Source organism: Nonomuraea sp. CA-218870 (assembly GCF_050936535.1).
Lineage (GTDB): Bacteria > Actinomycetota > Actinomycetes > Streptosporangiales > Streptosporangiaceae > Nonomuraea > Nonomuraea corallina.
The window spans coordinates 4,356,910-4,410,876 of the sequence record NZ_JBNJMN010000001.1; the positions used below are offsets into that span (position 1 = coordinate 4,356,910).

Annotated in this window: 58 protein-coding genes and 2 pseudogenes (2 of these 60 cut by a window edge); 30 read left to right on the plus strand and 30 right to left on the minus strand. The window is 71.6% G+C overall.

Features of this window, described 5'->3' with window-relative positions:
• Positions 1–737, minus strand: the 5' portion of a protein-coding gene (locus tag ACQEUU_RS21115) for a helix-turn-helix domain-containing protein (protein WP_433068380.1). It extends 229 nt beyond the left edge of the window; only the first 737 of its 966 coding nucleotides appear in the window; the start codon lies at positions 735–737; its stop codon lies beyond the left edge, outside the window.
• A 71-nt stretch (positions 738–808) separates the two neighbouring features.
• Between ACQEUU_RS21115 and ACQEUU_RS21120 the strand changes: the two genes are divergently transcribed.
• Together ACQEUU_RS21120 and ACQEUU_RS21125 are read left to right on the plus strand one after the other, a co-directional pair.
• Positions 809–1,126, plus strand: coding sequence for a cupin domain-containing protein (locus tag ACQEUU_RS21120; protein ID WP_433068381.1), 318 nt, complete (start codon positions 809–811; stop codon positions 1,124–1,126).
• Between the two features lie 82 nt (positions 1,127–1,208).
• A complete protein-coding gene (locus ACQEUU_RS21125; RefSeq protein WP_433068383.1) occupies positions 1,209–1,802 on the plus strand; it encodes a pyridoxamine 5'-phosphate oxidase family protein in 594 nt (197 codons plus the stop codon).
• Between the two features lie 206 nt (positions 1,803–2,008).
• Here the strand turns inward: ACQEUU_RS21125 and ACQEUU_RS21130 are convergent, their stop codons facing one another.
• Together ACQEUU_RS21130 and ACQEUU_RS21135 are read right to left on the minus strand one after the other, a co-directional pair.
• Positions 2,009–3,055: a CU044_5270 family protein gene (locus tag ACQEUU_RS21130; RefSeq protein ID WP_433068384.1), complete on the minus strand. Its 1,047-nt coding sequence runs from the start codon at positions 3,053–3,055 to the stop codon at positions 2,009–2,011.
• Positions 3,052–3,612: an RNA polymerase sigma factor gene (locus ACQEUU_RS21135; RefSeq protein WP_433068386.1), complete on the minus strand. Its 561-nt coding sequence runs from the start codon at positions 3,610–3,612 to the stop codon at positions 3,052–3,054. The genes ACQEUU_RS21130 and ACQEUU_RS21135 overlap by 4 nt, the downstream gene beginning before the upstream one ends.
• Positions 3,613–3,768: 156 nt before the next feature.
• Between ACQEUU_RS21135 and ACQEUU_RS21140 the strand changes: the two are divergent.
• Positions 3,769–3,984, plus strand: a pseudogene (locus ACQEUU_RS21140) (IS256 family transposase); the annotation flags it as partial.
• On the opposite strand, the gene ACQEUU_RS21145 reads toward ACQEUU_RS21140, so the two are convergent.
• Positions 3,981–4,115, minus strand: coding sequence for a hypothetical protein (locus ACQEUU_RS21145; protein ID WP_433068388.1), 135 nt, complete (start codon positions 4,113–4,115; stop codon positions 3,981–3,983). The pseudogene ACQEUU_RS21140 and the gene ACQEUU_RS21145 overlap by 4 nt on opposite strands.
• Positions 4,116–4,166: 51 nt before the next feature.
• The gene (locus ACQEUU_RS21150) at positions 4,167–4,745 is read right to left on the minus strand and encodes a TetR/AcrR family transcriptional regulator (RefSeq protein WP_433068390.1); all 579 of its coding nucleotides are present in this window, start codon (positions 4,743–4,745) and stop codon (positions 4,167–4,169) included.
• Between the two features lie 142 nt (positions 4,746–4,887).
• Between ACQEUU_RS21150 and ACQEUU_RS21155 the strand changes: the two genes are divergently transcribed.
• Both ACQEUU_RS21155 and ACQEUU_RS21160 read left to right on the plus strand, forming a co-directional pair.
• On the plus strand, positions 4,888–5,643 hold the full coding sequence (locus tag ACQEUU_RS21155) for an ABC transporter ATP-binding protein (RefSeq protein WP_433068392.1): 756 nt from the start codon (positions 4,888–4,890) through the stop codon (positions 5,641–5,643).
• A complete protein-coding gene (locus ACQEUU_RS21160) occupies positions 5,640–7,250 on the plus strand; it encodes a hypothetical protein (RefSeq protein WP_433068393.1) in 1,611 nt (536 codons plus the stop codon). The genes ACQEUU_RS21155 and ACQEUU_RS21160 overlap by 4 nt, the downstream gene beginning before the upstream one ends.
• Positions 7,251–7,707: 457 nt before the next feature.
• On the opposite strand, the gene ACQEUU_RS21165 is transcribed toward ACQEUU_RS21160, so the two are convergent.
• The 6 genes and pseudogenes from ACQEUU_RS21165 to ACQEUU_RS21190 all read right to left on the minus strand — a co-directional run bounded on the left by ACQEUU_RS21165 (position 7,708) and on the right by ACQEUU_RS21190 (position 10,201).
• Positions 7,708–7,920 carry a hypothetical protein gene (locus ACQEUU_RS21165; protein WP_433068394.1) on the minus strand — a complete coding sequence of 71 codons (213 nt, stop codon included), beginning with the start codon at positions 7,918–7,920 and terminating at the stop codon, positions 7,708–7,710.
• A 47-nt stretch (positions 7,921–7,967) separates the two neighbouring features.
• Entirely contained in the window at positions 7,968–8,435 is a 468-nt protein-coding gene (locus ACQEUU_RS21170) for a TetR/AcrR family transcriptional regulator C-terminal domain-containing protein (protein ID WP_433071921.1), read from the minus strand.
• Positions 8,433–8,516: pseudogene (locus tag ACQEUU_RS21175) on the minus strand (TetR family transcriptional regulator); the annotation flags it as partial. The pseudogene ACQEUU_RS21175 and the gene ACQEUU_RS21170, both read right to left, overlap by 3 nt.
• Positions 8,517–8,577: 61 nt before the next feature.
• The gene (locus tag ACQEUU_RS21180; protein WP_433068396.1) at positions 8,578–9,282 is read right to left on the minus strand and encodes a recombinase family protein; all 705 of its coding nucleotides are present in this window, start codon (positions 9,280–9,282) and stop codon (positions 8,578–8,580) included.
• 5 nt (positions 9,283–9,287) lie between these two features.
• On the minus strand, positions 9,288–9,488 hold the full coding sequence (locus tag ACQEUU_RS21185; protein ID WP_433068398.1) for a hypothetical protein: 201 nt from the start codon (positions 9,486–9,488) through the stop codon (positions 9,288–9,290).
• A gap of 560 nt (positions 9,489–10,048) precedes the next feature.
• On the minus strand, positions 10,049–10,201 hold the full coding sequence (locus ACQEUU_RS21190) for a recombinase family protein (RefSeq protein ID WP_433068400.1): 153 nt from the start codon (positions 10,199–10,201) through the stop codon (positions 10,049–10,051).
• A gap of 278 nt (positions 10,202–10,479) precedes the next feature.
• Here ACQEUU_RS21190 and ACQEUU_RS21195 point away from each other — a divergent pair, with 278 nt between their 5' ends.
• Positions 10,480–11,703, plus strand: coding sequence for a hypothetical protein (locus ACQEUU_RS21195; protein ID WP_433068402.1), 1,224 nt, complete (start codon positions 10,480–10,482; stop codon positions 11,701–11,703).
• Between the two features lie 163 nt (positions 11,704–11,866).
• On the opposite strand, the gene ACQEUU_RS21200 is transcribed toward ACQEUU_RS21195, so the two are convergent.
• The 3 genes from ACQEUU_RS21200 to ACQEUU_RS21210 form a co-directional block, all read right to left on the minus strand.
• Positions 11,867–13,063 carry a serine hydrolase domain-containing protein gene (locus ACQEUU_RS21200; RefSeq protein ID WP_433068403.1) on the minus strand — a complete coding sequence of 399 codons (1,197 nt, stop codon included), beginning with the start codon at positions 13,061–13,063 and terminating at the stop codon, positions 11,867–11,869.
• A 283-nt stretch (positions 13,064–13,346) separates the two neighbouring features.
• Positions 13,347–14,135 (minus strand): SDR family NAD(P)-dependent oxidoreductase, encoded by a 789-nt coding sequence (locus ACQEUU_RS21205; RefSeq protein WP_433068404.1) that lies wholly within the window; start codon positions 14,133–14,135, stop codon positions 13,347–13,349.
• Between the two features lie 52 nt (positions 14,136–14,187).
• Positions 14,188–14,853: an FMN-dependent NADH-azoreductase gene (locus ACQEUU_RS21210; RefSeq protein ID WP_433068405.1), complete on the minus strand. Its 666-nt coding sequence runs from the start codon at positions 14,851–14,853 to the stop codon at positions 14,188–14,190.
• Positions 14,854–14,949: 96 nt separating this feature from the next.
• On the opposite strand from ACQEUU_RS21210, the gene ACQEUU_RS21215 reads away from it, so the two are divergent.
• Both ACQEUU_RS21215 and ACQEUU_RS21220 read left to right on the plus strand, forming a co-directional pair.
• Positions 14,950–15,459 (plus strand): MarR family winged helix-turn-helix transcriptional regulator, encoded by a 510-nt coding sequence (locus ACQEUU_RS21215; RefSeq protein ID WP_433068407.1) that lies wholly within the window; start codon positions 14,950–14,952, stop codon positions 15,457–15,459.
• Positions 15,460–15,538: 79 nt separating this feature from the next.
• Positions 15,539–15,790: a hypothetical protein gene (locus ACQEUU_RS21220; RefSeq protein WP_433071923.1), complete on the plus strand. Its 252-nt coding sequence runs from the start codon at positions 15,539–15,541 to the stop codon at positions 15,788–15,790.
• A 27-nt stretch (positions 15,791–15,817) separates the two neighbouring features.
• Here ACQEUU_RS21220 and ACQEUU_RS21225 read toward each other — a convergent pair whose 3' ends face one another.
• Positions 15,818–16,975 carry a pyridoxal phosphate-dependent aminotransferase gene (locus ACQEUU_RS21225; protein WP_433068409.1) on the minus strand — a complete coding sequence of 386 codons (1,158 nt, stop codon included), beginning with the start codon at positions 16,973–16,975 and terminating at the stop codon, positions 15,818–15,820.
• A 56-nt stretch (positions 16,976–17,031) separates the two neighbouring features.
• On the opposite strand from ACQEUU_RS21225, the gene ACQEUU_RS21230 reads away from it, so the two are divergent.
• Complete coding sequence (locus tag ACQEUU_RS21230; RefSeq protein ID WP_433068411.1) at positions 17,032–17,577, plus strand: helix-turn-helix domain-containing protein; 546 nt, start codon at positions 17,032–17,034, stop codon at positions 17,575–17,577.
• Between the two features lie 152 nt (positions 17,578–17,729).
• Here ACQEUU_RS21230 and ACQEUU_RS21235 read toward each other — a convergent pair whose 3' ends face one another.
• The 4 genes from ACQEUU_RS21235 to ACQEUU_RS21250 all read right to left on the minus strand — a co-directional run bounded on the left by ACQEUU_RS21235 (position 17,730) and on the right by ACQEUU_RS21250 (position 20,721).
• Positions 17,730–18,683, minus strand: coding sequence for an NAD(P)-dependent alcohol dehydrogenase (locus ACQEUU_RS21235; protein ID WP_433068412.1), 954 nt, complete (start codon positions 18,681–18,683; stop codon positions 17,730–17,732).
• A complete protein-coding gene (locus tag ACQEUU_RS21240) occupies positions 18,680–18,913 on the minus strand; it encodes a helix-turn-helix transcriptional regulator (RefSeq protein ID WP_408638158.1) in 234 nt (77 codons plus the stop codon). The genes ACQEUU_RS21235 and ACQEUU_RS21240 overlap by 4 nt, the downstream gene beginning before the upstream one ends.
• The gene (locus ACQEUU_RS21245) at positions 18,907–19,338 is read right to left on the minus strand and encodes a hypothetical protein (protein WP_433068415.1); all 432 of its coding nucleotides are present in this window, start codon (positions 19,336–19,338) and stop codon (positions 18,907–18,909) included. The genes ACQEUU_RS21240 and ACQEUU_RS21245 overlap by 7 nt, the downstream gene beginning before the upstream one ends.
• 294 nt (positions 19,339–19,632) lie before the next feature.
• Positions 19,633–20,721 (minus strand): MerR family transcriptional regulator, encoded by a 1,089-nt coding sequence (locus tag ACQEUU_RS21250; protein ID WP_433068417.1) that lies wholly within the window; start codon positions 20,719–20,721, stop codon positions 19,633–19,635.
• Positions 20,722–21,163: 442 nt separating this feature from the next.
• Between ACQEUU_RS21250 and ACQEUU_RS21255 the strand changes: the two genes are divergently transcribed.
• A complete protein-coding gene (locus tag ACQEUU_RS21255; RefSeq protein WP_433068418.1) occupies positions 21,164–22,198 on the plus strand; it encodes an RNA polymerase subunit sigma-70 in 1,035 nt (344 codons plus the stop codon).
• Positions 22,199–22,272: 74 nt separating this feature from the next.
• Here the strand turns inward: ACQEUU_RS21255 and ACQEUU_RS21260 are convergent, their stop codons facing one another.
• A complete protein-coding gene (locus tag ACQEUU_RS21260; RefSeq protein ID WP_433068420.1) occupies positions 22,273–22,839 on the minus strand; it encodes a dihydrofolate reductase family protein in 567 nt (188 codons plus the stop codon).
• Positions 22,840–22,993: 154 nt separating this feature from the next.
• On the opposite strand from ACQEUU_RS21260, the gene ACQEUU_RS21265 reads away from it, so the two are divergent.
• The 4 genes from ACQEUU_RS21265 to ACQEUU_RS21280 all read left to right on the plus strand — a co-directional run bounded on the left by ACQEUU_RS21265 (position 22,994) and on the right by ACQEUU_RS21280 (position 28,502).
• Positions 22,994–23,728, plus strand: a complete 735-nt coding sequence (locus ACQEUU_RS21265; RefSeq protein ID WP_433068422.1) for an SDR family oxidoreductase — start codon at positions 22,994–22,996, stop codon at positions 23,726–23,728.
• Positions 23,725–24,843 (plus strand): PQQ-dependent sugar dehydrogenase, encoded by a 1,119-nt coding sequence (locus ACQEUU_RS21270; RefSeq protein WP_433068423.1) that lies wholly within the window; start codon positions 23,725–23,727, stop codon positions 24,841–24,843. The genes ACQEUU_RS21265 and ACQEUU_RS21270 overlap by 4 nt, the downstream gene beginning before the upstream one ends.
• An 86-nt stretch (positions 24,844–24,929) precedes the next feature.
• Positions 24,930–27,620 (plus strand): ATP-binding protein, encoded by a 2,691-nt coding sequence (locus tag ACQEUU_RS21275; RefSeq protein ID WP_433068425.1) that lies wholly within the window; start codon positions 24,930–24,932, stop codon positions 27,618–27,620.
• 3 nt (positions 27,621–27,623) lie between these two features.
• Entirely contained in the window at positions 27,624–28,502 is an 879-nt protein-coding gene (locus tag ACQEUU_RS21280; protein ID WP_433068427.1) for an alpha/beta fold hydrolase, read from the plus strand.
• A gap of 118 nt (positions 28,503–28,620) precedes the next feature.
• On the opposite strand, the gene ACQEUU_RS21285 is transcribed toward ACQEUU_RS21280, so the two are convergent.
• From ACQEUU_RS21285 to ACQEUU_RS21295, 3 genes are read right to left on the minus strand one after another with little or no spacing between them, the layout of a single operon-like run.
• Entirely contained in the window at positions 28,621–29,244 is a 624-nt protein-coding gene (locus ACQEUU_RS21285; RefSeq protein ID WP_433068428.1) for an HAD family hydrolase, read from the minus strand.
• Positions 29,241–30,092 (minus strand): NAD(P)-dependent oxidoreductase, encoded by an 852-nt coding sequence (locus ACQEUU_RS21290; RefSeq protein WP_433068430.1) that lies wholly within the window; start codon positions 30,090–30,092, stop codon positions 29,241–29,243. The genes ACQEUU_RS21285 and ACQEUU_RS21290 overlap by 4 nt, the downstream gene beginning before the upstream one ends.
• The gene (locus tag ACQEUU_RS21295) at positions 30,089–31,009 is read right to left on the minus strand and encodes a MerR family transcriptional regulator (RefSeq protein WP_433068432.1); all 921 of its coding nucleotides are present in this window, start codon (positions 31,007–31,009) and stop codon (positions 30,089–30,091) included. Before ACQEUU_RS21295 ends, ACQEUU_RS21290 begins: the two co-directional genes overlap by 4 nt.
• Positions 31,010–31,123: 114 nt before the next feature.
• Here ACQEUU_RS21295 and ACQEUU_RS21300 point away from each other — a divergent pair, with 114 nt between their 5' ends.
• The gene (locus tag ACQEUU_RS21300) at positions 31,124–32,431 is read left to right on the plus strand and encodes an aspartate aminotransferase family protein (protein ID WP_433068433.1); all 1,308 of its coding nucleotides are present in this window, start codon (positions 31,124–31,126) and stop codon (positions 32,429–32,431) included.
• Positions 32,432–32,476: 45 nt separating this feature from the next.
• Here the strand turns inward: ACQEUU_RS21300 and rpoB are convergent, their stop codons facing one another.
• Together rpoB and ACQEUU_RS21310 are read right to left on the minus strand one after the other, a co-directional pair.
• A complete protein-coding gene (gene rpoB, locus ACQEUU_RS21305; RefSeq protein WP_433068435.1) occupies positions 32,477–35,932 on the minus strand; it encodes a DNA-directed RNA polymerase subunit beta in 3,456 nt (1,151 codons plus the stop codon).
• 214 nt (positions 35,933–36,146) lie between these two features.
• Complete coding sequence (locus ACQEUU_RS21310) at positions 36,147–37,028, minus strand: LysR family transcriptional regulator (RefSeq protein WP_433068437.1); 882 nt, start codon at positions 37,026–37,028, stop codon at positions 36,147–36,149.
• Between the two features lie 80 nt (positions 37,029–37,108).
• On the opposite strand from ACQEUU_RS21310, the gene ACQEUU_RS21315 reads away from it, so the two are divergent.
• Together ACQEUU_RS21315 and ACQEUU_RS21320 are read left to right on the plus strand one after the other, a co-directional pair.
• Positions 37,109–38,356 (plus strand): MFS transporter, encoded by a 1,248-nt coding sequence (locus tag ACQEUU_RS21315; RefSeq protein WP_433068439.1) that lies wholly within the window; start codon positions 37,109–37,111, stop codon positions 38,354–38,356.
• Positions 38,357–38,381: 25 nt separating this feature from the next.
• Entirely contained in the window at positions 38,382–39,260 is an 879-nt protein-coding gene (locus ACQEUU_RS21320; protein ID WP_433068441.1) for an SDR family oxidoreductase, read from the plus strand.
• Between the two features lie 19 nt (positions 39,261–39,279).
• Here ACQEUU_RS21320 and ACQEUU_RS21325 read toward each other — a convergent pair whose 3' ends face one another.
• On the minus strand, positions 39,280–41,019 hold the full coding sequence (locus tag ACQEUU_RS21325) for an ABC transporter ATP-binding protein (RefSeq protein WP_433068443.1): 1,740 nt from the start codon (positions 41,017–41,019) through the stop codon (positions 39,280–39,282).
• Entirely contained in the window at positions 41,016–42,011 is a 996-nt protein-coding gene (locus ACQEUU_RS21330) for a radical SAM protein (RefSeq protein ID WP_433068445.1), read from the minus strand. Before ACQEUU_RS21330 ends, ACQEUU_RS21325 begins: the two co-directional genes overlap by 4 nt.
• A 315-nt stretch (positions 42,012–42,326) precedes the next feature.
• On the opposite strand from ACQEUU_RS21330, the gene lxmK reads away from it, so the two are divergent.
• The 10 genes from lxmK (at position 42,327) to ACQEUU_RS21380 (ending at position 49,909) form a co-directional block, all read left to right on the plus strand.
• A complete protein-coding gene (lxmK, locus tag ACQEUU_RS21335) occupies positions 42,327–43,418 on the plus strand; it encodes a class V lanthionine synthetase subunit LxmK (protein ID WP_433068446.1) in 1,092 nt (363 codons plus the stop codon).
• Positions 43,415–44,380, plus strand: coding sequence for a T3SS effector HopA1 family protein (locus tag ACQEUU_RS21340; protein ID WP_433068448.1), 966 nt, complete (start codon positions 43,415–43,417; stop codon positions 44,378–44,380). Before lxmK ends, ACQEUU_RS21340 begins: the two co-directional genes overlap by 4 nt.
• A 6-nt stretch (positions 44,381–44,386) precedes the next feature.
• A complete protein-coding gene (locus ACQEUU_RS21345) occupies positions 44,387–44,545 on the plus strand; it encodes a hypothetical protein (RefSeq protein WP_433068450.1) in 159 nt (52 codons plus the stop codon).
• Positions 44,546–44,605: 60 nt separating this feature from the next.
• Positions 44,606–44,764, plus strand: a complete 159-nt coding sequence (locus ACQEUU_RS21350) for a hypothetical protein (protein ID WP_270159199.1) — start codon at positions 44,606–44,608, stop codon at positions 44,762–44,764.
• A 40-nt stretch (positions 44,765–44,804) separates the two neighbouring features.
• A complete protein-coding gene (locus ACQEUU_RS21355) occupies positions 44,805–44,957 on the plus strand; it encodes an LxmA leader domain family RiPP (RefSeq protein WP_270159198.1) in 153 nt (50 codons plus the stop codon).
• Positions 44,958–45,019: 62 nt separating this feature from the next.
• Complete coding sequence (locus ACQEUU_RS21360) at positions 45,020–45,988, plus strand: LLM class flavin-dependent oxidoreductase (protein ID WP_433068451.1); 969 nt, start codon at positions 45,020–45,022, stop codon at positions 45,986–45,988.
• On the plus strand, positions 45,981–46,586 hold the full coding sequence (locus ACQEUU_RS21365; RefSeq protein ID WP_433068453.1) for a flavoprotein: 606 nt from the start codon (positions 45,981–45,983) through the stop codon (positions 46,584–46,586). Before ACQEUU_RS21360 ends, ACQEUU_RS21365 begins: the two co-directional genes overlap by 8 nt.
• Positions 46,583–47,488, plus strand: a complete 906-nt coding sequence (locus ACQEUU_RS21370) for a hypothetical protein (protein WP_433068455.1) — start codon at positions 46,583–46,585, stop codon at positions 47,486–47,488. The genes ACQEUU_RS21365 and ACQEUU_RS21370 overlap by 4 nt, the downstream gene beginning before the upstream one ends.
• Positions 47,485–48,708 carry a M16 family metallopeptidase gene (locus ACQEUU_RS21375; RefSeq protein ID WP_433068456.1) on the plus strand — a complete coding sequence of 408 codons (1,224 nt, stop codon included), beginning with the start codon at positions 47,485–47,487 and terminating at the stop codon, positions 48,706–48,708. Before ACQEUU_RS21370 ends, ACQEUU_RS21375 begins: the two co-directional genes overlap by 4 nt.
• 1 nt (position 48,709) lies before the next feature.
• Positions 48,710–49,909 carry a M16 family metallopeptidase gene (locus tag ACQEUU_RS21380; RefSeq protein ID WP_433068458.1) on the plus strand — a complete coding sequence of 400 codons (1,200 nt, stop codon included), beginning with the start codon at positions 48,710–48,712 and terminating at the stop codon, positions 49,907–49,909.
• A 50-nt stretch (positions 49,910–49,959) separates the two neighbouring features.
• Here ACQEUU_RS21380 and ACQEUU_RS21385 read toward each other — a convergent pair whose 3' ends face one another.
• The gene (locus ACQEUU_RS21385; RefSeq protein ID WP_433068459.1) at positions 49,960–50,133 is read right to left on the minus strand and encodes a hypothetical protein; all 174 of its coding nucleotides are present in this window, start codon (positions 50,131–50,133) and stop codon (positions 49,960–49,962) included.
• 279 nt (positions 50,134–50,412) lie between these two features.
• Positions 50,413–51,387, minus strand: a complete 975-nt coding sequence (locus tag ACQEUU_RS21390) for a helix-turn-helix transcriptional regulator (protein ID WP_433068461.1) — start codon at positions 51,385–51,387, stop codon at positions 50,413–50,415.
• 117 nt (positions 51,388–51,504) lie between these two features.
• Here ACQEUU_RS21390 and ACQEUU_RS21395 point away from each other — a divergent pair, with 117 nt between their 5' ends.
• From ACQEUU_RS21395 to ACQEUU_RS21405, 3 genes are all read left to right on the plus strand, one after another.
• Entirely contained in the window at positions 51,505–51,900 is a 396-nt protein-coding gene (locus tag ACQEUU_RS21395; RefSeq protein WP_433071924.1) for a RidA family protein, read from the plus strand.
• 148 nt (positions 51,901–52,048) lie between these two features.
• Positions 52,049–52,612, plus strand: a complete 564-nt coding sequence (locus tag ACQEUU_RS21400) for an RNA polymerase sigma factor (RefSeq protein WP_433068463.1) — start codon at positions 52,049–52,051, stop codon at positions 52,610–52,612.
• Positions 52,612–53,547: a CU044_5270 family protein gene (locus ACQEUU_RS21405; protein ID WP_433068464.1), complete on the plus strand. Its 936-nt coding sequence runs from the start codon at positions 52,612–52,614 to the stop codon at positions 53,545–53,547. Before ACQEUU_RS21400 ends, ACQEUU_RS21405 begins: the two co-directional genes overlap by 1 nt.
• Before the next feature lie 65 nt (positions 53,548–53,612).
• Here the strand turns inward: ACQEUU_RS21405 and ACQEUU_RS21410 are convergent, their stop codons facing one another.
• Positions 53,613–53,967 carry the 3' end of an alpha/beta hydrolase family protein gene (locus ACQEUU_RS21410; protein WP_433068466.1) on the minus strand. Its footprint extends 806 nt past the window's final position, so only the last 355 of its 1,161 coding nucleotides appear in the window; its start codon lies off the right edge, out of view; its stop codon occupies positions 53,613–53,615.

The window sequence follows — 53,967 nt, forward strand, 5'->3', positions numbered from 1 at the left end:
AACCGCCGGGTGAGCGTACGCGCCGAGACGCCCGCGTGCGCCGCCAGGTCGTCGACGGTCACCGGCTCGCCCAGCCGGGCGGCGGCCCACTCCAGCACCGGCGCGAGCGTGGCGTCGATGTGCTCGGGGCGCGGCGGCGCCGCGTACTGCAGCTGCCCGCCCTCGCGGTGCGGCGGCATGACCATCGTCCTCGCGATGTGCGCCGCGTACCCCGCGCCCTGGTCCCGGCGGACCAGGTGCATGCACAGGTCGAAGCCCGCCCCGGAGCCGGCGCTGGTGGCCACGTCGCCGTCGTCCACGTACAGCACGTCGGGTTCGACCAGGACCTGAGGGAAGCTCGCGGCGAGCCGGCCGGCCAGGTTCCAGTGGGTGGTGGCCCGCCGCCCGTCCAGCAGACCCGCGTACGCCAGCGCGAACGCGCCGGAACAGATGCTGACCACCCGAGCGCCCCGGCGATGCGCGCGGCGCAGCGCCCCGGCCACGGCGGACGAGGGCGGCTCCCCGGCGGGCAGCCAACCCGGCACGACCACGGTGTCCGCCTCGCCGAGGACGTCCAGCCCGTCGGTCACGACCATGTCGTACCCCGCGTACGTCGCGACCGGGCCGGGCCTCTCGGTGCACACGCCGAAGGCGTACCGCGTGGGCAGCCCCGCCCGCTCGATCCCGAACACCTGGGCCGCGCAGGCGAGCTCGAACGTCGACTGCGGCTGGCGGACGAGCGCCACAACGCGATGCATGACCGGAAAGTACCGCACGATGTCTTTCCAGACACTCGGCGGGGGACGCGCGCGCTGCCACGCTGGCCCGCATGAGTGATGACTACGTGTGGTCCGCCGTCCAGGACGCCCCGGTCCGCGAGCTCTTCCCCGGCATCCGGGCGCGGATGCTGTGGAACGGGGAGAACGGCGCGAAGGCCGCCGTGCTGGAGATGGACCCCGGCAGCCGCTGGCAGGGCATCGACGTGCACGAACCGGGGCCGGAAGAGGTCTACGTGATCTCCGGCGTCTTCAACGACGGTGAGCGCGACTATCCCGCCGGAACCTTCATCCACGCCCCCGCGGGCTCCTCGCACATCCCGCAGACGACCACGGGCTGCACCCTGTTCCTCTTCTACCCGGAAGGCTGAGACGCCGGGCGTCCTGGCGTAGCGGGGCAGCCGCGTTCAGGGCGAGCAATGGTGTGGATCACGTTTCCGTCATAATCGGCCCATGGGAAAAAGCCACGAGCGGATAGACGGCAGGCTGCGTGCCTTCATCGAGGCGCAGCACATCTTCTTCACCGCGACGGCGCCGCTGGACGGCGAGGGCACCGTCAACCTTTCGCCCAAGGGCCTGAACGGTTCGTTCGCCGTACTTGACGAACTCAACGTGGCCTACCTCGACTTCGCGGGCAGCAACGCCGAGACGATCGCTCACCTGCGCGAGAACGGCCGCATCACCCTCATGTGGTGCGCCTTCGACGGTCCTCCCAACATCGTGCGCGTACACGGCCGCGGAGAACCGGTCTTCCGCGACGATGAGCGATGGGCCGAGCTGATGAGCCACTTCCCCGACATCGACCCGACCCTGCACGGCCTGCGCGCGATCATCGTCGTCACCGCCGAGAAGATCCGCGATACCTGCGGGTACGCCGTCCCGTTCATGACCTATGAAAAGGACCGCCCGCTGCACGCGTCGCGCTTCGCGCGTGAGACCGATGAGTCGCTCGACGCGTACTTCCAGAAGAAAGAGCACATCGCGACCAGCATGGACGGTCTTCCCGGGCTGCCCCTGCCACTGCCACCGCTTCCGCGCACCGCATAACACCCGGCCGATGGAGCGGCGTCTGCCCGGAAGATGGTCATGCCACTCAGACCTCCGGTGACCTTGGTGCCGTGCCGGACGGTGGCGAAGGTCGACTCGATGGTGTTGGCCGTGCGCAGATGCACCCAGTGCTCGGCGGGATAGTCGTAGAAGGCGAGCAGTCATCGAGCACCCGGCGGATCCGGGCGAAGAGGTCCCGGCGGCTTTCACTCGACGGAGGGCGGGGACGGCCGGGTGTCGGTCCAGCCGGACTCCAGCACCATGGTGGCCTGGTCTCCCTTCTGCCGCATGCCGGTGACTTCGTACGTCAGCACTTTGGAGGTGTCGGGGTCGATGATCAGCCGTTCCTGGGCTGGTTGGCCCTGCTGGATCGGGAAGGTCACGGCGACGCCCTGCCGCCCCTGCGGATCGGTGGCCGGGCCTTCTACCCGTACCGCGGGCAGCGTCGCCAGCGCCTGGTAGGCGGCGCTGCGCACGTGTGGGGTGGCGGGCAGCTCGTACAGGAGTGATGCCAAGGTGGGCGGCAGGCCGTCCTCCACCGAACCGGCGAAGTCCTGATCGCTGCGGATCGCCTCAGCGGCCCGGTCCTTCAGCGCTTCGGGGTCGGCGGGCAGCGCCCCGATCTCCTTCAGGGTCAGGGGCATGGCACTCCAGTAGAGCTTCTGCTCCCCCTTGAGCCGGGTGAGCGTGCCCTCACCGGGCGAGGTCGAGTGGACGCCGCCGTCCACTCCCATCTCCCATTCGGTCGGCGAGCCGTCCCGGCGCCATGCCTCCACATCCAGGGGCCGTGCGGCCAGCTGCCTGCGGCCGGTCCAGCCTCGGCCGTCCTTGGCCACCCACGTCTCCGAGAGGTACGAGGTTTCCAGACGGTAGGTGTCGCCGTTCTGGCCGTACGGTCCCGTGGAGCCGACGTACAGCTGCTTGAGACGCCAGTAGGCGCCTTCTGGGGCGGTTTGGGCCTTGGCGGCGGCGGCCAGCAGGATCGACGTGCCCGACAGGGACGTGTCGCCGGGCGTGACCGTGGGAGAAGGCGATGCGGTGGGGGTGACCTGGCCGAGGAAGACCGCCGTCGCGGCCGCGGCCGCTGCGAGCCCGGCGGCACCGGCCCGCCACGGCAGCCGCCGCCGGGCCGTCCGGTGGGGACGTGCCTGGGTCGCCATGATCGCCGCACGCAGTTCGCGCGTGCCGGGCCCCTGATCCGGCGCGTGTGGTGCCGGGTCGATGGCTCTCACCAGGTTGTCGATGTCGCTCATGCTTCTCCCATCGCGATGGTCAAGGACGCCTGGCGCCGCAGCGCCGCCGCCATCCGTTTGCGAGCCCGATGCAGTCGAGTCCGGGCGGCAATAGCCGTACATCCCGTGACTTTGGCGATCTGCTGGCTGGTCAGGCCCTCCCAGCAGGCCAGTGCCAAGACTTCGCGGTCACGTTCGGGTAACTCGTCGAAGGCGGCGCGGACATGGTCCAGATCGACCGGTCTGACGGGCCGGTCGGCGGCCAGTTCCGCGCGCAGCCGTTCGGCGAGCACGGCCCTGCGTGACTGGCCGCGCTGCTGGTTGGCCAGCACGCGGCGGGCCACCCCGTACAGCCACAGCAGCGCCTCCTCACCCTCGGGTACGTCGCCGATGCGCCGCCAGGCGGTGAGGAACGTCTCGGAGATGACGTCGGCCGTGTCGTCGGGCGAACCGGTACGGCGTGCGGCGTACTGGTGTATCGCCGGGTAGTACGCGTCATAGACCGCTTCGAAGCGATCTCGGTGTGTCACAGAGTCTCCTTGCCGGAAGGTGCCGGACACCTGGTAAATGTCCGGCACCTTCAGGAATGTGGCAGCTCGGTGTGCGCAGTTCGCGCTCCTGTATCCGGACCCATGGGCGGATTGCGACCGAAACCACAGACTGACCATGACAGACGACCCCTCGGACACGCTTCAGTCCCGCCAGCTGAGCCCACCGGCGCACTCTGACAGGATCGTCACCGGACCAAGGTCACCAAAGGGCCGGGCTCGCGCGCGGCCGGGCTGGCCATGGCCTTCAGGCTGATCGAGTCGGCACAGAAGCGCTGGCGCGCGGTCAACGCTCCTCATCTCGTCGCACTGGTGCGCGCCGGGGCGACCTTCGTCAAGGGCAAGCTCGTCGAGCGGCTCGGGGAATCACCGGCCATCGAGGAGCGGTCAACAGCCGCCTAAAAGATCTTGATCCACAGGACGACTATTGCTCCGGCCTCCTGCACGCCGACGTGCACCCGCACCTGGCCACCACCGACCTGCCCGGCCCGCTCGCCGAGGAGAACCTGGTCATGGCCTCGGCCCGCTGACACGACTTCTCGTTCGCGTGCTGCTCGACCCCGCGACACCAGTGCCTTTCCAGTTCAGTGCCGCGGGCTCATGCCGGCGAAGAGCGCTTGGAGGACACGATCGACGTAGTCATGAGTCATGGGCTCCTGGGTGACCAGGAGTCGGAAGTACAGAGGTCCGGACAGGATCGCCATGGCCAGGTCGAGGTCGAAGTCGCAGGAGACTTGCCCCTGGTCCTGGGCCGCCTTCAGACGGGCGATGGTCTTGTCGGCCTGGGGGCGGATGAAGCGTTCGTTGAGGCCGACGGCAACCGCGGGGTTGTGCTGAGCCTCGCCCACCAGCGCCTGGTAGAGCGGACCCCAGGGGGGTTTGGCCAGCAGGTCCACCGCCGCGTGGATCTGCCGGCGCAGGTCGGCCAGGACATCTCCGGTGTCGGGATAGTCGAGGACGGGCTCGTTCAGTGACAGCAGCGAGTCGAGGAACAGCAGACCCTTTGAGGGCCAGCGGCGGTAGATGGTGTGCTTGCCCGCGCCGGCGCGCGCCGCGACCGCCTCGATGCTGAGCTTGGCGTAGCCGGTCTCCTGGGCCAGGGCGAGCGTGGCCTGCATGATCGCCTTCGTGCGGTCGGCGGCTCGATCGTGGTGGCTGGTCACGCCATCATCCTATCGGCACGGCACGTGCCGTATTGACAGATTATTCGTACTCGCCCACAATGGCCGCGTACTTGCGGCACGGCTCGTGCCGTTCCAACGCTCGTGACGAAGAACCGCTCGCTGAACGCTCAGGAAGAAGGCCGTGCTCGATCTCCCCTTCGCCGCCATCGAGGTGGTGGACCTCACCCAGCAGTTCGGATCCGTGCTCGCCGTCGACCGGCTGAGCCTGAGTGTTCCGCCGGGGATGTTCTACGGCGTCGTCGGCCCCAACGGCGCAGGCAAGACCACCTCCTTGATGGCCATCTGCGGGCTGCGCGAGCCGACCTCGGGCTCGATCAGGATCGCCGGTCATGACCTGCGGACCGATCGGGAGGCCGCGCTCGCGCAGCTCGGCGTCATGATGGACGGGTTGTCCCTGCCCGAGCGGCTGACCGCCACCGAGGTCCTGCGCTACAGCGCGGGGTTGCGTGGCCTGGACGACGGCTGGCGGGCGCGGGCGGGAGACCTGCTGGAGATCCTGGGGCTCGACGCGGTGCCGCGCACGCTGATCGTGGAGTACTCGACCGGTATGCGCAAGAAGATCGGTCTGGCGCTGGCGCTGCTGCACCGGCCCCGGGTGCTGGTGCTGGACGAGCCGTTCGAGGCGATCGACCCGGTCTCGGCCCGCTCCATCGAGCAAGTGCTCAAGCAGTACGTCGACGCCGGCGGCACGGTGCTGTTGTCGAGTCACATCATGGACTTCGTCGAGCGCAACTGCCTCCGGGTCGCGGTGGTGGCCGGTGGCAAGGTCCTCGTCGAGGGCCCGGTGGCGGAGGTGACCGCGGGCTCGACACTGAACGAGCGGTTCGTCGAGCTGGTGGGCGCCGACCCGGTGCGCCCGCTGGAGTGGCTGGCATGACCCGTACCTTGTTCGCGCTCAAGCTGCGCCTGCTCCGCAACGGCCCCCACAACGAGCGCGCCTTCAGCCTGGTCGCCGGGCTGCTCCTGGCTGCTCTGGTGATCGCCGGAGCTTCCCTGGCCACCCGCGGCGTCATCGGCGAAGGCTGGATCGCGGCCGCGTGCACCGTGTGGGGCGGCATGTGGCTGTTCGGGCCGCTGGCCCAGCCCCGCCATGACCCATCGGTCATATCGCGCGAATGGTTGCGCGGCTATCCGGTGCGGCCATGGCGGCTGGCGCGGGCGCTGTCGTGGACCGAACTGGCCGGCCTCGGCCCCCTGATCACGCTGGCCTGCCTGTCGTCCCTAGTGGTGCTGGCCGCACCGGGTGGCCCCGCGGCAGTGGCGGTCGCCGCCGGGGCGGTGGTGGCCCAGCTGTATCTGCTGGTCTGGGTGGGCAAGATGGTGGCGGCGCTGGCGGCTTGGCTGCTGCAGACCAGGGCCGGGGTGACGATGGCCGCCGTGCAGACCGCGATCATGCTCGCGCTGTCGTTCGCCGGCTGGGTGCCGATCGCCGCCTGGCTGCTGCCGCGTCTGGGCGAGGGGGACACCGCCCTCGTCGTCCCCAGCCTCGGGCACCTCCCCGGGCCGGTGATCGACGTGCTCACCGCCCTGCCCACCGGCTGGGGCTACAGCGTGGCGGTCGCCGCCCGCGATGACGCCGGCGCCGGCACGGTCATGCTGCCTCTGGTGGCTCTCCTGACCGTGGGTGCCCTGTTGCAGCTGGGCTGGATCGCGCTGACGGCTCGCACCCTGCGCCGGCCGCCACGCCGGGCGACTCCGCGACGGCCCGCCGTACCGGGACGTCCGGTGCCGTTGCCGTTCACGACCCCGCAGGTGGCGGCGGTCGTCTCGCGGGAGCTGGCCACCTGGCCGCGTGACCCGGCGCGCGGAGTGGAACTGCGCAGCGCCTGGCTGACGCCGCTGCTGATGGCGCTCGTCATCGCGCCCACCGGCTGGAGCTGGGCACTACCCCTGGTGGGTCCCGCGGCGGCGGTGTTCGGCGCGATGGTCGCGATCAACACCTACGCGCTGGACGGCACGGCCCTGTGGCAGCTGCTCACCACCCCGGGCGCGCTCAGGGCCGATGCGCGCGGGCGCATGGTGGCGTGGGCGGTGCTGTTCGGCGTCCCGTCCGTCGTGCTGGCGGCCGTGCTGTGGGCCGTGACCGGCTCACCTCTGGGCGGTGCCGCCGTGGCCGGGACCGTCACCGCGGCCGCGACCGCCTGCGCGGTGGCGCCCCTGCTCGCGCTCGTGATGCCGGCCGTGGGCGCCGACGCCCGCGACCGCGTCTACCCGGGCCAGCAGGCGGGCGATCCGACGGGCGGGCAGATGACGATCTTCCCCGTGGTCCTGCTGGCCGCCGTCCTGCCTGGTGTCATCGGCGGGATCTCCGGCGGCTCGGGATGGGTGACCTTCCTGGCCGCCGTCCTGTTGGCCGGCGCCGTCCTGTGCGCCACCCCGACGCTCACCGTACGCCTGCTCCGCTCGCGCGGCGCCGGTCTCCTTGACGCGATGGCCTCCCGCGATGCCGCCGTTCTGGCGTCCAGAGCGAACACCGTTTCATAGGTCGGCGCAAACAGCTGCCGTCCAGTACCACACCGCCCGCTTCCGGCTCGTGCCCACGCTCGCCAAGACGCTCACCGTCCCAACCCCGGCCGTCCGCAAGCCGGGCACGCGTGGATCGGCTACGCCCGAGCCTCGACCCTGTCGCGCACCCCGGAAGTGGTTCATAGGAGTGTTTCACGCGGCTCCTCATTTGCAACGACCTATGAAACGGCATCCGTCCTGGACGTGATTGGGTTCGAGCGGTGTTTCATGGGTCCTCGCCTATGAAACAACGACCTAGGGCCGCCCCACCTTGACGGGGTGGGTCTGCAGGGTGGTCACGGTCGTCCCGCCGGCGGCGACGAAATCGACCGGCCGACGCAGCCGGTACCGGTCCCCGCGGGGGCGGGAACTGGGTGATGTCGGCTTCGATGACGAAGGGCTCGTCGGCGGTCAGGACCATCGGCGTGTGGCCGGGTCAGTCGATGGCGAGCTTGACCGGGATCACATCCACCTGCCGGTAGCGCGGGAAGGCCTGGGTCAGCCCCAGCGTACCGGCGGCGTCGCCGTCCTGGCCGTCCAGCTCGATGACCGCCGCCCCTCCGCCGGGAAGCTCTGCGGAGATCCTGAACCCCAGCGTCCGCAGCCGAACCGCGCGGACCGGGTCGTCGGTGTCCGGTTCGACCCTCATACGTGGACGGAAGGGAAGATCGCTGTTCGATGTTGCTGCCTGCATCATCAGGTGATTTCGGTGGGCGCCGAGGCGAATGCCTGCAGGAAGGTGTGGACGGCGGCGCACGAGAGGGCACGCCGTTCGGTGTCGGCGACGCCCCGGGTGCCGAGTCGTGCTCGTTTGTCCATCGGGCCGCACAGCAAGGCAAAGAATTGTTCGGCGGCCAGGACTGGATCCGGCGTATGCAGGCATCCAGCGACGGTGAGGCGCGCGAGCCGGTCGGCCAGGGTTTCGGTGATACGGTCAACCGCCCGGGTGTGGATGTCGAGCAGGTCGGGGAACTGGTTGATCTCAGCGGAGAGCAGCCGGCGTAGCGCCCAGGATCGGTCGTCGCAGTAGCACTGGAGCAGGCGCAGGCCGACATCTTCCAGGGTGGCGCGAAGGTCGGTGCCGCAGTCGGTGAGCCGGTCGACCGCGGCCAGGTTGTCGACCAGTGCCTGGTCGGCAGAGGCGGAGACGGCCTCGCGGAGCAGGTTCTCCTTGTCGCCGAAGTGGCTGTACACGGTGGCCTTGGCCACTCCCGCCTCAGCCGCGATCAGGTCCACCCCGGCCTGGGCATAGGGGTGCCGTTAACCACCGTGGCACCAGCCGCCAAATAGGCCCTGAGCTGGGATATCAGCTACCCGCTTCCAATTCGGCGCGCACTGTTGGCGGTTCGACGGCAGGGCGGCCTGTCACGAGATCGGGAACGTACTTGTAGATCGTGGAACGGCTGACGCCGAGTAGGCGGGCGATCGAGGAGACGGTGTTCTCCGGCCGGGTGAGCAGGTCTCGAGCGTGACGGATCTGCTCAGGCGTCATCGCCGGCGGGCGTCCCAGACGCTGGCCGCGGGCGCGGGCGGCGGCCAGGCCCTCGTGCGTGCCCTCCACGATGAGCTCGCGGATGAACTCCGCCAACGCGGCGAAGACGTGGAACACGAGCCGCCCGCCGGGGGTGGTGGTGTCCAGCGCCTCGTGCAGGGAGCGGAAGCCGACGCCGCGCTTGCGCAGGCCGGCCACGATGGAGATGAGGTCCTGCAGGGAGCGGCCCAGCCGATCCAGCGAGGGCACCACGAGGGTGTCGCCGGACCGCAGGTAGTCCAGCGCCTTCCACAGCTCCTCCCGCTCGGCGTTCTTGCCGGACTTCTTGTCGGCGAAGATGCGCAGGCAGCCCGCCGCGGTGAGAGCGGTGAGCTGGCGGTCCAGGAGTTGGCCGCGGGTGGATACGCGGGCGTAGCCGACGAGCGCTCCCGAGGGGCCCGAAGGTTCGGCCGCCAGCGGGTCCTCGCCGAGAGATCCCTGCAGCAGCGGGCCTTCGGGAAGCGCGAGGTTCTTGGCCATGGTGTTCACCACGAGCCGCCGGGGGTGAGCATGGTGACGGTCACCGTGAACGGCTCACCGGGAGAGGTTTGGTTGCCGCGACCGAAGGCGGCCTGGGTGACCATCCATCGGCCGATGCACCCCTGGCAGAACCGGCGAGGTGGGCGGCCCGGTGTCCACGACGGTGGTGCCAGCGCCTCCTCCACGATCTCGAAGTCGGCGTCCATCTCACGGCACAAGATGCAGTCGTTCCGAGCGTGGGGTAGGGCAGCACGGGCTCGGCGAGGGGCTCCATGACCCGAAAGTGTAGAGAAAAGGGTGTGGACGTACTTGCTGAACACTCAGATTTCTCAACACGTTTTTCAACAGATCGCGCAGGCAGGTGGGGGCGGTCCGGGGCCTTTCGGCTGTGGTGTTGAGAATCGTTCGTTATTCGACACTGAGATGACCAACCTCGCAACCACAAAGAGTAGCGATGGTTGCTCGGCGCTACTTTGCCCCTGGTGACGGCGACCCGAGCTCCGGGCCGTCGACGGGGGTGAGGCCCACACGCCGCGGGCGAGGCGCAGCCACCACAGCAGCCCGGCCGAGACCACGCAGCAACGGTGAACCACAGCGGGGAGACGGCCGGATCGACCTGCGGGACGTCGAGCGGCACGGTGAACCCCAGCGACGGGAGGATGCTGGTGAGCCCGGCCACGGCGGTGGCGAGCAGGGCCGGCCAAACGGAACGTCCCCTAGCGGGCGGGTGAGCTGATCGGGACCACGCACCTCCTTGGTGGTCAGATCAGAGCGCCTCCCAGGCCGGTCGCGCGACGCCACGCTTGCCCGACGCCTTTTCCATGACCAGTTCGTCGTAGCCGCTGGCCGCCAGGGCGTCGAGCTGGAGCTGCGGGTTCTGGCCACGCGTCGAGACTCGTGCGTACGCCCAGACGGTCATCAGCCAGCCTCCTGGCGCGTCCAGAAACGTACACCGCTTCCCGGCAGATCCACAGGTTTCGATCATCGCTCCTGCTGCATTCAGCCTGTGCGTCACACGCGGATCGACCGGACACCGATACTGCCGACGAGGGTCGTGATTCGGAGCCCGGACCTTCCTCAGAGGATTACTTGCGGGAATCTTGCCTTCTCGCAAGTAACTCGCTTCGCCGCCCCGCGCAACGGATCTGATTTTCTGAATCCTATTTTCTAGAAAATCAGTAATGCTACGATCTTGCCGTGACGGAGACCGACACGATGGTGACGCCCTGCAAGCACTGTGGTGCGCCGATCGAGCAGCGGCGAGGGCGGGGCAGGCCGAAGGAATACTGTCCTGACGGCGACTGCCAGGCCGCCGCCAAGCGGGAGCGCGAGCTGCGGAAGGCCACCCCCGGGCTCGAAGGCGCCCTGGCCAGGGCCGAGCAGTTGTACGAGCGGATGGAGAGCGGCCTGTCCGCGGCCATCGAACCGCTGGCGCGGGCGCTGGCCGACGAGCTCAGCCCGGCGGGCGTCGAGGCGCGGATCAGCGCCGTTCAGGCCGAGGCCCACACCCGGGTGGCCATCGCCCGTACCGAGCGCGAGCAGGCGTTCGAGCAGGTACGGCTGGCGCGCGAGGCGGCCGAGCACGCGCGGCGGCAGGCCCAGGAGATGCGGGCGCGTGTGGAGGAGTCCGAGGCCGAGCGCGACACCGCGCTGGCCGACGCCGAGCGCGCCCGCGAGCAGGCGCTGGCCGCGCTGCGGGAGGCGGCCAGCACCGAACGCCAGGCGCTCCAGGCGGCCGAGGAGGCGAGCCGGCGGGCGGAGGCGGCCGAGCGGCGCGCCGACGAGGCGTTCCACCGGGCCGAGGTGACCGAGCGGGCCCGCGACCAGGCCGTTCGGGAACTGGCCGAGCGGGTCGAGGCGGCCGAGGCGCTGGCCGAGGAGGCGGAGGCGCGGACCGTACAGGCCAGGAAGGACGCCGAGCGGGCGGAGGAGGAGCGTGACCGGGCCCGCGAGGAGAAGGCGGCGGCCATGCGCGCCCGCGAGCAGGCCGAACGCGACGCCGCCGCGGCCATCGCCCGGGCGGAGGCGGCGGGTCAGGAACGCGACCGCGCCGTGGCGCGTGCCGAGAGCGCCGAGCGCGCGGCGGCGGTGGCCGAGCGGGAACGCGCCATCGCCCTGAACGAGGCGGCGGCGGCCCGGGAGGCGGCCGAGCACGCGCGCGCCACGGCCGACGTCGAGGTGTCCCGGGCGCGCAAGGCGGCCGAGGCTGAGACGGCCAAGGCCGAGAAGAACGCACGACGCGAGCGGGAACGGGGCGAGAAGGAGGCCGCGGCCGCGGTACGGGAGCGTGACCAGGCGCTGCTGGAGCTGAGGCTCGAACGGTCACGGGTGGACGACCTGCGCGCCGAGCTGGAGGCGGCCCGCGCCGAGGCAGCGCAACTGCGAGAAAGGGCGGTCGCGGCCGAACTGAGGCGAGGCTGAGGCGCAGGCCCCGGGGGAGGGCGCTCCCAAGGTGGCATCACGGCCACCCGCCTTCCCTTCGGCCGCGCTGAGGGCCGTCCGCCCTGGGAAAGAACCGATGTCGAACGCCGCCGGGGACCTGACGTCGGAGCTGTCACCGGCATCGTGCCGACGGCGTGGCCGGTCAGCTTGCGGTCCGCCCGCCGCAGAACGCCGCCTTGACGAGCCCGTCCAGCAGCTTGGGATAAGTGGCGAGGTCGAATGCGGCGTCGCCGACAGTAAGCGAGGCGGTCAGGGTCTTGCTGCCGTCGGGCGAGCTGTACATCAGCGCCGCGTAGCCCGCCGGAGGGCTGCCGTTGTGGTTGAGAACGCTGCCGCAGTCCGAGCCCAGGTCCTTCACGAACAGGCCGAGGCCGTAGCGCCCGTAGAGGGGGTCGCTCTTCGGGTGCGGCTCGCGCATCTCCGTCAGCAGCTTGGCCGGCAGGAGCCTGCCGCCGTTCAGCGCGGAGAAGAACGTCTGGAGATCCTTGGTGGTCGAGATCATGTCACCGGCGCCCGCCAGCAGTGAGTTGTTCTGGCGGGAGACGTCGGCCACCTTCCACTGGCCGGCTTCCTGGTAGCGGAGGTAGCCGCGGGCGTACGGCCTGGGCAGTTGTGTCCGGTTGCCCGGCACCACGGTGCCCTTCAGCCCGAGCGGCCCGGCGATCCGCCGTTTCAGCTCCGCGTCGAACGCATGGCCGGTGACCTTCTCGATCAGCAGCCTGGCCAGCGTGTAGTTGGTGTTGGAGTAGCTCCAGTCCGTCCCCGGCGCGAACTTCGCCGGCTTGGACAGCGCGAACCGCACCAGCTCCTGTGGCCGGTAGGAGTGGAACCGGTTGTCCAGCCACTCCTTGCCCGCCGCAGGGAGACCGGGCACCCATGTCCCGTCGGGGTCGAGGTCGCCGGTGTAGTTGAACAGCCCGCTGGTGTGCTGCAGGAGCATGCGCACGGTGATCCGCCGGTCCAGCCCGAGCTCGGGCAGGTAGCCGGCCACCGGGTCGTCCAGCCCGATCTCGCCCTCGGCCACCAGTTGCAGCACCACGGTCGCGACGAAGGTCTTGGTGACACTGCCTACCCAGATATGCCCGTTCTTCGGCGGCTCAGCGCTCGTGCCCAGCTTGCGCGCCCCGGCACTACCGACCCACTCGCCTCGCTGATCGTGCACGCGTAGCTGTATCCCGAGGAACCCGGCGTCGACGAACGCCTGGATGGCCTTCTGCAGCTCCGGGCGACCCTGTCCGGCGACGGCCCTCGACACGGCCGTGCGGTTGTCGGCGGTGACCGCCACCGCGGGCGCGATCGTCCCGGCCAGCAGCCCGGCCGCCAGCGCTGTGACCGCCACCGGCCGGAAGATGGTGTGTCGGCGCCTCGGCGCACGGTTGTCTTGCTCCATCATGAGTGTCCTCACCTACAGTTCTCGACCTTGTGAGCCCTGTCTCGGCGTGGCGCCCATGGGACATCCACGCTCCAGCTACTCGGTGACGCTGACTACCGGTATAAAGTATCACTGACTACTGGTACTTAGCAACGCCGAATAGCTGAAGCGTGGACCGGGACCCTCACGTGTGACGACGGGCGACGCGATCGCCCTGCCAGGGGTGGGGGAGCGCCTTGATGTGGGTCCGCTATCCACCGATGTGCGGGGCTCGGGCGGCGGCGGAGCCGTCCCGGATCACCTCGCCGGTGAGGTTGCCGTTGGCTCCCGAGCCCAGAAAGACGATGAGATTGGCCACGTCGTCGGATGTGGAGAGCCTGTGGGTGGGGGTGGCGGCGGCGAGGGCGTCGGTGACGAACGCCGGGATGTCGGGGCGGCTGTCGGTGAGGGTGAAGCCGGGCGCCACGACGTTGACCAGGATCCCGTCCCGGCCGCCGTTCCAGGCCAGGCTGCGGGCCAGGCCGTACAGACCCGATTTGGCGGTGCCGTAAGGGCCCGGCCCGGGCAGGCCCTCTTCTGCGACACTCGACGAGATCAGCACGACCCGGCCCCAGCCTTTGGTGCGCATGCCGGGCAGGACGGCACGAACCGTTGCCGCCGTTCCGATCAAGTTAGCGCTGATCATGGCGTCCCACTCCTGCAGCGGCACGTCCTCGAACCGGAGGCTGGGGTCAGGCGGACCGTCGCCGCCCCAGCGCACGGCATTGGCGACGAGAACGTCGATCCCGTCCCAGCGCTCAACGACGCTCGCGACGGCGCGGTCTATGGTGGGCAGGTCTTCGAGGTCGAGCCGGACGATGTGCGCCTGCCCGCCAGAGGCCTCGACGTCGGCGGCCACTTTCTCGGCGCTGTCGGGGTGGTTGCGGTAGGTGATCGCCACGCGGGCGCCTTCGCGTCCGTAGGCGCGGGCGGTCGCCGCTCCGATGCCGGTCGACGCACCGGTGATCAGGACCACACGGCCGCTGAGATCGGTGTTCATGGTGTGGGTTGCCCTTCTGTCTTCGCTTCGCTAACGGGCTTGGGAATGGTGGTCAGGACGGCGTCTCGGCGCGCACCCGGGTCGCCAGGCTGCGCACCGCGTCGAGCGCCGCGGCGTGGGAGGCCTCGTGCTGGTCGCGGAACTGCGCGAGGAAGGGCATGACCGTGGCGTGGGTGAGCTCGGCATGGACGAACTCCACGTCGTCCAATCCGAGCACGGAGAAGTAGGCGCGCAGGTAGGGCTCCTGGAAGTCGAACTGCTCGCGGGGCGTGCCCGGCCCGTAGCCCCCACCGCGCGCGCTCAGCACCACGGCCGACTTTCCCTTGAGCGGCAGCCAGGGCAGGGTCACGCGGTCGATCCATGCCTTGAGCGCGGCGGGCACCGTGAAGTTGTACATCGGCACGCCCAGGAGCAGGACGTCCGCCGCGAGAAGCTGTTCCACCAACGGGCGGGTGGCCGCCCAGCTTCTGATCAGTCCGGGGGCGCCGGCGGCCACCTGGTCCATGGTCTCGATGTCGCGGACCCCGTTCACGGACGACTGGGTGGCGAGGCTGACCCGGTCCTCGTCGATGGGCGGCACCGGATCCGCCACCAGGTCCCGGTAGGTATAGACGCCGTCCGGGTGGGCGGCCCGCCAGTCGGCCACGAAGGTCTCGCCGAGTCTGCGGGAGAACGACTCGCCGCGTCCGCTGGCGTCCAGATGCAGAAGATGCGTCACAAGATTGCCCCACACTCAAGATGGTCTGGAATCACAATCAATATAGAGCAAGATAGTTGTAAATCAAGAATATCTTGTCCTGGTATCATGACCGGCATGGCCAACGCTTCCGCATCCGAGGGACCGTCCGGCAGCGGGCTGCATCAGGACCTGCACTGGCTGTTCGCGCGGCTGAAGCAAGGCCTGGCCACCGCCGAGACCGCCGCGGTGCGCCGGCACGGCATGACCTTGTGGGGCTACACGGTGCTGGTGGCCGTCGTCGAAGCCCCCGCCCGCACTCAGCTCGCTCTCGCCCAGGCTGTATCGGTAGACAAGAGCAAGCTGGTCCTCATCCTCGACGAACTGGAAGACGCCGGCCTGGTGCGCCGCCGCCCCGACCCCGCCGACCGCAGGGCCCGCATCATCGAGGCCACCCCCGAAGGTGACCGCGCCCTCAAAGCCGCCCGCGCCGACATCGAGACGATAGAGAACCAGCTCTTGGCCGACCTCGCCCCCTCAGCGCGGACCGCACTGCGGAGCGCGCTACGACATCTGGTCGGCGAGCCCATCGCAACAGTCGAGGACGGACGGTCACCCGAAACCGCCTGCGCACCCGACCCGGCCTGACCGCTCTGAGGTCACGGCGCCTTCTGATCAGCGCCTCGACCGACAGACCTGCGCACTCGAAGCCGCCGGCTGCATCCGCATCTTCGCCGACAAGCTGAGCGGCAAGAACACCGACCGCGAAGTGCTCGCCAAGGCCCTGGACTACCTACGGCCCGGCGACACCCTCGTCTCCCTGAAGGAAACCCTCGACACCCCCCGGCGGCCGCGAAGGCTCGTGGCGTGCGACTCGGCCGCCCACCCGCGATGCCCCCCGGGCAGGTCCGACACACCCGTGCCTTGCTCACCCAGTCCGGCACCACGGTCCATCCCGGCTCACCACCTGATCCGCTAAATGATCAGCAGGGGCGTTGGCCTGTCATCAGAGGGCCAGGCGGAAGCGATCGCTGAGGCTGGTGAGGCGTTCGACGGGTTCGTTGGCGAAGACCATCCGCAGATAGTGCCGCCCGCTCGGGCCCCAGCCGTCCATGGGGGTGGCCGCGACCTTCGCCCGGTCGAACAGGCGCCGGGACAGGTCGGAGGCGGTCAGTTCCAGGGGTCTGGTGTCGAGGAGAAGTGACCAGCCGCCGTGCGGCCGGATGACCGGGTAGGCGGCAAGCTGGTCCAGAACCGTCTCGCAGCGCCGCTGCCATTCGGCGGTGGCGGCGGCGACGTCGGCCTCGGCGTCGGGGGCGTCCAGCGCGGCGGCCACGGCCTGCTGGCCCAGGCCGACCTGGCAGACGACGTTGGTCAGACCGACGAGGCGGATGTCGGCCATGATGGGGGCAGGCCCGACGACCCAGCCGACGCGCCAGCCGATGAGCCGCAGCTCCTTGGAGGCCGAGCCGACAGTGATGGTGCGCCGGGCCAGTCCCTCGTGGGCGGCCGGATGACTGGGAGGGCGGCCGTCGAAGCGGATGCGTTCCATGGCCGCGTCGTAGATCAACCAGGCGTCGTGGCGTTCGCAGGCGTCGGCGAGGGCGGACCAGTGGCGCTCGTCCAGGACGAGGCCGGTCGGCATCGCCGGTCCCATCATCAGAACCGCTGCCGTGCCGGGTCCGACGGCCTTGGCGAGTCGTTCGGGGTCGATGGTCCAGCCGCCCGCGGTGGGCTGTGCGGGGACGAAGCGGGGGATGCCGCCCGCGAGCCGGACTCGGTTGACCAGGCCGGCGTAGATGGGATCGCACAGCACGACCTCCTGCCCGTTCTCCACGGTCGCGAGCAGCGTGTTGAGGATGCCGTTGAGCCCGCCGGCCACGCTGACGCACTGGATGTCGGCGTCGTACGCGTGCCCGGAGACGCGGCCGACATGCGCTGCGGCGGCCGCGCGAAGTGAGCGGTGCCCCTGGAACGGCAGGTAGCTGTTGGCCGAGTCGGCGTCGACGGCGGCATGGGTGGCGGCGAGCGCGACGGCGGGCGGACGCAGGTCGGTGTCGAGATTCTCCAGCCGCAGGAAATCCGGATCGCCTGCGGCGTCGGCCGCGTCACCAACGGCATCCACACCGATGCCCGGGATGTCGCGTAGCCGCGTCACTGTCATGTCGCCTCCGCCGTCGAACCTTTTGCTGGTACGGGCATATCACTATGCTGATACGCATGGATCTTGCGCAAGTGGTGGGGCAGAACGTGCACCGGCTCCGTACGGCGGCCGGGATATCGCTGGCCGACCTGGCGTCAGCCAGCGGCATCAGCAAGACCACGTTGCACGGCATCGAGCAGGGCCAGGGCAACCCGACCCTGAGCACCCTGTGGGCCCTGGCCACCGCGCTGAAGGCGTCCCTGGGCGAGCTGCTGGAAACGGCTGCCCCGACGGTCGAGGTGGTACGCGTCGGTGACAGCCGGCCGAGGATCGAGGGCGACGCGGTGAGCGCGCGACTCCTTCACCGCATCAGGCTGCGCGGCACCGTGGAGGTCTACGACATCGCCATCGGCCAGAACCCCCAGCACTCCGACGCCCACCTGCCCGGCGTCGAAGAGTGCCTCGTGCTCACCAGTGGACGGGTCACCATCGGACCCGCCGACTCCCTCACCGACCTGGCCGAAGGCGACTCCATCCGGTTCGATGCCGCCCGCCCGCACCAGTACCAGGGTCACGCCGCCCACAACCGGGCCGTCCTGCTCATGGTGCACCCCGACAGCTGAGGAGTCCGCGTACCTGATCAGCTCCATCGACGGAACCGCGACCGGGGACGAAGACCTGCCGGCCATGAGGTTCAGGCGTGAACGAGTCGCCGAGAGCAGGGTCCGGGGCTGGTAGAGCGGCCTTCCACATCGCTCACGGTGCCCATCTCGGCTCAGTCGAGCGTGATGACGAGCTTGCCGGGCGCGTCGCCCGCCGCCAGGTCACGCACCGCGGCGGCGGCCTGCGCCAGCGGGTACGTGCGCCCGACGGCCGGTCGCACGGCTCCGGACTCGATGAGGTCGCGCAGCGCGTCCAGGTCGGCGGTCCGGGTCAGCGAGATCGGCGCGTCCAGGCGCTGGCGCGTGAACGGGGCCCTCAGCCGGACGGTCAGCATCCGGCTGAGCCCGCCGAACCACCGGCCGCCGCCCTCACCGCCGACGAGGACCAGCCGGCCGCGCTCGGCGAGGAGTCCGCGCAGCTGGGCCATCGGCCGCAGGCCCGCGATGTCGACGATCAGGTCGTACGTCCCGGTGAGCGGCTCACGCGTGTAGTCGATGACGGCCTTGGCGCCCAGCGACCGGACGAGGTCGGCCTTGGCCGTGCTGCACACGGCGGTGACGTGGGCGCCGCCGGCGGCCGCGAGCTGCGTCGCGAAGCTGCCCACTCCGCCGCCGGCGCCGATGATCAGCGCCTTTTCGCCTTCGGTGACCTGGCCGACGGCCTGTAACGCGGTCACCCCTGACACGGGGACGGCCGCCGCTTCGGTGAAGCTCAGGTTGGCGGGCTTGCGGGCGAGCTTGCTGGGGCGGGCGAGCGCGAACTGCGCGTACGTGCCGGTCCCCGCGCCGTACACCTCGTCGCCGGGCCGGAACGCGGTCACCTTGGCCCCCACGGACTCCACGACTCCGGCCACGTCCATGCCGGGCACGCGGTTGCGCGGCCGGCGCAGGCCGAAGCCGAGGCGGCCGATGAGCGGCAGCCCGGTCATGAGGTGCCACACGCCGTAGTCGACGCCGGCCGCGCGCACCCGGATCAGCACGTCGCCGGCCCCGGGCGCCGGGATCGGGACCTCGCCGAGGTGCATCGTGTGCGGCGGGCCGTACTCGTCCTGGACGATCGCCTTCATGATGGGTCTCCTTCTGTGTCGGGGTACTGGAAGACGTCGTCGAGTCCGACGCCGAACACCCGGGCGATGCGGAACGCCATCTCCAGCGAGGGGGAGTAGCGCCCTTGTTCGATCGCGATGATGGTCTGGCGGGTGACGCCGACCCGGTCGGCCAGCTCGGCCTGGGTCATCTCGCCGTGCGCGAACCGCAGGGCCCGGATCGTGTTGGTGACCCGCGTCGGCTTCACCACGTCTGGAAGCCGCCCTTCCGGTAGGCCATGATCTTGGCGACCGAGCTGAGCACCGAGGACAGCACGAACGCCAGGTAGACGGCGTTGGCGATCCAGAAGTGGCGCAGTTCGGCGACGGCCATGATCAACGCGGCGAGCCCGCCGATGACGACGAACGACTGTCCGATGCGCTCGCTTACCTGGTTGATCTCACGGTCGCGCTCGTCGGTGCGGTCGGCGCCGTGGCCGCCCGTGATGGCCATCGCGATGTTGGCCACGATCGCCGCGACGATGGCGCCGCCGATGGTCCACAGCAGGACTCCCGCGTAGGCGACGTCGGCGAGCGGGCCGCCGCCCGCCCTGCTCAGGACGGTCGTCACGTAGATCGCGTACGCGACCACGGTGACCACGATCATCACCCAGGCGCGCTTCTCCTCGAAGGCCATGCCCGCTCCTCATGTAAAACAAAGCCGACATTGCCCAAAGTAAAGCTTGGCGGACATGATGTCAAAGAAAATTAACACGCCAGAGCGGCGAGACCGTGAAGGGACCATCTCCGAGCGCGAACTGCGCGGCGTACTCGCCAAGCCTGGCGGAGATGAACTGGGCGCCGGAGATGAGCGACAACGCCGAAGGTCGAGCTGGCCGGGATGCTGCCATGGCGTCCGGCGGCCGCGGAGATGGCTCTGATGTGCTCGCCGCTTCCCAGCACCGGGTCAAGGATCGCGTCCGGCGTCCATTCAAGATATGAGCAGGCGGAGGCCTAGATCTGCCGCATCGAGGTCCGCGAGGTCGCTGTTGCGCTCGGCCCACCGGCCGGAGTCGAGGTCGTCGCTGAGGCTTCGCACCGCCCGCTGCTCGGCCTCAGGCCCGACCCTCGTCCACACCGACATCGCACGGCGCACGTGATCCTCCAGATACGCCGCCGGTCGGCGCCAGTATGCCTCGAACAGGCCATCAGCGCAGTCCCACGGGATGGGCACCGGCTCAGCGCGGGCGCCGATCGCGTCGAGCATCCCAGCAAGCGAGGGAAATCCTGCGAGGACGGCGGCGAACTCGGGCAAATAGTCGCGGGTAAGCCAGAACCGGTCCTGCCATCCAGGTTCGTCGGTGTCGAACGTGAGCACCACCACGCGTCGGGCCACGCGCCGCATCTCGCGCAGCCCCGCTATCGGGTCCTCCCAGTGGTGAACGGTGGAGACGGCCATCGCGACGTCGAAAGAGCGGTCCTCGAACGGCAGGCTCTCCGCGGCGGCGGCCACGCACGGCGCCGAGCCGGCAGGCCGCTGTTCCCGCATGACCGCCGATGGCTCCACCGCGGTCACGTCGCGATCAGCAGGCTCGTAGGAGCCGGTGCCGGCCCCGACGTTCAGCACCGTCTGCGCGTCCCCGAGCGCGTCCCAGATCTGGGCGGCGATCCGAGGCTCGGTACGCCGTGTCGCGGTGTAGGCGCCGCCGATCGCCTCGTACAGCCGTGCACCGAGCATCTCCAATTGCTCCTCCGGCGTCACCTTCAGCCCTTTCGCCCGTGCCTCAAGTTCCCTGTCGATGGCCGCCAACATGGCGTCAGTGCGATCACGCCGCTCCAGTACCAGGCCGCGCAGCCGGCGCAGGTGCGCGACCGCGTCGGTGGAAGGGTCGCCGACCAGTTCCGCGGCCTCCCGCAGCCCGAAGCCCAGTCGCCGGTAGGCCAGCACCTCCCTGAGCCGCTCCACGTCGCCCGCCGAGTAGGCCCGGTACCCGGCCGCGGTCCGCGCCGACGGACGCACGAGCCCGATCTCGTCATAGTGATGTAGCGTGCGGACGCTCACGCCGGCCAGTTCGGCCACGCGTCCCACGGTCCAGTGATCCTCCACGGGCACCGACTATGCCGCCTGACGTCACGTGAGGGTCAAGAGCTGCACCGGCTCGGCCGCATCCAACACGCACCACAGGCTCGTGGCGCTGTTTTCAAGATTTGTGCCGTCAAGGAGCCAGGCCGACACGCAAGGCCAGTCGTTCGGCGCACGTCCTTGGCCACACGCTCGGCAAGACCGACCTGGTCCTGGTCGCCGAGATCCTGGGCCACGCCCGCCTGGAGACCACCCGCCGATACAGCTTGCCCTCCGACGAGGACAAAGGAAGACGCCCTCAAATTGATCACAGTACGGCGCCGTACGGACGATCACAGGACGCCCTTCAAGCGCCGGCCCGCGGTGCCACCGATCAGTGATCCTCCGCCGCGTCGTCAGTTCTGTTAGCTCTCCCGTACCGGTGGAAGGATGGATGACCATGACCGACGCCAGACCTCCGGGCGCCGACGAGGCCGCGTTCATCGCGGCGGTCCGCTCAGGCGACGCGGCGCGGTTCGCGCTCATCACGGAGCGCCACCGGCGTGAGCTGCAGGTGCACTGTTACCGGATGCTCGCGAACTACGAGGACGCGCAGGACCTGACGCAGGAGACGTTCCTGCGGGCGTGGCACAAGCGGGAGTCGTTCAGGGGCGACGCGACCCTGCGGACCTGGCTGTACCGGATCGCGACGAACGCCTGCCTGGACTTCCTGGACAAGCGCAACGATCGCACCCCTGTGCCGTTCGAGCTGCCGGACCCCGGCTCCGAGGTGCCGCACCTGCAGCCGTACCCCGACCGGATGCTCCCCGAGGACCCGCAGGAATCGGCGGTGGCGCGGGAGACGATCGAGCTGGCGTTCATCGTCGCCGTCCAGCACCTGCCGCCGCGGCAGCGGGCGGTGTTCATTCTGCGCGACGTTCTCGGCTGGCCGGCGTCGCAGGCCGCCGACGCGCTCGGGCTGACCGTCGCGTCGGTGACCAGCGCGCTGCAGCGGGCCCGGGTGACGATGCGCCGGCGACTGCCCGGCCGCCGCCTCGACTGGCGCAGTCCCGCCACCCACGAGCTGTCGGATGACGAGCGCGGCGTGGTGAAGTCGTACATCGACGCCCATGAACGCAACGACCTCGACGGGCTGATGTCCTTGCTACGCGACGACCTGCGGTTCGCGATGATGCCCGATCCGGGCACCTTGGTCATGACGGCCGAGGAAGCGGTGGACGGCTGGGTGTCCGGCGGGCTCTTCCAGAGCGGCCACGACGACTGGCGCTGCGTCACCACGACGCTCAACCGCATGCCCGCCGCCGTGCTGTACCTCCGCGCCCCCGACGACCCGGAGTACCGGTTGTTCGCCGTCGCGGTCCTGCACGTCGTCGACGGGAAGATCGCCGAGCTCACCGGGTTCGACGCGACCGGCAGGCCCTGGCTGGGCCTGCCGCCGACGCTGTCCGTCGTCGCCGATGTCACCGCGGAATGAGCACCCCGGCCGGCGAGGGCCGAGGGTCGCGGTGAGCACGCCAGGAGGGATGTCGACCCGGCCTCACGCCGTGCTCATCGCCTCGTCTCGTAGCGGGTCAGCACCACGCCGCCGGGAAACGTCCGCGTCTCCACCAGGTTCAGGTTCACCCAGTTGTCCAGCGTCGTGAAGAACGGCGTGCCGCCGCCCGCCAGGACCGGGTAGGTGACCAGGGCGTACTCGTCGATCAGCCCGGCCCGCATGGCCGCCCCGGCGAGCGTCGCGCCGCCGATGGCCATCGGGCCGCCGTCCTCGGCCTTGAGCCGGGTGATCTCGGCGACCGCGTCGCCGGTGACCAGGCGGGTGTTCCAGTCGACCTTGTCGATCGTCGAGGAGAACACCACCTTCGGCGTGTCCCGCCAGTTGCGCGCGAACTCGATCCGCGCCGGGGTGGCGTCGGGCTGCTGCTCGCCGGTCGGCCAGTAGGAGCTCATCGTCTCCCACAGCTTGCGCCCGTACAGCAGCAGCTCGTTCGCCCGCTCCCGCTCGAGCCACCACTGGAACAGCTCGTCGCTCGACGGCCCGCTCCAGCCGATGTCGTCGCCGGCCGCGGCGATGTAGCCGTCCAGGGCCACGTTCATGGCGAAGATCAGTTTCCGCATCGTGTCAACCTCCGTGAGTCAGTCTCACCTGTACAGACGGCCACGACGCGGAAACCTGATCGATGCGTCCTCCCGCTATCGCTAACAGATTTGTGATAGCGTCGATAAATCGTCGCTAACATATAGCCGTTAGCGCGTGAAGCTAGGGGGAGTCATGAGCACCACATCGCGCGTCGCCATCGTCACCGGGGGGTCGAGGGGAATCGGCCGCGCCGTCGCCTCCCGGCTCGCCGGCGCGGGACAGGACGTCGCCGTCGTGTACGCGTCCAACACCGAGGAGGCGGACCGGGCCGTCGCCGAGATCGAGGCGGCCGGAGCCCGCGGGATCGCGCTGCGGGCCGATGTGGCCGAGGAGACCGAGGTCGCCGCCGCGTTCGACGCCGTCGAGCAGCGGCTCGGCCCCGTGGACGTCGTGGTCAACGCGGCCGGCGTGATGGCGCTGCGACCCGTACGCGAGCTGGACCTGGCCGAGCTGGACCGGCAGTTGCGCGTCAACGTGCGGGGCACGTTCGTCATGGCCAGGGAGGCCGCGCGCCGGGTCCGGCCAGGGGGCGCCATCGTCGCCTTCTCCACCAGCGTCACCCGCCTGCACCACCCGGCCTACGGCGCGTACGCCGCGAGCAAGGGGGCGGTGGAGGCCCTCGTCCCGATCCTCGCCAAGGAACTGGGCGAGCGTGACATCACGGTCAACGCGGTGGCGCCGGGCCCGACGGCCACAGACCTGTTCCTCGACGGCAAGCCACAGCAGGTCATCGACCGGATCGCCGGTCTGAGCCCGATGAACCGGCTCGGCACCCCGCAGGACATCGCCGAGGTCGTCGCCTTCCTGGCCGGCCCCGGCCGCTGGGTCAACGGCCAGACCGTCTTCGTCAACGGCGCGGCCGCATGACCCGAACGATCAGCTCCCGCGCCCGCCGCCTCGGCGCCGCCGCCGCCCTCTGCCTCCTGGTCTCGCTGCCGGGATGCGCGGCGCCGGAGCCCTCCGCGTCACAGAACCTCACGCGCGGCCTGGTCCCCGGAGAGGTCACCGAGATCGCCCGCGACCTGGCCATGCCGTGGGGCCTGACGTTCCTCCCCGACGGCTCGGCCCTGGTGTCCGAGCGGTCGTCGGCCCGCGTCCTGCGCATCCGGCAGGGCGGCGACCCCGAGCCGATCGGCACGGTTCCCCGCGTCGAGGCGAGCGCGGAAGGCGGCCTGCTCGGGCTGGCCGCCTCACCGTCCTTCGCGCAGGACCGCACCGTCTACGCGTACGTGTCGTCCTCGCCCACCAACCGCGTCGTGGCGCTGCGTCTCGCCCCTGATCTGCGCTCCCTGCGCCAGGACCGGGTGGTCCTGGACGGCATCGAAACCGCCGACCGCCATCACGGCGGGCGGCTGCGCTTCGGACCGGACGGCAACCTCTGGATCGGCACCGGTGACGCCTTCTCGCCCGAGAACGCGGCCGACGACAGGTCACTGAACGGCAAGATCCTGCGGATCCGCCCCGACGGGTCCGTACCGCCGGACAACCCCTCCGGGACCGTCGTCTACTCCAGCGGCCACCGCAACGTGCAGGGCATCGCGTTCGGCCCCGACGGCACCGCGTACGCCTCCGAGCTCGGCCATCGCACCTGGGACGAGCTGAACGTCCTGCGCCCTGGACGCGACTACGGATGGCCCGAGTCCGAAGGCCGCGACGGCGGGCACGGCGAACGCCCCGTCTTCACCCTTCATCCCGACGACGCCTCCCCGTCCGGCATCGCCGTCACGGGCGGGGCCGTCTGGATGGGTGCGCTCGGCGGGCAGCGGCTCTGGCGCCTGCCCGTCGACGGCCCCCGGGCGGACGGCGACCCCGTCGCCTACTTCTTCGAACGCTACGGACGGATCCGCACGGTCGAGCCGGCGCCCGACGGCTCGCTGTGGATCACGACCTCCAACACCGACGGTGCGACCTGGGGAGGCACCCCGGCCCGCGCCGGCGACGATCGGATCCTGCGCGTCGCCCTCGTCCACCCCGCGCCCTGACCCGCCGCGGCCCGGCGGCCTCGGCGAGCCAGGCACGGCTCGCACGGGCGAGCGGCGTCCGGCGGGCGGCCTGCGCGGCCACGGCGATGACCCCTTTACAGTGGATTTCTGTGCTTTACGGCAGATATGCGGAAATCAGTGCGCTCGACGAGGTGATCGCACAGGCTCGCCATGGCCGCGGCGGGGCGGTGGTGCTCCGGGGTGAGGCCGGCGCGGGCAAGACCGCCCTGCTCGACGCGGCGACCGCGCGGGGCGGGGCGATGCGGGTGCTGCGGACCGGCGGCGTCGAGTCCGAGTCGGACCTGGCGTTCGCGGCGCTGCACCAGCTGCTGCGGCCGGTGGCCGGATCGCTCGACGCGCTGCCCGGCCCGCAGCGCGACGCCGTGCGAGCGGCCCTCGGGCAGGCTGCCGGCGGAACGGGCGACCGCTTCCTGCTGGGCGCCGGCGTACTGTCGCTGCTGGCCGAGGCCGCCGACCCGGAGGGCCTGATCTGCGTGGTCGACGACTTCCAATGGGCCGACCGGGCCTCGGCCGACGCGCTGCTGTTCGCCGCCAGGCGGCTGGGCACCGAACGGATCGCGATGTTGCTCGCCGTCCGCGGCGACGCTCCCGTCAAGGGCGTGCCGTCGACGGTCGAGGTGCCCGGCCTGCCCGAGAACGCCGCGGCCGAGCTGCTGGAGTCCCGGCACGGGCCGCTGTCCGCCCTGGTGAGACGGGAACTCATCACGCTGACCGGGGCGAACCCCCTGGCCCTGGACGAGATCGCCGCCCGGCTGACGCCCGCGCAGCTCGCCGGCCGCGAGCCGCTGCCCGACCCGCTGCCCGGCGGCGCCCGGCTTTTCGGTGACCGGGTGACCGCGCTGTCGGCCCCCGCCCGGCTGGTCGCCCTGCTCGCCGCCGTCGAGACCGACCTCGCGGTGGTCCTGCGTGCCGCCGAGCGGCTGACGCCCGGGTCGGTGGCGGCGGCCTTCGCCGAACTGGAGGAGAGCGGGCTGGCCGAGGTGTCGGGCACCGGCGTGCGTTTCTGTCACCCGCTCATGCGATCCGCGATCCATGAGGCGGCCGCCCCCGCCGAGGTCCGCCACGCGCACGCCGTCCTGGCGGAGCTGACGGCGGGCGACCGGAGGGCCTGGCACCTGGCCGGAGCCGCCCTGGGCCGGGCCGAGCCGGTCGCCGCCGCTCTGACGGAGGCTGCCGGGCGGGCTCGTGACCGTGGCGGGTACGGCGCCGCCGCCGTCGCCCTCACCAGGGCCGCCGAGCTGACCCCCGAGCCGGGCGCCCGCGCCGTCCGGCTGAAGGACGCCGCCGTGGCGGCCTGGCTCGGTGGCCGGCCGGGACAGGCGGAATCGCTGCTGGCCGAGGCACGCGAAGGGGCCGGCGGGGACGTCACGCTCGCGATGGAGCTCGCCCAGCTCCGGGGCCGGTTCGAGCTGAACTCGGGCAACGCCGCCGAGGCCGTGCGGATCCTGGCGGCGGGCGACAGCCTGGACATGCTGGCCGACGCTATGGAGGCGGCCTCGTATGTCGGCGACACGGCGGCCATGGTCGGGCTCGGCCGGAGGGCGGCCGCGCACCCCGAAGGATTCCTGCGGGACACGGTCGCCGGGATCGGTCTGACTCTGGACGGCGACGCCACCGGTCCCGGCCTGCTGCGGCGGGCACTGGCGCGGGTCGACGAGCTGGGGGACGCGGCGGGCTACCTGTGGGCCACGTCCGCGGCCAGCACGCTGGGTGAGTGGGACCTGGCCACCGAGCTGGCCACCCGGGCCGGTCACGTGGCCAGGGTGTCGGGGATGACCGGGCAGTTGCCCGTCGTGCTGGAGTTCGTGGCGACCGCCGACCGCCTCGCCGGGCGGCTCGCGCACAGCCAGGCCGTCTCGGAGGAGGGTCTGGCAGTGGCGCGGGAGGCCGGGTACGAGAACACGGTGGCCGCGCACCTGGCCAACCTCGCGGTGCTGGCGGCCCTGCGTGGCGAGGAGGAGCCCTGCGAACGGCTGGCCCGGGAGGCGCTGGCCATCGCCCTGCCGCACCGGGTGGGACTGCGCGCGGGGGTCGCCGCGTACGCGCTGGCGATGCTGGAGCTGTGCCTGGGCCGCTACGTGCCGGCGCACGACCGTTTCCAGGCGATCGCGGTGGCGGGGCCGGGCGCTGGGCATCCGAACGTGGCGTGGCGGGCGATGCCGGATCGGATCGAGGCAGCGGTGGGCGCGGGCGACGAGGCCGGCGCGCGGGCGGCGCTTTCGGTCTACGAGCAGTCGGCCGAGCACGCCGCGACGCCCGAGTCGCGCGCGCTGCTGGCCCGCTGCCGGGGCCTGACCGAATCGGCTGAGGAGGCTTTCGGCGAGGCGCTGCGGCTGCACACCAATCCGTTCGAGGCCGCCAGGACCGCCATGCTGCTGGGTGAGCGCCTGCGCCGCGCGCAGCGGCCGGGTCAGGCGCGAGCGCATCTGCGGATGGCGTGGGAGACCTTCGAACGGGCCGGCGCCCGGCCGTGGGCGCGGCGCGCGCAGGAGGAACTGCGGGCGGCGGGCGAGAGCGGCGGCGCCCCGCCCCCCAGCGTGCTCGACGCGCTGACCCCGCAGGAACTGCGCATCGCCGGCCTGGTCGCGGACGGGCTGTCAAGCAAGCAGATCGCCGCGCAGCTCTTCCTGAGCCCTCGCACGGTCGAGTACCACCTGTACAAGATTTATCCGAAGCTGAGCATCGGCACCCGTACGGAGCTGGCGCGGCTGGTAGTTCTACAGAAGGCGCCCGTAGCCCGGGACGGCATGCTCTGAGTCATGCATGACGTAACCATCTGGAGCGAAGAGTTCGGCGCTGAGACGGACACGCCGATCCTGTTGATCATGGGCTCGATGTCGCAGGGCATCCTGTGGCCGGACGAGCTCGTCGGCCGGCTGACCGCCGGAGGCCGCAGGGTGATCCGGTACGACCACCGCGACACCGGCAGGTCCGGCACCGTCGACTTCGCGGCCGAGCCGTACACGTGGGACGACATCAAGAACGACGTCTACCGCGTGATGGAGGCCCACGGACTGGACAGCGCCCACCTGGTGGGCCACTCGGCGGGCGGGCTGCTCGGCCAGCTCATCGCCGTGGAGGCGCCGGAGCGGGTGCGGTCGCTGACCGTCATCGCCTCCTCGCCGCTCGGCGGCGGCGAGGGCGAGGTGCTCCTGCGGGCACTGACGGGGCAGCCGCAGCCCGAGGGGAGCCTGCCGGAGCCGAAGCCGGAGTTCGTGGAGTTCTTCCGTACGCTGATGACCGCCCCGCCCGCCCAGGACCGCCGCGCGCTGATCGACGGCATGATCGCCGAGCAGCGCGTGCTGCACGGCACCGGGCTGCCGTTCGACGAGGACGCGGCCCGCCGGCTGCAGGAACGCGTCTACGACCGGGCCCGCGACCTGTCGACGGCGGCCAACCACCGGCTGGCCGCGGCGGCCGGCCCCGACTTCGAGCCGGTGGGGGTACTGCACCGGGTGAAGGCGCCCACGCTGGTCATCGAGGGCAGCCACGAGCCGGTCAAACCGGGTCACGGTGCGATCATCGCCGAACAGATCCCGGGAGCGCGGCTGATGATCGTGGCGGGCATGGGGCACACGCTGCCGCCGGAGACCCACCAGGAGTTGGCCGACGCGATCCTCACCCACACAGCCGAGTGAGGAAGTCCGTCGCAAGATCCCTGCCTCCGCCTGCCCGGTGGCCTGCCGAGCGTCTCAGGCCCTGCTGACCGCCCGGCGCCGGAGGGGACGACCCGCGGCGCTCACGTACCCGAGCCCGTCAGCGCCCGGCCGCGTTGACGACGTCGTGCGGGTGCCGCGCCACCGTGCGGGCTCGTACGGCTGAGCCGCCCCAACCCGCGAGGACACCGGGCACCCGTGCGGCGACAGCGCAGTGGAGATCCACCTCGGAGTCACCGACATAGATCGCGTCGGTGGGGGTGACGCCCAGGAGCAGGCAGGCTCGCAGGAGTCCTTCGGGGTGGGGCTTCGGCCGGCTCACCTCGTCACCGCAGACGAGCACGGGGAAGTAGGACTCCAGGCGTGTCGCGTTCAGCGTGCACAGGGCGGCGCGTCTGGTCGCGGCGGTGACGACGCTCAGGCCGCATCCCTTTCTCCTGAGCGTGTCGAGCATGGGCACCACTCCCGGGAAGGGGCGGACACCGGCGACGGACGAGGCGAGGTGGTCGTAGAAGCAGGAGAGGTCGTCATCGGTGATGTCCCTGTCCAGGAAGTGCCGTAGCACGGTCGGGGTAGGCCCGATGTGCCAGGTTTCGACGATCTGACCGGGGGAGACCCGAGGCCCTCCGAGGCTGCGGACGGTGGCGGCGTAGGCCTGCGGGGCCGCGGCCATGGTGTCCACGAGGGTGCCGTCCAGGTCGAACACGACCGCGCGGACCGTCACCGCTGATCTTCGCCCAGGATGTGGCCGAGGAGCGCGGTGTAGTCCTCGCCTCCCCGGCCGGCCGCGTCGGCCTCGGCGAGCCACGCACGGCCGGCACGGGCGAGCGGCATCCGCCGGCCGGCGTTCTCGGCCGCGGCGACGATGAGGCCGGCGTCCTTCAACGCCAGCGACAGGGCGAAGCGGGGCGGGTAGGAGCCGGAGTCGATCGCGGGCCGGCGTCGCCGGGCCTGGTCCGCCAGCGGGGTCAGGCCGAGGACCTGCCAGGCGACGTCGCGGGGGAGCCCGAGGCCGTCGGCCAGGCTCAGCGACTCGGCGAGCACGCCGAGGGTCCCGATGAGGGCGTTGTTGGCCACCAGTTTGGCCGCCGCACCGGCTCCCGACGGCCCCAGGTGGACCAGGCGGCCCAGCTCGGAGAGCAGGGGTGTCCATCGCGCGACGGCGTCGTCCGGCCCGCCGACCAGCAGGGTCAGGGTCCCCTCCTCGGCCTCGGCCACGCTGCCGAGCACCGGGGCGTCCAGCAGGGTGACCCCGTCGGGCAGTTCGTCGCGCAGCCAGGTCACCGTGTCAGGTCCGATGGTCGACATGTCGATCACCGTGGTCCCGGCGCGGGCCTCCGCGGCGATCGCCGGGCCGACCTCTCTCACGGCGGTCGGGCCGGCCGGCATCGAGACGACCAGGTCAGCGTGCCGTACGGCGTCGGCGGGAGTGGCGGCCACCCGCGCGCCGGCGAGCTCCTCGGCTCGGGCCCGCGAGCGGTTCCACACCACCACCTCGTGGCCCGCGCGTACGAGCCGGAGAGCCATCCGGGAGCCCATCGCGCCGAGTCCGAGCCAGGCCACCGTGGTCATCGCCGCTCCTCCAGCCAGTCGAGCACCTCTGCGGCATGCCGCCCCGGCGGGAACACCGGGTAGAAGACCTTCTCGATGATCCCGTCCTTCACGATCAGGGTGAGCCGGCGGTAGAGCGTCAGGCCACCGGCCTCGAACGTGGGGAGACGCAGCGCGTCCCGCAGGCCGAAGGCTTCGTCCGACACCATCGCGAACGGCAGCCGCAGCCGGTCGACGAGTTCCCGCTGGTAGTCGCTCGGCTGCGAGGACACCCCGTACACCCGTTCGGCGCCGGCCGCGCGCAGGTCGTCGTAGTGATCGCGAAAGCCGCACGCCTGCGGCGTGCAACCACTGGCGCCCGGAATGCTCGTCCATCCTTCCGGCAGGTCCACTCCGGGACGACCGCTCAGGGGATACACGTAGAGCACCGTCCGCCCCGCGCCGAGCTCGTCCAGCCGGATCGTCGTCCCGCCGGTGGTCGGCAACCGCACGCCGGGCATCGCCGTCCCGGCCAGATGGTCCGCGGCCCCGTCGTCGGCCGGAGCGGGGAACTCCGTCAGCTCGACGGCCGTGGCCGGGGCGACCGCCCGGTTGGCCGCGGACTCCAGGTGCGCGGCCAGTGCGTCCCGCCGCCGCGTCAACGAGGCGATCCGCTCCGAAAGCTGGTCGATCACCTGGCGGTAGGCGGCCAGCGACGCGGGACACTCGTCGCTCGCGCCGTGCCCACTGGCCAGGCACTCCACGAACGGCCGCGTCTCCTCCACCGACAGACCCAGCCCGGTCAGCGCACGGATCTCCGCCACCAGCCGGACGGACCGCGGATCGTAGTCGCGATAGCCGTTGGCCAGCCGCGTCGGCACCACCAGCCCGGCGGCCTCGTAATAACGTAACGCCCGTATGGTCACCCCGGCCCGCACGGCCAGCTCTCCCACTCGCACAGCCAGACCCTAAACCCGTACCCCGGGGTACGGGTCAAGCGGTCATCCCGCTTGTTACGGCTCGTACGGCCGGTCGAAGATAGGGCATCCGGCGGTCGGCAGAAGGGGTGGCTGATGGACAAGACTTTCTGGGACGAGGCGGACCGGTTGCTGATCCGCTACGGAGGCGCCTTCACCCCGCGGGTCATCGAACGCGCCTCCGGCGCGCATGTCTTCGACCGGCAGGGCACGCCGATCCTCGACTTCACCTCGGGACAGATGAGCGCCATCCTCGGCCACGCGCACCCTGACATCGTGGCGACGGTCTCCTCGGCGGTCGCGTCGCTCGACCATCTGTTCAGCGGCATGCTCAGCGCTCCGGTGCTGGACCTGGCCGCCAGGCTCACCGCGACCCTGCCCCCTGAGCTGGGCAAGATGATGCTGCTCACCACGGGCGCGGAGGCCAACGAGGCCGCGATCAAGATGGCCAAGCTCTTCACCGGCCGCTACGAGATCGTCTCCTTCGACCGCTCCTGGCACGGCATGACCCAGGGGGCGGCGTCGGCGACCTTCTCGGCCGGGCGTCGCGGCTACGGCCCGCCGATGCCGGGGAACCTGGCCCTGCCCGCCCCGAACGCCTACCGGTCGCCGTTCCGCTCAGCCGACGGGTCGCACGACTGGGAGAGCGAGCTCGCCTTCGGCTTCGCCCTGGTCGACCAGCAGTCGTCCGGCAGTCTCGCCGCCTGCCTCATCGAGCCCGTCCTGTCGTCGGGCGGGATCATCGAGCTGCCGCCCGGCTACCTGCGCCGGCTGAGGGAGATGTGCGACGAACGCGGCATGCTGCTCATCCTCGACGAGGCGCAGACGGGCCTGGGCCGTACGGGGACGATGTACGCGTTCGAGCGCGACGGGGTCACCCCCGACATCCTGACGCTGTCGAAGACCCTCGGCGCCGGGTTGCCGGTGGCGGCCGTCCTCACCAGCGCCGAGATCGAGCGGACCTGCCACGAGCGGGGGTTCCTCTTCTACACCACGCACGTCTCCGACCCGCTGGCGGCCTCCGTCGCGCTGACCGTCCTCGACGTGATCGAGCGCGAGAACCTCGTCGCGCGCGCCGCGGAGCTGGGCGGCCTGCTCGCCGACCGGCTGCGGGCGCTGCACGACAGGTACGAGGTCGTCGGCGACGTCCGCGGCCGTGGCCTGCTCCAGGGCATCGAGCTGGTGAAGGACAAGACGAGCAAGGCGCCCGCCGACGCGCTGGGCAACGCCGTCACCACGGCCTGTCTCGAACGGGGCCTGCACATGAACATCGTCCAGTTGCCCGGGATGGGGGGCATCTTCCGCATCGCCCCGCCGCTCACGATCAGCGAGGACGACCTGCACGCCGGGGTGGACATCCTGGAGGCGTCTCTCAAGGCCGTGCTCGACGACGCGACAGGGTGACGGGAGCCGCCGGGGAGACGATCACGCCTCCCCGGCGGCAGCGCGTCAGACCTCCTCGACGCTGCTCGGCTCACGCCGGGACAGGTCGATGCCGAGCTCCTCCGCCGCGCGGAAGACGTCCTCGTCGGTGTCGCGCATCTCGATCGACATGCCGTCACTGGACAGCACCTCGACGTTGAGGCAGAGCGACTGCATCTCCTTGATGAGGACCTTGAAGGACTCCGGGATGCCGGGCTCGGGGATGTTCTCGCCCTTGACGATGGCCTCGTAGACCTTCACCCGGCCGACGACGTCGTCGGACTTGATGGTCAGGAGCTCCTGCAGGGCGTAGGCGGCGCCGTACGCCTCCAGCGCCCACACCTCCATCTCGCCGAAGCGCTGACCGCCGAACTGCGCCTTACCGCCGAGCGGCTGCTGGGTGATCATGGAGTACGGGCCGGTCGACCGGGCGTGGATCTTGTCGTCGACCAGGTGGTGCAGCTTGAGGATGTAGATGTAGCCGACGGCGATGGGGTAGGGGAACGGCTCGCCTGAGCGCCCGTCGAACAGCCTCGCCTTCCCGCTCCGCTCGACCAGCCGGTCCCCGTCGCGGTTGGGGATCGTACGGTCGAGCAACCCGATGATCTCCTCTTCGGTGGCGCCGTCGAAGACGGGGGTGGCGACGTTGGTGCGCGCCTCCACGCGTTCGAAGCCCTTCTCGCGCAGCCGCTCGGCCCAGGCCTCCTCGACGCCGGAGATGTCCCAGCCGCGGGCGGCGATCCAGCCCAGATGGGTCTCCAGCACCTGGCCGACGTTCATCCGGCCGGGCACGCCCAGCGGGTTGAGGATGATGTCGACCGGCGTGCCGTCCTCCAGGAAGGGCATGTCCTCCACCGGCAGGATCTTGGAGATGACGCCCTTGTTGCCGTGACGGCCGGCCAGCTTGTCACCGTCGGTGATCTTACGCTTCTGCGCCACGTACACGCGGACCAGCTCGTTGACCCCCGGCGGCAGCTCGTCGCCCTCCTCACGGGAGAACACCCGAACGCCGATGACCTTGCCCTGCTCACCGTGCGGCACCTTCAGCGAGGTGTCGCGCACCTCGCGCGCCTTCTCACCGAAGATCGCGCGCAGCAGCCGCTCCTCCGGGGTCAGCTCGGTCTCGCCCTTCGGGGTGACCTTGCCGACCAGGATGTCACCGGGCACGACCTCGGCGCCGATGCGGATGATGCCGCGCTCGTCGAGGTCGGCCAGGACCTCCTCGGACACGTTCGGGATGTCCCGGGTGATCTCCTCGGGGCCCAGCTTGGTGTCGCGGGCGTCGACCTCGTGCTCCTCGATGTGGATCGAGGAGAGCACGTCGTCCTGCACCAGCCGCTGCGAGATGACGATGGCGTCCTCGTAGTTGTGGCCCTCCCACGGCATGAACGCCACCAGCAGGTTCTTGCCCAGCGCCATCTCGCCGTCCTCGGTGCTGGGACCGTCGGCGATGACCTGGCCGGCCTCGACGCGGTCGCCCTCGGCCACGACGGGCTTCTGGTTGAACGAGGTGCCCTGGTTGGAGCGCTTGAACTTGGCCACCCGGTAGGTGATGCGGGTGCCGTCGTCGTTGGCCACGGTGACGTAGTCGGCGGAGACCTCCTCGACCACCCCGGCCTTGCTCGCCAGGAGCATGTCACCCGGGTCGGTCGCGGCGCGGTACTCCATGCCGGTGCCGACCAGCGGCGCCTCGCTCTTGAGCAGCGGCACCGACTGGCGCATCATGTTCGCGCCCATCAGCGCGCGGTTGGCGTCGTCGTGCTCCAGGAACGGGATCATCGCGGTGGCCACCGACACCATCTGGCGCGGCGACACGTCCATGTAGTCCACGTCCCCGGAGCGTACGTACTCGAACTCGCCGCCCTTGGTGCGGACCAGCACCCGGCGCTCGGCGAACCCGCCGTCCGGCGAGAGCGGGGAGTTGGCCTGGGCGATCACGTACCGGTCCTCGACATCGGCGGTCAGGTAGTCGATCTGGCCGGTCACCTTGCCGTCGACGACCTTGCGGTAAGGAGTCTCGATGAAGCCGAACGGGTTGAGCCGGGCGAAGCACGCGAGGTAGCCGATGAGGCCGATGTTCGGGCCCTCAGGGGTCTCGATCGGGCACATCCGGCCGTAGTGGGACGGGTGCACGTCACGCACTTCCATACCGGCCCGCTCACGGGACAGGCCGCCGGGGCCGAGCGCGTTCAGCCGCCGCTTGTGGGTCAGCCCGGCCAGCGGGTTGGTCTGGTCCATGAACTGCGACAGCTGCGAGGTGCCGAAGAACTCCTTGATCGACGCCACCACCGGGCGGATGTTGATCAGGGTCTGCGGCGTGATCGCCTCGACGTCCTGCGTGGTCATCCGCTCGCGGACGACGCGCTCCATGCGGGCCAGGCCCAGGCGGACCTGGTTCTGGATGAGCTCGCCGACGTTGCGGATGCGGCGGTTGCCGAAGTGGTCGATGTCGTCGACCTCCACGACGGCCTCGCCCATCGAGGTCTCGCCGGCGTGCAACCGGACGATGTACTCGATGGTGGCGACGATGTCGTCTTCGGTCAGCGTGCCCTGGGTGATGTCGGCGCCGACGCCGAGCTTCTTGTTGATCTTGTAACGGCCGACCTTCGCCAGGTCGTACCGCTTGGGGTTGAAGTACAGGTTCTCCAGCAGGGTCTGCGCCGACTCCTTGGTCGGCGGCTCACCCGGCCGCAGCTTGCGGTAGATGTCCAGCAGCGCGTCATCCTGACCGGCGGTGTGGTCCTTCTCCAGCGTGGCGCGCATCGACTCGTACTGGCCGAACCGCTCCAGAATCTGCTCGCTGGTCCACCCCAGCGCCTTCAGCAGCACGGTGACGGCCTGCTTGCGCTTACGGTCGATGCGCACACCGACGCTGTCGCGCTTGTCGATCTCGAACTCCAGCCAGGCGCCCCGCGACGGGATCACCCTGCAGCCGAACAGATCCTTGTCGGAGGTCTTGTCGACACTGCGGTCGAAGTACACCCCCGGCGAACGCACCAGCTGCGAGACCACGACCCGCTCGGTGCCGTTGATGATGAACGTGCCCTTCGGCGTCATGAGCGGGAAGTCCCCCATGAACACCGTCTGGCTCTTGATCTCACCCGTGGTGTTATTGATGAACTCCGCCGTCACGAACATCGGGGCGGAGAAGGTCATGTCCTTGTCTTTGCACTCATCGACTGAGTACTTGGGCGGCTCGAACCGGTGATCGCGGAACGACAAGGACATGGTCCCCGAGAAGTCCTCGATGGGACTGATCTCTTCGAAGATCTCTTCGAGGCCCGACTGGGTCGGGACGTCCTTGCGCCCGGCCTGGCGAGCCGCCTCGACCCGGGCCTTCCACTTCTCGTTGCCCAGCAACCAGTCGAACGACTCGGTCTGCAGGGCGAGAAGGTCAGGAACTTCGAGCGGCTCCTGGATACGCGAAAAAGAGACGCGACGGGGACCGGCGGGCACGGCGGAGGCGTTGCGCGAGGCTGCCAACAGATGTCCTTCCGAAGGGCACGGAATGGAATCGGACTGCGCGCATGCCAAACGCCCCGGCGAAACCCGGGGCGGTGAACGGCAGCGCGAGGGAGCAGCATAACGTAAATGGGAAACCAATGTCCACACTTACTTTGAGCGTCAACCTCGGTGCCGCAATCAGAATGACACAGCGGGCCGGACTCGTCAATCCCTTTGCCGCGACACGCCGATATCAGAGGCCCTCGGCCGGGATCCCGATCATGGTCAGGAAGGCCGCGGCGGCGGGGGAGGGACGCAGGCGGCTCCAGATCAGATGCTCGGCGCGGGCCGGGGCGTCACTGAGGCGGACCACGGGCAGGTCGGGGAAAGCCGGCACGAACGCGGCGGGCAGCATGCCGATCCCCAGGCCCTGCCGGATCAGGCGCGCCATGAAGTCGGGGGTCGACACCTCGAAGGCGACCTCGCGCCGCACCCCGGCCGCGGCGAAGGCCTCGTCCGACTGGACCCGCCCGGCGCTGCCCGCCGGGAAGTCGACGAAGGGCTCGTCCGCCAGGTCGCCCAGCCCGACGTCGTCCTCGTCGGCCAGCGGGTGGCCGGGCGGCACCACGGCGACCAGGGCGCCGCGGGCCAGCTCCCGGCCCCGGACGCCCTTGGGCCGCGCGTCCAGGGGAAGCCCCAAGAAGGCGAGGTCCATCGTGCCCTGCCGGACCCTTTCGATCATCTCCTCGCTCGCGCCGGACCGCAGGGTGATCCGTACCGCCCGGTGACGCAGGTGGAAGCGGCGCAGCGCGACCGGGAGGTCGACCGCCGTCACGGTGGGGATGGCGCCGATGGCCAGCCGGCCCCGGATCTCGCCAGCGGCGGCCGCCACCTCGGCCCTGGCCCGCTCGGCGGCGTCGAGGGCCTGGCGGGCCGCGGGGAGGAACGCCTCGCCCGCCGGGGTCAGCCGGACCCGGCGGCTGGTGCGGTCGAAGAGCCTGGCGCCCAGCTCGCGCTCCAGCCGGGCGATCTGGTGGCTCAGCGCCGACTGGACGACCAGGCACTGCTCGGCGGCACGGGTGAAGTTCCTCGTCTCCGCGACCGCGACGACGTAGCGCATCTGCTGAAGCTCCATCCGTCAATCGTGATACACGATCGTTGGCATGACAAACATGCGTTGGACTCATTGATCGCTCCTCGTCGATGCTGGAACGCATGACGACGACGACCCGTACCGGTGGCGGCCTGTCGAACGGGCTCCTGCTGCTCATGTCGGCGGCGACGGGGCTGGCCGTCGCGGGCAACTACTTCGCCCAGCCGCTGCTCGACGTGCTCGGCCGGGAGCTGGGGCTCAGCCCGTCCGCGGCGGCGCTCATGGTGACGGCCGCGCAGGCCGGATACGCCCTGGGACTGATCCTGCTGGTGCCGCTCGGGGACCTGGTGGAGCGGCGGCGGCTCGCCGTGGCGCTCTACGCGGCCACCGCGCTGTTCCTGCTGGTGTCGGCCACGGCGGCCGACGGCGCCGTGCTGCTGATCAGCACCGCCCTGACCGGGCTGACCTCGGTCGGCGCGCAGGTCGTGGTGCCGTTCGCGGCGACGCTGGCGGACCCGGCCGAGCGCGGCCGGGTCGTCGGCACGGTGATGACCGGGCTGATGCTCGGCCTGCTGCTGGCCCGCACCGCGTCAGGAGCGCTGTCGGAGCTGGGCGGCTGGCGGACGGTCTACTGGGTGCACGCGGTCCTGATGGCGCTGATGGCCGTGCTGCTGCGGATGCTCCTGCCCCGGCTCGGCGGCGACGGGGGACGCCTGTCCTACCTGGCCCTGCTGCGCTCCACCGTGGCGATGTTCCGGTACGAGCCGCTGCTGCGGTGGCGGGCCGCCCTCGCCGCCCTGAGCCTGGCCTCGTTCAGCGTGCTGTGGACGGCGCTGACCTTCCTGCTGGCCGGCGCCCCCTACGACTGGTCCGAGTCGGCCATCGGTCTCTTCGGCCTGGTCGGCGCGGCCGGCGCGCTGACCGCCACGGTCGCCGGGCGGCTGGCCGACCGCGGTCACGTCCAGTTGGTGAGCGGGGCGGGGACCGTCCTGCTGCTGGCGTCGTGGGCGGCCATCAGCGCCGGGGCGCACTCCCTGGTCTGGCTGCTCGTCGGCGTGATCGCGCTGGACCTGGCCCACCAGGGGGTGCTCAACAGCAGCCAGAACGTCGTCTACGCGCTCCGGCCCGAGGCCCGCAACCGGATCAACTCCGCCTTCATGACCTCGTTCTTCGTCGGCGGCGCCGTGGGCTCCGCGCTGACGTCGGTGGTCTGGGCGCGCGGCGGCTGGACCGGCGTGTGCGTCCTGGGCGCGATCCTCGCGGCGGGCACCGTCGCGCTCTGGGTCCTGGAACGCGTCCTCACCCGGGCTGCGGGCACGCCGCCCCGGCCCTCCCGCCACGAGCCGGCGCCCGTCGGCTCGTCCGACTGATCCGTACCTGCAGAGGAGCAAGAACATGTCACGAACCATAATGATCACCGGGGCCACCGGAACGGTGTCCACCCTGCTGATGAACGCCCTGCGCGAGGCCGAGGTGAACCTGCGCGTCCTCGTCCGCGACGAGTCCAGAGCCGGCGCGCTGCGCGAGCAGGGGGCCGAGGTCTTCGTCGGCGACCTCGGCGACCCCCGGTCGCTGACTCCCGCCTTCGACGGCGTGCAGGACGTGTGGCTGCTGCCCCCGAACGGCCCCCGCGCGCCGGAGAACAGCATGAACGTCCTGTGGGCCGCCCGCCGGGCCGGGGCGGAACGCGTCGTGCGCCTGTCCGCCGTCGGCTCGGCGTACGACGCGCCGACGCGCAGCGGCAGGCTGCACGCGCTGTCCGACGCCGAGCTCGAACGGTGCGGCATGCGCTGGACGATCCTGCGACCGCACTGGTTCATGCAGAACCTGCTCAACGAGGCGGGCGACGTCGCCGCCACCGGCACGTTCTCGCTGAACGTCAGCCAGGCCCGGGTGGGCATGATCGACGCCCGCGACATCGCCGAGTGCGCCGCCCGGGTGCTCCTCGACGACCCCGACCGCCACCACGGCCGGACGTACACGCTCACCGGCCCGCGCTCGGTCACCTTCGACGAGGTCGCCGGCCACCTGAGCGAGGCTCTCGGCAGGAAGGTCACGTACCTGCCGGTCAGCGACGACGCCAAGCGCAAGACGCTGCTCGGCCACGGGGTCCCTGAGTGGATCGCCGACATGCTGGAGGAGTACGCGCAGGCGTACGTCACCGGCTGGGGCGACTTCACCACGGACGCCGTCGCCGGCCTCCTCGGCCGCCCCCCGCGCGACGTCGCCGACTTCGTCCGGGACCACGCCGCCGCGTTCACCCCGGACGCCTGAGGGCGGCGCCGCCGGGAGGTCAGGCCGGCTGGGTGAGGAGCTGGGTGGTGGCGAGCTCGCGGTAGAGCGCGTCGCCGCGCAGCAGGCCGGCGTGCGTGCCGGTGGCCCTGACCCGCCCGTTCTCCATCACCACGATCAGGTCGGCGCCGGCCACGGTGGACAGCCGGTGCGCGATGACGAGCACGGTGGTCTCCGCGGCCACCTCGGCGATCACCTCCCGCAGCAGCAGCTCGTTGACCGCGTCGAGCTGCGAGGTGGCCTCGTCCAGCAGGAGCAGCCGGGGCCTGCGCAACAGGGCCCTGGCGATGGCCACCCGCTGCCGCTCGCCGCCCGACAGCATGACGCCGCGGTGGCCGACCATGCTGTCGAGCCCCGCGGGCAGCCGGGTGACGAGGTCCTCCAGGCGCGTCAGCCGGAGCGCGCGCCGCAGGTCGGCCTCGCGGGCGTGCGGCGCCGCCAGCAGGAGGTTCTCCCGCAGGGTGCCGTCCAGCACCGGCGCGTCCTGCTCCACGTAGCCGATGGCGGCGCGCAGTTCGGCCAGCGGCCAGTGCCCGATGTCGCGGCCGTCGACGGCGATCCGCCCGGCCTGCCGCTCGTAGAACCGCTCCAGCAGCGCGAACACGGTGGACTTGCCCGCGCCTGACGGGCCGACCAGCGCCGTCATGCCGCCCGCCGGGGCGGTGAAGGAGACGTCGTGGTGCACGGCGGGACGGTCGTCGCCGTAGCGGAAGGCGACCCGCTCGAACGTGACGCCGGCCGGGGCGGCGTCCACGCGGCCGGAGAGGCCGTCCGCGGCCTCTTCCGCCGGCAGGGACTCGATCTGCCGGATCCGCGCGGCCGCCGCCAGGCCGCCCTGCACGTGGGTGGCGCCCTGGATCAGCTGGGCGATCGGCGCGACGAGGTAGAACAGGTAGAGCAGGAAGGCCACCAGCGACGACACGGTCAGGGCGCCGGAGGCGACGCGGGCGCCGCCGACGCCGAGCACGGCGACGAAGGTGAGCTGGGCGGCGCCCCACGAGGCGGTGCCGGCGAGCGACGTCCACCAGGCGACGGCCACGCCGCGGTCGCGGGCGCGGCGGGCGGCGGCGGCCACGGCGGTGATCTCCCGGCCTTCGGCGCCCGAGGACTTGACCGTGCGGAAGGCCTGCAGCACGCGGTCCAGGACGGCGCCCATCTCGCCCACCGACGCCTGCGCCTGCTCGGAGGCGTTCTTGATGCGCGGCATCAGCAGGCCGACCAGCCCGCCGACGAGGACGAGCACGGCCAGGGTGACCAGCAGCAGGAAGCCGTCCAGGACCGCCATCATCACCAGCGCGCCCGCCAGCATGAACGCCGCGCTGATCGACTCGACGAGCCCGCTGGTGAACACCACGCGCAGCAGCGTGGTGTCGGAGGTGACGCGGGCGAGCAGGTCGCCGGGCCTGAGCCGGTCCACCGCGGAGACCCGCAGCCGGAGCATCCGGTCGACCAGCCGGACGCGGGCGGAGTAGACGATGCCCTCGCCCATGCGTTCCAGCACGTACCTGCCCAGCGCGCCGACCAGCGCGCCGCCGACGAGCACGGTCACGGTCAGGGCGAGCAGCGGGCCGGTCAGCGGACGCTGCGAGCCGAACGCGTCGACGACCGTCTTGGCCAGCAGCGGCATCGCGAGCCCGGTCAGTGAGCTGATGAGGGTGAGCGCTCCGCCGAGTGCCAGCAGGCCGCGGTACGGCCGGACGTACCCGAACAACGTCCGCCAGGAGCCGCTCGCCTCGCTCATGCCGGTGCGACGGCGAGGTAGGCGGGGCGGCGCCGGATGCGGTCGGCCACCTCGCCGGAGCCGAAGTGCAGGTCGATGCGCCTGGTCGCCTCGGCCCAGTCCCGCATGGAGCGGATCGACGACAGCGCCTCGACGACGAACGGGTCGCGCCAGCGCGCGATGGCGCGCTCCCACAGCACGAGGGGATCCTCCTCCAGGAGGCTGCCCACCGTCCCCTCGTAGATCGGCATGGCCCGCATCTCCCCGTCGGGTTCCACCTGCGCCATCGGGAACCCGTACCGTTCGATGAAGCCGGGGTTCATCTGCAGCATGAAGTTGTCGGTCGTCATGACCTGCACGGTGGGCGGGGCGAGCGCGCGCAGCCGGGCGACGTACTCCGGGTCCGTCAGCGTGCGCAGCTCGTCCTGCGTGAGCAGTTCGTCCTCGAAGCCGGGCCTGCTGGCCAGCCCCGACGGGATCACGGCGCCGAAGATGAGGAAGCCCAGGCTGGGGAACCGGGGGGCCACGGCGGCGCAGAACTCGTCGAGCTGGTGGAGGTTGCCGCGCATCGCCACGCAGTCGATGCCGAACGTGACCTCGCGGGCCGGGGCGAGCTCCTCCAGGAGCGCCAGCGCCCGCATGGCCCGCTCGTAGGAGCCGGCCCGGCCGCGGATCCGGTCGTGGACCTCGGCGGTGGCGCCGTCGACGCTGACGGTGATGCGGGAGAAGACCTCGGTCGCGGCCTCGGCCATCGGCCGGGTGAGGGTCCAGCCGCCCGTGTAGAGATTGACGGTGATCCCGGCCGACCTGAGGCGCCCGGCCACCTCGAAGATCCCTCTGACGAGCAAGGGCTCGCCGCCGGCGAACTCCACCGACTCCGGGCCGAGCGCGACGATCGCGTCGGCGACGCGCAGCATCTCGTCATGGGCGAGCTGCCGGGAGGGCCGCCTGCCCGACTCGGAGTAGCAGTGCGTGCAACGCAGGGGACAGGCATAGGTGATGTCCCAGGTCACGCTAGTGGGCCCGGTGGGGCTGCTCATTGCTTTCCCTTCGCCGCCGACACAACGGCCGCCAGCATGGGCGGCCGTACTTGTGGCGCGCTTGGAAGTGGCTGCATCCCGCCCGGACCGGCATGAGAGGTGCTGACCTGCGAAAACGTCGCGTCGTTGAGTCGGATCAGGCCCTCGACCGGGGGCTGCAGCGCGTTCCAAGTACGCCGCAAGTCGCCGCTTCCATGCTCGTCGTCGCAGCCGGGCAGAACGGGAGCTCGGCTCACGTTCGCTGGCTGATCGCGGAAGTCCGTTCACACGACGGGGGAGACGGAACCCATGCACACCAAGCGGGAGCGGCTGACGCTGGACCCGGTGCCGCTCGACGACGTCCCCGAGGTCACGCGGTTCCTCGGGGAGCTGGGCCTGGGCGCGCTGCGGCAGGAGGACGTCACCGCCTTCTTCGGCCGCAACGACAGCTGGGCGGGGGTGACGGACGCCGGCGTCGCCGTCTTCGTCAAGAAGACCCTCGGCGAGGCGGAGCCGGTCCGCCTCCGGGTGACACGGACCGGGGCCATGGGAGCCCTGCTCGACGGACACCCGGTGATCAACACGCCGCGCCTCCTGGGCGCCGACGCGGCGACCGGCCTCGTCGCCTTCACGCTGCTGCAGGACGCGCGCAGCGGCGCCGACCTCGCCTCCGAGGACGGCTTCAGCTGGGAGCCGGCCCACTCGGCCGGCGTCCAGATCGGCACGCTGCACACCCTCCCCGCGCCGCGGGAGGTGGCCGAGGACGTCTCGCCGCCCTCCCTGCCGCCGCTCGGCCGGCTGTCGGCCCTGTCGCTGAGCGCGTACGAGGCGTCCAGCGGAGCGGAGCTGGAGGCGTGGGCGCTCCTGCACAGCGACGCCGCGATCACCGAGGCGATCAACGGCCTGTCCCGGTGGGAGCGGGACAGTCCTCGTGTCCTGGCGCACTGCGACCTCCGGCTCGACCAGTTCCTGCACCACGACGACGTGCTGTACCTGACCGACTGGGAGGAGACCCGGCTGGCCGACGCCGCGCGCGACGTGGGCGCCTTCGCCGGCGAATGGCTCTACCGGGGCGTACTCGGCATGGCGGGCAGCGCCGACACGGTCAGCGACCGTGAGGTCGTCGCCAACGGCGCCCGCCGCTTCGAGGCCCTGCGGCCGTACATCGAGTCCTTCTGGACGGGCTACCTGGAGGCCCGACCGGCGGCGCGCGCCGACCGGGAGCTGCCCGCCAGGGCGGCGGCCTTCGCCGGCTGGCACCTGATCGACAGGCTGATCGTCGCCGGGCACCGGCGGGCACGGCTGTCACCGCTGGAACGCGCCGCCGCCGGCGTGGGACGCAAGCTCCTGCTCGACCCCGCCGCGTTCATCGCCATTCTGGGACTGGGAGACGGACGATGAGGCAGCACCTCGACCGCGTGCGCGTCGCCGCGGACCTCGCGTCGGCCACCGTGGACGGCAGGGAGGTGACCGCCTCCGGCCCGAAGGCGCTGCGCAAGGCGCTCGCCGACGCGCTGTACGAGGCCTTCCACACCGGCGGGACGCCCAAGGAGGACCAGCCGCGCAGGCCACCCGGTGACCCCGCGTTCGAGCAGGTGCTGCGGGCCATGGTCCCGCACCCGGGCACCCGCGTCCTGGCCCCGGTGGAGCCCGGCGCTCCGGACGTGGTCCGCCTCGGCGGCGTGCGCGTGCTCATCCCGGAGCAGGACACCGCCGCAGGCGGCGAGGCCGGGCAGACCCGCTGGGTCACCCTGCCGTCGGTCATGCCGGCCCTGTCACCCGGCTTCCTCCTGGTCAACGGGTCGGCGGGGCACGGCCTGGACGAAGGCGCCTGCGTCCGGGTCTACGCCGCGGCGGAGCGGCCCGACGCGGCCCCCGGCCTGTGGGGCGCGATCCTCGCGCGGCTGGAGGAGCTGGGCCTGCGCTACCGGGCCAAGGTCCTGTCCATCCGGGGCCACTACCCCCGCCGCGACAGCATCGTCGTCTACCTGGGGCCGCGCTCGTGGCACGCCGTACCGGAGATCGCCCGCGCCGCCACGGCGGCCGGCGGTCTGCGCCCGGACCTGTCGGCGTACGTCGCCCCGCTCGGCCCCGGACTCGGCTGGGCCTGGGAGCCGCACGACCCCCGGCCCGGCATGCGCGGGCTGAGCTTCGGCGAGCACCGCTCGCACGCCGTCGCCGCCGGGCTGCTCGCCCACGCCGAGCACGGCGGAGACCTGGAGCGGACCGTGGACGAGGAGCTGCGGGCCGCCGGCATCACACCCGGCGCGCCGCACCGCAACCTCGACTCCCCGCCGCTTCTCTTCGAGACCTCCGGGCACCGGTCCGGGCCCGGATCCCACGAGATCAAGGAAAGGGGGTGAACGATCATGTCCACCGAACTCCTCATGGAGGGCGCCGACGCCTACACCTCGCTCGCCGAGGTCGCGACGGTCCCCGGCGGCGACGGCCTGGAGGCCTGGCCGCCGAACAGCTGGCTGACCAGCCCGCTGTGCAGCATCGCGTACACCATCCAGTCCGGCTGCTGAGCCGCGGCGGCACGCCGCGCGGTCCAGCCGAAACCGATGAGATCGACAAGGAGAACGACCATGTCCACTGAGCTCCTGATGGAAGGCGCCGACGCCTACACCTCGCTCGCCGAGGTCGCGACGGTCCCCGGCGGCGACGGCCTGGAGGCCTTCCCGCCGAACAGCTGGCTGACCAGCCCGCTGTGCAGCATCGCGTACACCATCCAGTCCGGCTGCTGATCCCGGCCCTCACGACAGAGGCCGGGAAGGGGGTGAACACATGTCCACGGAGCTCCTCATGGAGGGCGCCGACGCCTACACCTCGCTCGCCGAGGTGGCGGCGGTCCCCGGAGCCGAGACTCAGGCGGCCCTGCCGCCGACGGTGGACTGGATCCTCAGCATCTGCACGCTGACCATCCAGGGCGGCTGCTGACCTGAACGACGTGGCGGCGTCCCGACCGGCGGCGCCGCCACACCCCCTTCGAGGAGACGCGCATGACTCCCGCACTGCTGTTCCCGCTCCAGCCCCCGCACCCCGACGTCGTCGTGCCGTTCGGGGAACTGGTGGCCGGCGGCCTGGCCGGCCGGCTCTGGCTGGGGCAGTCCGTGATGGCCGAGTCCCATCAGACGATCGCGTACCTGGCGGGCCGGGGCGTCAAGGTGGCGTCCGGACTGGCCGTGACGCTCATGCCGCTGCGGCATCCGATGGAGGCGGCCGCGCAGGCCCGCAGCCTGGCCGTGCTCACCGGCAGGCCGGTGGTCGCCGGGTACGGCGCCGCCACCCCCGACCTGGTCAAGGCACTGCGCGGCGCGCCGTACGAGCGGCCCGCGAGCGCCGCCGCCGGATACGCCGGGGCGACACGCGCCATCCTCGACGGCCGGATCTCCGGTCACACCTGCGAGGCGTGCGTCGCCACCGGCGGCGGGCTGCCGCCGATGAAGCACGCGCCCGTCGAAGTGGGCCTGGGCGTGCTGCGCCCCGGCATGGCGCGCAAGGCCGGCGAGGTCGCCGACGTGGCCATCACCTGGATGACGCCGCCCGGCTACCTCCGCGACACGCTCGTGCCCGCCCTCGCCGAAGGCGCCGCGGGCCGCGGCCGGACGCCACGGGTGGCCGCCGTGGTGCACGTCGCCGTGGCGAACTCCGGCCGCGACCCGTACCAGCTCGCGATGGCCGGAGCCGGCATGCACCTGGCCGCCCCGCACTACACCGACATGCTCAGGCGGGCCGGGGTGCCCGCCTCTCCCGACGACCCGCGCGCCGGCGCCGCCGCCCTCGTGGACGCCGGCGTCTACGTGTACGGCACGCCCGAGGAGGTCGCCGAGCGGCTGCGCGCCTACACCGAGGCGGGCGTCGACGAGATCGTGCTGAACCCGGCCGGCGTCATGCGGACCGAGGGGTTCAAGGCCGCGCTGGCCGACGCCGAGCAGATCCTCCACGCGATGGCCGACGCCGATGCGTGAGCTGAGCGGCGTCCCCGCCTTCTCCGCCGAACGCCTGCTGGTGCTCGCCACCGGCTCGCTCGGCGCCGCCTTCCTGCCGTACTGGCTCAACTGGCTCAGGCACGGCTACCCGCGGCTCGACGTACGGGTGGTGCTGACCAGGAGTGCCGAACGGTTCGTGACCCGGCAGTCGGTCGCCGCCATCATCGGCAGGAGCGTGCCGCTCGACGTGTGGCCGGACGCCCCGGAGCCGGGCTCGCCGCACGTGGAGTACGCGAACTGGCCGGACACCGTCCTGGTCTACCCGGCGACGTACCACTTCGTGAGCCGGTTCGCCGGCGGCCTGGCCGACACCCCGATGCTGCTGGCCCTGCAGTGCACGGCCGCGTTCATCGGGATCGCGCCCGCGCTGCCGCCCGGCGCCGACCGCTCGCACGCCTACCGGGGCAACCTCGACGCGCTGGCGTCCCGCCCCAACGTGGCGGTCGCCGACCCCGTACCGACCATGAGCACCCATACCAGGGAACGGGACGCGCTCGCGGCCGCGCCCCTGTCCGCGCTGATCGAACGGGTGGAGATGCTGCGGGTGGAGAAGCCGCGGGCGGAGGCGGGGGCATGAGCGGCGCCGCGCACTCCTTCGGCACCGGCTACCTGCACACCACGATCGGCGCCGACGGCGCGGGCGGCTACCTGTGGACGCGCCGCCCCGGCCCGGACCGCCGCGACGCGCTGCGCGTGCCGGACCCCGGGCTGGTCGAGCGGCTGCGGGCGGCGTCGCGGGAACCGGTCACGCTCGCCCTCCCCGACCAGGCGGCGCCTGACGCCGTGACGTTCCGGACCGCCCAGGCCGTCTCTCTCGCGGGCCTCCTGCTCAGGCGCGGACCGGACCGGGGGGCGGCCGTCGCCGACACCATGGCGGGGACCGGGCCGGCACTCGCCCGGCTGCACGCCGTACCCCTGCCGGCCACCGGACTGCCGGCCTCGCCGGGCCCGCGCCGGCTGCTGACCTGGCTGCGCGACGGCGACGGGCCCGGCGCGGCGGCCGCGCTGCACCGCCGCGCGGCCGGCCTGCTCGGGCCGGACCGGATCGAGCAGGCCGCCGCCTGGTGCGTGCCGGACGAGCCCCGCGCGCTGCTGCACGGCGCCCCCAGCCTCGGCTCGCTCCTGCCGGTGACCGCCGCGGGGCCGGGCGCTCTGCTGACCGGCGACGACCTGAGCGCCGGCACGCCCGAAGGCGACGTGGGCTGGCTCGCCGGGGAGCTGGTGGAGTTCCGGGCGCTGGCGGACCGGCTCGGCCACGGCGGCCCGTTCGACCACGACGCCCTCATCCGCGCCCTGCTCGACGGCTACGACGCCCCGCTGGACCTCGCCGCCGTGGGCAGGGCCGCCGCCGTGCGCTTCCTGTGTCACGTGCACGACTTCGCCGCGTACGTGAAATGGCACGACCTGCTCGGCGACTACCTGAAACTCGTCGCCGACACGATCGACGCGGCCGCGGACGGACGGCTGATCACCCGATGAAGCGCGTGACACTGGCCAACGGGCTGCGGGTCGTCGTCGAGGAGGAGCACTCGGCGCCCGTGGCCGCCGTCGCCGTCCACTACGGTGTCGGCTTCCGCGGCGAAGGCCGCCCGGGGCTGGCCCACCTGTTCGAGCATCTGATGTTCGACGGGCACTTCCGGCACGTCGAGGGCGTCGGCGGCTTCTGCAACGCCTCCACCCGGCAGGACTACACCGACTTCTACACCGTCGTCCCCGCCGGGGCCGTCGCCCGCGTGCTGGAACTGGAAGCCGTCCGGATGCGCGGCCCGCGGATCACCGCCCGGGCGATCCGCGCGCAGACCTCGGTCGTACGGGAGGAGATCCTCGGCAAGACGCGCAAACCGTACGGCGGCTTCCCCTGGCCCCGGCTGTCGCCGGTGCTGTTCCGCGACCCGGCCAACGCCCACGACGGCTACGGCGATCACGCCTCGCTCCGGCACGTCACCCCCGCCGAATGCGAGGAGTTCTTCGAACGGCACTACAGCCCGGCCAACGCGGTGCTGACGGTGGTGGGCGACGTCCGGGCGGACGAGGTGCTGGACCTCGTCGCCCACGTTTTCGAGGACATCCCGGCCCGGCACGCGCCCCCGCCCGTCAGCTACCACGAGCCGCTGCCATCGACGGCACGTGAGGCCGAGTACGTCGACCCGCTCGCCCCGATGCCCGCCCTCGCCGTCGGCCATCGCGTGCCCGACCCGGCGACCGGCGCCCATGTCGCCCTGTCCGCGCTGGCGGGGCTCCTCGCCGGCGGCGGCAGGCCGCGGCTGCGCGAACGACTGCGGCGCGAAAGCGGGCACACCGTTACCTTCTCGGCCCGTGTAGGACTGTTCGACTTCCTCGACGCCCGCGACCCCGACCTGTGGGTGCTCACCGCCGTCCACCCCGGAGACGTGCCCGCCGGGCGGGTGCTCGACGCCGTGGACGCCGAGCTGGGCGCGCTCGCCGCCGACGGTCCGGGCGAGGAGGAGCTGCGGCGCTGCCGGACCGCGTGGCTGACCGCCCACCACCGGTCCATGGACCGGGTCGCCAACCGGGCGCGCCTGCTCGGCCGCTTCGAGCTGCTGTTCGGCGACCCGTGGCGGGTGGCAGGCCTGCCGGACGCCTACGCCGCGGTGAGCGCCGCGGACGTGGCGCAGGCGGCGAGCCTCCTGCGCCCGGACTCCCGCGCACTGCTCAAGGTCGTCCCCGGGAAAGGCTGACATGATCCGTACGCTGCCCAACGGCCTGCGCGTCCTCCCGCTGCGGCACGGCGCCACGCCCCTGGCCGAGGCGCGCCTCCACCTGCCGCGACCGTGCCGGGACCGGGCCGGGCTGGCGGCGTCCACGCTGCTGGCGGCCTGCCTGTCGCAGCGGGACGACAACGTGGAGATGAGCGCGGCCGCCGACGTCCACCAGATCACCGTCACCGCGTACGGCCCCGACCTCGCGGCGGTCACCTCCGCGCTGGCGCAGGCGGCACGCGGGACGGCGCCCGCCGAACCGGGGTCGGCCCGTGCCCACCTGGCCGCCCAGCTCACGATGGTGCGGGCGCATCCGGACGTCATGGTGCGGGAACGGCTGGCCCGGCACCTGTTCGGCGACCATCCGGCGACCCTGCAGGTGCGCCCCGAAGACCTGGGCCCGCTGCCGTCGCGCCCCTTCGACCCGCGCGGCGCCACGCTCGTGATCGCCGGCCGCGACGACCCCGGCACGCTGGCCGGCGCCGCCGCCGCGGCCTTCGCCGCCTGGGACCCGCCCGCCTCCTCCCGGACCCCGCCCGCGCCCCTGCCGCCCCTGCCGCCACTGCCGCCCCTGCCGCCACTGCCGGCCGTGGACGGCGGCCGGATCGCGGCGCTGCCGCTGCCCGGCGCCCCGCAGTCGCGCATCCGCCTGCGCGCTCCCGCCGTTCCCCCCGAACACCCCCGCTACCCGGCGCTGTTCCTGGCGCTCAACGTCCTCGGCGGCTACCTGTCCTCACGCCTGTCGGCCAGCCTGCGCGAGGACAAAGGCTACGTGTACGGCGTCACGACCTTTTTCGACACCCAGCACGGCGGCGCCCTCCTGGCCGTCGAGGCCGACACGGCGGCGGCCACCACAGGCGCCGCCCTCGCCGCCCTGGCCGCCGAACTGCGCCGCATGCGGACACACCCGCCCACGGCGGAGGAGATCGGCGCGGCCAGGGCCTACGCGCTCGGCTCGATGGCCACCCGCCTGGCGCCGCGCGCGGCCATCGCCTCGGCGCTGGCCGACATGGCGGCCAAGGGCCGGGACCCGCTCCTCGTGCTGGACTTCCCCCGCCGCCTGGAAGCCGTCCCGGCGTCGCAGGTGGTGGCCGCGGCGCAGGAGTTCTTCGCGCCCGAGCGCTTCTCCGGCCTCCTCGCCGCCGACCCGTCCGCCCTGCCCCGCGACCTCGCCCTGTGACGCGTATCAGCGCCTCAGGTCGCGCCCCGCGACGACGAGCCACAGGTACGTCAACCCGATGGGCAGAACCCGGCCTCGATCACGGTCTTGGCCAGGTCGAGCGAGTTGTGCCGGCCATATCGGTCGATGTTCAGGTTGGTGGCGATCACGCGATGGGCATCCCGGGTGCCCATCGCGAAGGAGAACCCACCGGTGATGGCGCCGCCGATGCCCCAGACCCTCACCGGCGCGACCGGTATGTCATCGACCCCGACGTCTGGTACCGGGCCTGGCTGGTCAGCGCCCGGCACAACGCCGTCATGGCCGATCTAGCCCGTGACGGAGCCGAAATCCTCGACTCCACCACTCCCGCCGGCGTCCGGCTGCGGGACATGAGCCAGTTCTTCGAGCACGTCAGCCGAAGCCTGTTCCACGCTGCCGAGCAATGGCGGCAGGATTACCTGGCGAGGCGAACGACCACTGCCGCGCTCCCGCGGGGTGGAGGAGCGTAGGTCCGGTGAGGCTCAGGGCGACGTCCCGTACCGGGCGGCGATCGCGAGGGCGCGGTCACGCAGGTAGTCGCGCAGCCACTGCGGGGCCAGGGCCTCCGCGGCCGTGCCGAGCTGCCACAGCGCCCATCGGGCGTGTCTCGGATCCTGGAAGGTGACCTCCAGCCGCAGCCGGCCGTCCGGGTCGGCCTCTTCGGCGAGGACGGCCAGCGCGGTGCCCACCAGGTCCTCCCGCCGCGCCGGGTCCAGCCGTACCAGCACGGTGACCTGGTCGCCGCCGGTCCGGAACCGGGTGCTGCGTTCCTGCCAGACCCGGTCCAGGTCGACCTGGTCCGGTCGCCGCGCGGGTTCTGCGAGTCGCTCGGCGGCCCGGATCCGCGACAGCCGGTAGGTGCGGTCCTCGCCGGACCTCATGGCCAGCAGGTAGCCCGTCTCCCGTACGGTGACCAGCCCGATCGGGTCCACCGTGCGCCACTCCGGGGTCTGGTCCACGGCCGCGTAGTGGATGCGGAGCCGGTGTCCGGCGAACACCGCGCGCAGGACCTCGGCCACGACGGCGTCCGGCACCTCCTCGGCGGCCGACCGGCGTGCGAGGAGGTCCGTCTCCGGGTCGATGAGCAGCCGCCCGGCCGCGCCGGCGGCGGTCTCCCGGTGGCTTTCCGGCAGCGCGTCGACCACCTTGAGCATCGCCGACGCGAGCGCCGAGCCGAGACCGAACGCCTGCGCGCCGCGCCGCGATCCGGCGACCAGCAGGGCGAGGGCCTCGTCGTGGTTCAGCCCGGTGAGCTCGGTCCGGAAACCGGGCAGCAACGCGAAGCCCCCGTGCCGGCCGCGCTCGGCGTAGACCGGGACGCCGGCCGCGGACAGCGCCTCGATGTCGCGCAGCACGGTACGGGTGGACACCTCGAGCTCGCGGGCCAGCGCGGTCGCGGACAGCCGGCCGTGCCGGCGGAGCAGCAGCACCAGCGAGACCAGCCGGTCAGCGCGCATGCGAGAACTCTAACGACATACACGACAAAGGATGTCGTGATTCGCCGGGATGCTGATCAAGGCGGCTTCACCCGAGCCGGGTGAGGTCACGACGAAACGAACGGAGCTGATGTGGCGATGAAGCGAACGGCGGTCAACCCGTGGACCTGGTCGGTGGAGCTGGGATACCACCAGGGGGAGATCGTCTCCGGGCACACCCGGACCCTCTTCTGCGCCGGGCAGACCGCGATGAGCGGCGACGGCAAGCCTCTGCACGCCGATGACATGGCGGCGCAGCTGGCGCTGAGCCTCGACAACCTGGAGGCGGTGCTCGGCGAGGCCGGCATGTCCCTCGCCGATCTGGTCCGGCTCAACGTCTACACCACCGACGTGGATCGCCTTTTCGAGCACTACGGCGTGCTGGCGTCGCGGCTGGGCGCCGCCGGGGTGGCGCCGCCCACCACGATGCTCGGGGTGACGCGGCTGGCGATCCCCGGCCTGATGGTCGAGCTTGAGGGGACCGCCGTCGCGTGATCCGACCTCGCCGGCGGTGCGGTCCACCACGCGGCCGCGCCGCCGGCGGGCGGCGGCATCGCATTTCCTCCGTGTCAAGGCTTTGGGGAACTCGTTGACGCCCTTCGGGAGACAGCACGGTGAGATACCGACTCACGAAGGAGAGGCGTTGAGTGCTGAGACGGTCGAGATCGACGACGGAGAACTGATCCGTCGTTCGGCGCACGACCCAGAGCAGTTCGCGGCGCTGTTCGACCGCTACGCCCAGCAGATCCATCTGTACGCGGCTCGGCGGCTCGGCACGCAGGCCGCCGACGACATCGTGGCCGAGACGTTCCTGGCGGCCTTCCGCAGGCGTGGGACGTATGACACGTCGTTCGCGCTGGCCAGGCCTTGGTTGTACGGGATCGCCACCACGTTGATCGCCAGACATCGGCGGCAGGAGGAACGGCTGCTGCGGGCGCTGAGCCGCACCGGAGTGGACCCTCTGCCGGAGGCACTGGACGACACCGTGGCGCGCCGGGTGGCGGCGCGGGGCAGGGAGCGTGAGCTGGCGGGGGCGCTGGCGTCGCTGCCCCGTGGGCATCGGGACGTGCTGCTGCTGGTGGCGTGGGAGGACATGTCGTACGAGGAAGTGGCGCGGGCGCTGGACATCTCTGTGGGGACCGTGCGGTCACGGCTGCACCGGGCGCGGAAGAAGGCCAGGAACGTGCTAGGGGATGAGGAACTGTAGTGAACGAGCTGAAGGAGTTTCGCCGGAACACCCCGGCGATGACGGACAACGCCGCGACTGCTGCCAAGGCGCGGCTGATGACAGTGATCCACGAACCGGAGGCCGTGCGCAAGCCGGCCGCTTCCGGGGCGAGAAGGTTCGGCCGGCGGATCGCGGTGGCGGCGGCTCTGGCCCTGGTCGTCGGCGGGACCGTCGTGACGCTCAGGGACCAGCCCGACATGGCGCCGGTGGCCGGCGTGGCCGACCTCGGCGAGCGTGCCGCCGGCGCGGCCGAGAACGACCCGACGCCCGCGCCGGGCCCCGCTCAGTGGCTCTACACCAGGGAACTGCGGCTGGCCGGCATCGAAGCCGACGTCGACCGGGACCGGCGCGCCACCTGGGAACGGTGGACCAGCGTGGACGGCAAGCAGTCGGCCTGGTACCAGGGCGGCAAGCTGATGTTCCAGGGCAGCGCGGTCATCAACCCGGCTGACCTTGCCGAAGCTCCTGTCAGCCCGGCCCGGGTGATCGCCAGGATCAAGGCGGCCATCCTCGACGAGGACCGCCGGGGGCCGCAGGAGCTGAAGGGCCACGTCCCGCCGGTGATGCTCTTCATGGAGATCAACCAGCTCATCTCCGAGCAGTGGCTCGCCCCTGAGGTACGGGCCGCGCTCTTCCGTGCGCTGCCCACGATCAAAGGCATGACCATGACCGAGGACGTGCCCGTGGCCGACGGACGGCGAGGCGTGGCCTTCAGCCTCGACGACGACGGGGCACGGCGATCACTCGTCCTGGACCCGCGGACCTTCCGGTATCTGGGCACCAACTCGACGCGGCTGCGGGACCGGACGTACGAGCGCGCCGACGGCAGTAAGGAGACCTTCAAGACAGGCACGGTGAGCCTGACCGCGCAGCTGGAAGCCGTGATCGTGAACCAGCCCGGCCAACGCTCCTGATCGCAGCCTTCCGGCAGCCCGATCGCCGAGCCTGAACACCTCTGCGGTCTTCCTGCGGCGGGCGATCAGGGTGAACAGGCCTCGCCGCCGGGGGCGCAGTGCTCGACCTCGGGATAGCGTGACGACGGCCCGTCCAGCACGGGCTGCCGTCGCCCTTTCAGGTGCTGGTCGAGGAAGGCCGCCACGTACGTGCGGGTGAGTTCCGAGGCGCGCGCCGCCGGCAGGGCGCTGCCGGGCGGTCCGATGCCGAGGGCGTCCGCCAGCAGCGGGAGGTCGGTGAAGGACTGGTGGTCGGCGCCGGTCATGACGATCCAGCGCTTCCACCCGGTCAGCAGCTTCCAGTCGCGCTCCCACGTCGTGTCCCGCCCGCCGGGGACGTGCTCCGGCGAGCCGACGAACAGGAACGGCCGCGAGAGGCCG

What these genes read in the sequence shown, in the direction of transcription:
- ACQEUU_RS21355 (WP_270159198.1), top strand. Translation starts at nt 44,805, where the DNA reads ATGTCCACGGAGCTCCTCATGGAGGGCGCCGACGCCTACACCTCGCTC.
- ACQEUU_RS21260 (WP_433068420.1), bottom strand. Translation starts at nt 22,839, where the DNA reads ATGCGGAAACTGATCTTCGCCATGAACGTGGCCCTGGACGGCTACATC.
- ACQEUU_RS21255 (WP_433068418.1), top strand. Translation starts at nt 21,164, where the DNA reads ATGACCGACGCCAGACCTCCGGGCGCCGACGAGGCCGCGTTCATCGCG.
- ACQEUU_RS21125 (WP_433068383.1), top strand. Translation starts at nt 1,209, where the DNA reads ATGGGAAAAAGCCACGAGCGGATAGACGGCAGGCTGCGTGCCTTCATC.
- ACQEUU_RS21120 (WP_433068381.1), top strand. Translation starts at nt 809, where the DNA reads ATGAGTGATGACTACGTGTGGTCCGCCGTCCAGGACGCCCCGGTCCGC.
- ACQEUU_RS21360 (WP_433068451.1), top strand. Translation starts at nt 45,020, where the DNA reads ATGACTCCCGCACTGCTGTTCCCGCTCCAGCCCCCGCACCCCGACGTC.
- ACQEUU_RS21395 (WP_433071924.1), top strand. Translation starts at nt 51,505, where the DNA reads ATGAAGCGAACGGCGGTCAACCCGTGGACCTGGTCGGTGGAGCTGGGA.
- ACQEUU_RS21370 (WP_433068455.1), top strand. Translation starts at nt 46,583, where the DNA reads ATGAGCGGCGCCGCGCACTCCTTCGGCACCGGCTACCTGCACACCACG.
- ACQEUU_RS21275 (WP_433068425.1), top strand. Translation starts at nt 24,930, where the DNA reads ATGACCCCTTTACAGTGGATTTCTGTGCTTTACGGCAGATATGCGGAA.
- ACQEUU_RS21325 (WP_433068443.1), bottom strand. Translation starts at nt 41,019, where the DNA reads ATGAGCGAGGCGAGCGGCTCCTGGCGGACGTTGTTCGGGTACGTCCGG.
- ACQEUU_RS21215 (WP_433068407.1), top strand. Translation starts at nt 14,950, where the DNA reads ATGGCCAACGCTTCCGCATCCGAGGGACCGTCCGGCAGCGGGCTGCAT.
- ACQEUU_RS21340 (WP_433068448.1), top strand. Translation starts at nt 43,415, where the DNA reads ATGAGGCAGCACCTCGACCGCGTGCGCGTCGCCGCGGACCTCGCGTCG.
- ACQEUU_RS21270 (WP_433068423.1), top strand. Translation starts at nt 23,725, where the DNA reads ATGACCCGAACGATCAGCTCCCGCGCCCGCCGCCTCGGCGCCGCCGCC.
- ACQEUU_RS21300 (WP_433068433.1), top strand. Translation starts at nt 31,124, where the DNA reads ATGGACAAGACTTTCTGGGACGAGGCGGACCGGTTGCTGATCCGCTAC.
- ACQEUU_RS21375 (WP_433068456.1), top strand. Translation starts at nt 47,485, where the DNA reads ATGAAGCGCGTGACACTGGCCAACGGGCTGCGGGTCGTCGTCGAGGAG.
- lxmK (WP_433068446.1), top strand. Translation starts at nt 42,327, where the DNA reads ATGCACACCAAGCGGGAGCGGCTGACGCTGGACCCGGTGCCGCTCGAC.
- ACQEUU_RS21185 (WP_433068398.1), bottom strand. Translation starts at nt 9,488, where the DNA reads ATGGACGCCGACTTCGAGATCGTGGAGGAGGCGCTGGCACCACCGTCG.
- ACQEUU_RS21265 (WP_433068422.1), top strand. Translation starts at nt 22,994, where the DNA reads ATGAGCACCACATCGCGCGTCGCCATCGTCACCGGGGGGTCGAGGGGA.
- ACQEUU_RS21230 (WP_433068411.1), top strand. Translation starts at nt 17,032, where the DNA reads ATGGATCTTGCGCAAGTGGTGGGGCAGAACGTGCACCGGCTCCGTACG.
- ACQEUU_RS21345 (WP_433068450.1), top strand. Translation starts at nt 44,387, where the DNA reads ATGTCCACCGAACTCCTCATGGAGGGCGCCGACGCCTACACCTCGCTC.
- ACQEUU_RS21350 (WP_270159199.1), top strand. Translation starts at nt 44,606, where the DNA reads ATGTCCACTGAGCTCCTGATGGAAGGCGCCGACGCCTACACCTCGCTC.
- ACQEUU_RS21235 (WP_433068412.1), bottom strand. Translation starts at nt 18,683, where the DNA reads ATGAAGGCGATCGTCCAGGACGAGTACGGCCCGCCGCACACGATGCAC.
- ACQEUU_RS21160 (WP_433068393.1), top strand. Translation starts at nt 5,640, where the DNA reads ATGACCCGTACCTTGTTCGCGCTCAAGCTGCGCCTGCTCCGCAACGGC.
- ACQEUU_RS21315 (WP_433068439.1), top strand. Translation starts at nt 37,109, where the DNA reads ATGACGACGACGACCCGTACCGGTGGCGGCCTGTCGAACGGGCTCCTG.
- ACQEUU_RS21310 (WP_433068437.1), bottom strand. Translation starts at nt 37,028, where the DNA reads ATGGAGCTTCAGCAGATGCGCTACGTCGTCGCGGTCGCGGAGACGAGG.
- ACQEUU_RS21390 (WP_433068461.1), bottom strand. Translation starts at nt 51,387, where the DNA reads ATGCGCGCTGACCGGCTGGTCTCGCTGGTGCTGCTGCTCCGCCGGCAC.
- ACQEUU_RS21190 (WP_433068400.1), bottom strand. Translation starts at nt 10,201, where the DNA reads ATGACCGTCTGGGCGTACGCACGAGTCTCGACGCGTGGCCAGAACCCG.
- ACQEUU_RS21225 (WP_433068409.1), bottom strand. Translation starts at nt 16,975, where the DNA reads ATGACAGTGACGCGGCTACGCGACATCCCGGGCATCGGTGTGGATGCC.
- ACQEUU_RS21290 (WP_433068430.1), bottom strand. Translation starts at nt 30,092, where the DNA reads ATGACCACGGTGGCCTGGCTCGGACTCGGCGCGATGGGCTCCCGGATG.
- ACQEUU_RS21380 (WP_433068458.1), top strand. Translation starts at nt 48,710, where the DNA reads ATGATCCGTACGCTGCCCAACGGCCTGCGCGTCCTCCCGCTGCGGCAC.
- ACQEUU_RS21165 (WP_433068394.1), bottom strand. Translation starts at nt 7,920, where the DNA reads ATGAGGGTCGAACCGGACACCGACGACCCGGTCCGCGCGGTTCGGCTG.
- ACQEUU_RS21280 (WP_433068427.1), top strand. Translation starts at nt 27,624, where the DNA reads ATGCATGACGTAACCATCTGGAGCGAAGAGTTCGGCGCTGAGACGGAC.
- ACQEUU_RS21180 (WP_433068396.1), bottom strand. Translation starts at nt 9,282, where the DNA reads ATGGCCAAGAACCTCGCGCTTCCCGAAGGCCCGCTGCTGCAGGGATCT.
- ACQEUU_RS21205 (WP_433068404.1), bottom strand. Translation starts at nt 14,135, where the DNA reads ATGAACACCGATCTCAGCGGCCGTGTGGTCCTGATCACCGGTGCGTCG.
- ACQEUU_RS21245 (WP_433068415.1), bottom strand. Translation starts at nt 19,338, where the DNA reads ATGGCCTTCGAGGAGAAGCGCGCCTGGGTGATGATCGTGGTCACCGTG.
- ACQEUU_RS21320 (WP_433068441.1), top strand. Translation starts at nt 38,382, where the DNA reads ATGTCACGAACCATAATGATCACCGGGGCCACCGGAACGGTGTCCACC.
- ACQEUU_RS21365 (WP_433068453.1), top strand. Translation starts at nt 45,981, where the DNA reads ATGCGTGAGCTGAGCGGCGTCCCCGCCTTCTCCGCCGAACGCCTGCTG.
- ACQEUU_RS21130 (WP_433068384.1), bottom strand. Translation starts at nt 3,055, where the DNA reads ATGAGCGACATCGACAACCTGGTGAGAGCCATCGACCCGGCACCACAC.